Below are 54700 nucleotides of genomic sequence, written 5' to 3'. Positions count from 1 at the left end.
GCCCGACCGTCGGCGGCTATCTCAGCCATGCCTTCTCCTGGCACTGGCTCTTCCTGGTCAATGTCGTGCCCGGCATCGCCGTCACCATCGCCGCCTGGAAGCTGATCGATTTCGACCAGCCCGACCACAGCCTGCTCAGGCGCTTCGACTGGGTCGGCCTCGGCGCCATGGCCGCCTTCCTCGGCAGCATGGAATATGTGCTCGAGGAAGGCACGCGGCTCGACTGGTTCGAGAGCCACGAGATCGTCCTGTTCACTTTCGTGATGATCGTCGGCGCCGCCCTGTTCTTCTGGCGGGCGCTGACGCGCGACGATCCGCTGGTCGACCTCTACGCCTTCCGCAACCGCAACTTCGCCTTCGGCTCGCTGTTCTCCTTCACCATGGGCATCGGCCTTTACGGCCTGACCTATCTCTATCCGGTCTATCTCGGGCGCATCCGCGGCTACGACGCGCTGATGATCGGCGAGACCATGTTCGTCACCGGCCTCGCCATGTTCCTGACGGCGCCGATCGCTGGGCGCCTCTCAGCCAAGCTCGACCCGCGTATTATGATGATGATCGGCTTCGGCGGCTTCGCGCTCGGCACCTGGCTCGCCTCCGGGATCACCTCCGACTGGGATTTCTACGAGCTCCTCGTGCCGCAGATCCTGCGCGGCTGCTCGCTGATGCTGTGCATGGTGCCGATCAACAACCTCGCGCTCGGTACCCTGCCGCCGCAGCAGCTCAAGAATGCGTCGGGCCTCTACAACCTCACCCGCAATCTCGGCGGCGCGGTCGGGCTCGCCGTCATCAACACCTTGCTCAACAATCGTACCGACCTGCACATCACCCGCCTGCACGAGGCGGTCGCCGCCGGCCGCCAGATCGCCGAGGAGAATCTCGCCTCGATGACGCAGCGCTTCATCGAGTATGGCGACGCTGCCCAGTCGATGGCGCTGAAGCTGCTGACGCAGCGGGCCCACAAGCAGGCTCTCGTCATGGCCTTCGGCGATGTCTTCCTCGGCCTGACCGTGATCTTCGGCGCCCTGGTGCTGCTCGCTTTGTTCATGACCAAGCCGCCGGCGCCCAAGCCCGGCGCTGGAGGCGGCGGCGGGCATTGAGGCCTGCCGCCGGAGGCATCCTGCACCGTGGACAACCCCCTGATGCGTCTTGCCGCAGGTGCGAAGAGATTGACAGTCGGCTTCGGAGACGGCAAAAATACTAACAATATCAGTAGTTTAGATAAATTCTAAACTGCAAGGACACCGATCTTCGAGTTGGAAGGCGTTCATGAGCATTCTGTCCCTCAAGGATGGCAGCCCGGTACGAAGCCAGACGGACCAGATTCCCTGGCCGCAGAAGGCTCCCGCCGCCTGCCCGATCAGCGCGGTCAAGGCGCGTCTGCGCAGCGTCGGCCTGCGTCCGACCCGCCAGCGCATGGCGCTCGGCTGGCTGCTCTTCGCCAAGGGCGATCGCCATGTCAGCGCCGAGATGCTCTATGAGGAGGCGCTGCGCGCCCGCGAGCCGCTCTCGCTTGCGACCGTCTACAATACGCTACGCCAGTTCTCCGAGGCTGGCCTGCTGCGCCAGGTTTCCGTCTCCGGGCCGAAGACCTTCTTCGACACCAATGTCTCGGAGCACCACCACTTCTACAACGAGGACGACGAGACCGTCGTCGACATCCCCGGTTCCGAGATCCATGTCTCGGGCCTGCCGGTCGCGCCGGAAGGCATGATGATCTCCTCCGTCGAGGTGATCGTGCGCCTGCGTCGCGCCGATGGCGAGGAGACGGTGACGAAGGTCGCCGGAGGCCACCGGGCGTGATCGTCTGCTCCTGCAACGTCCTGTCATGCCGGCAGATCAAGGGCACCATCGCCCCTGACGGCAGTGGTCCGCGCACCGCGGGCGAGGCCTATGACTGCCTCGGCTGCAGCCCGGATTGTGGACGCTGCGCCCGCGAGGTTCGCTCCCTGCTCGTCGAGGCGCGCGCCGCCTGCGCCAGCCAGTGCCATAGCTGCGCCAGCCATGATGTCGAATGCGCCGTGCATGTCTCGGTCGGCCTGATGATGGCCGGCATCGAGGAGAACGACGACCGCGTCGCCGCCTGATCCGGCACGACGCGTTTTCTCGCGCCAGGCGCGCAATCTGCCCTTCCCTTTCCCGCCAAGCCGCTCTACATTAGGATCATTCTAATGTAGCTGATTGCAAGGAGAGCGGCATGAAGGGCGACAAGAAGGTCATCGAATACCTCAACAAGGGCCTGCGCTCCGAGCTCACGGCCATCAATCAGTATTGGCTGCACTACCGGATGCTCGACAATTGGGGGCTGAAGGATATGGCCAAGACCTGGAAGAAGGAATCGATCGAGGAGATGGTCCATGCCGACCGTTTCGTCGACCGCATCCTCTTCCTCGAAGGCTTCCCGAACCTGCAGACCCTCGACGCGCTGCGCATCGGCGAGAACGTCAAGGAAGTGATCGAATGCGACCTCAAGGCCGAGGTCGAGGCGCGCGCCCTCTATCAGGAAGCGGCGAAATACTGCCGCGACGTCGGCGACTACCCGTCCGAGGACCTGTTCAAGGCGCTCATGAAGGACGAGGAAGGCCATATCGACTTCCTCGAGACCCAGCTCGACCTGATCGGTCGCATCGGCCTCGAACTCTACACCCAGAAGCATGTCGGCGGGCTCGAGGGCGACGAGCACTGAGCCTAGGCAGTTTTGTCAAAGGGGCGATCGACCGGGCCTGGTGACAGGCCCGGTTTTTTGTTGCGCATAGCATCGGACTGAAAAGTGGAATCCATTTTTCGGAAGAATCCGATGCGATGACAATGCGATAGATCATCGTGACCGCATCCATCCGGATGCGCGATGATCTAAGCGCCTCCCCAAACGCTGCGCCTCGTGCCAGAGAGCGGCCACCGGCATGAAGGACCGAACGAATGGCTGAGATCGTCGCAGTCGCACGGGATGATGGCCACCGCTTCAGCAAGCCCATCTTGTCGGCGATTCGCCTGCTCGCCGGTCTCGGCGTCGAAGGCGACGCCCATTGCGGCGAGACGGTGAAGCACCGCTCACGCGTCGCGGTCGATCCGACGCAGCCAAACTTGCGCCAGATCCACCTGATCCATGCCGAGCTGTTTGAGGAACTCGCCGCCGGCGGTTTCTCGCTGCAGCCAGGCGACATGGGCGAAAACGTCACCACGCGCGGGATCGACCTGCTCGCCTTACCCGCCGGGGCGCGCCTGCGGCTCGGCCCTGAGGCGCTCGTCGAGATCACCGGCCTGCGCAACCCTTGCGTCCAGATCGAGGCCTTTCAGCCCGGCCTGCTCAAGGCGGTGCTCGGCCGCGATGCGGACGGAAAGCTGATCCGCAAGGCGGGGATCATGGGAATCGTGCTGGAGGGCGGCGAGGTCCGGCCCGGCGATCCCATCGACGTGACCTTGCCGGCCCTGCCCCACCGAGCCCTCGAACGCGTTTGAGGCGGCGGAGCCTTTCGGCCCGCCGCCTCAACGATTCCGTCAAAACCAGCGTCCGGTCAGGCTTGCTCAGCCCGACCGGCCAGTTGGCGCGCGATCAGCTTCTCAGAGGAAGCTGATATTCGCGGCCTCGGGGCCCTTCTTGCCGGCGCGGATCGAGAAGCGCACGCGCTGCCCGTCCATCGGCGGCTGCAGGCCGCTGCGGCTCAGCGACGAGACGTGCAGGAACACGTCCGGCCCGCCCTTGTCGGGGGCGATGAAGCCAAAGCCGCGATCGGTATTGAAGAACTTCACCGCGCCGTCGAACGGCCCTTCCATCGGGGCGCTGGCGCCACGATCGAAGCCGCCGCGATCACCGCCGCGGTCGAAGCCACCGCGATCGCCGCGGTCATAGCCGCCGCCACCGCCATAACCGCCGCCGAAATCATCGCGCGGCGGGCGCGGCGAGAACGGACGGCCACCACCGCCACCCGGACCGCCGGCGCCACGCGGCGCCGCAGGGGCTGCGGTCGAAGCATCGATCTCGTGGACGGAGACGACCTGGAGGCCGCGCCGGCCTTCGCCGAGATCGCAGATGATGGTGGCACCGGGCTGCAGGTCCTGCGGATCCTGCGGGCCGATGGCCGAGATGTGGAGAAAAACGTCGCCGGAGCCGTCCGCCGGAGAGGCAAAGCCGAAGCCTTTCTCCGGATCGAACCACTTGACCTTGGCTTCGATATTCTCGTGGGTGACGAAGGGCGCCGGGGCGGCGGGCTTACGACGATCGAACATGCAGCTTCAACGATAGTGACCGGGAGCGCGCAATCTAGCGCAAGCTTCTGGGTTCGTCATCGGTGCGGCGCAGCAAAAATGCTTGTCCGGCGAAATCAGGCCGGATTGCAAAATTTTTCCCCAGCGACCGCCGTTTCAAGCGGCGGATTGACTAAAACTCACCCGTTCCGGAGCAGACGTCAACCGTCCTGTCCGGGCTCCGCCTCCGAGCAGCGGATCATCTGAACTTTTTTCGGCATCTCGCCGACCGCCGGGACGAACTGCCCGGTCTGCGGATCGAGCAGCATCAGCATGCCGCTCGCGACGGCGAAATAGGCGCCGTGCAGGTGCAGCCTGCCCTTGCTCTCGAGGATGTTGATGCAGGGGAAGGTACGCAGGTTCGCGAGCGACTGCTGCACCGAGAGCAGAGCGAGGCGCTCGACATAATCGTCCAGGGTCTCGTTCCGGCCGCGGCCGCCCGAGCGCCTGGCCGCGGGCTCGACCAGCGTGATCCAGCGGCCGATGAAGTCGCCGGACGAAAGAGGCCCCTGCGTATCGTCGGCGAAGGCCTTGATGCCGCCACAGCGGCCATGGCCGAGCACGACGATATGCTCGACCTTGAGCGCCTGGACACCGTATTCGAGCGCGGCCGAGGTTCCGTGCAGCTGGTCGTCCGGCGAGAAGGGCGGGATCAGGTTGGCGATGTTGCGGATCACGAACATCTCGCCCGGGCTCGCATCGAAGATCACCTCGGGCGAGACCCGCGAATCGCAGCAGCCGATCAGCATGATCTTCGGCGTCTGGCCGCTTTCGGCGAGCTTCTCGTAGCGGCTCTGCTCGCGGACAAAACGATCGTCGAGGAAGGTACGATAGCCTTCCGTCAGGCGCTGCGGGAACGGCTCGGGAGCTTGCTGGTCCATGCCGCAGTTGGGCCAGAAGCCGATGGTCCTCGTCAAGAGCCCGTCCAGCTGATTCTGCTGCGATGCAGCATCAAATCGCGCAAAACTGTTTCTGCAATCGCGCCGCCAGCTCTTCTGCGTCGCCGAGAATCAGGATGCGCTTCAGCCGCGCGCTCGCGCCGGCCGTCAGCGAAACTTGGGAGCGGGAGAGCGACAACTCTTTGGCCAGCAGCGCGATCAGCGCGGCATTGGCCTCTCCTTCGCTCGGCGCGGCGCGGACCCTCGCCTTCAGCACTTGGCGCCCGTCGGCCAGCATCTCGACGCCGTCCAGGCTGTCGCGGCCGCCGCGCGGCGTCAGGCGGATGGCGATCGCAAGCCCGTCCGGCGTGACGGACCAGGCGGTCATTCCACTAGATCACGATGATTTTGGATCGGGTCGATCCAAAATCATCGTGATCGATTCTAAGAGTTTAGAGCAGGGTTTCTGCGAAAAACCGGTTCCCACTTTTTCGCGCCCTGCTCTAGAAGACGTTGGGGTAGATATAGCGCTGGATCACGCTCTGGATGAAGAAGATCACCAGCAGCAGGATGATCGGCGAGATGTCGATGCCGCCGAGATTGGGCAGCATGTTCCGGATCGGCCGCAGCGCCGGCTCGGTGATGCGGTAGAGGAAATCCCAGACCGTCGAGACGAACTGGTTGCGGGTGTTGACGACGTTGAAGGCGATCAGCCAGCTCAGCACCGCCGAGGCGATCAGCAGCCAGACATAGAGGTTCAGCGCCAGCATCACGACGTCGAGAACGGCACGCATCGAGCAGCATCTCCGAGAAGCCAGGGCGCTCCGTCAGAGACACCCACAAAACTCCTGTCGCAAGCGATTGACAGGAGCGTAACGCAGGGCCTAGAAGGCCAGCGCCCTGGGGGCTGTAGCTCAGATGGGAGAGCGCTGCAATCGCACTGCAGAGGTCAGGGGTTCGAATCCCCTCAGCTCCACCAGGCCTTTTCTCCCGAAGTCGATGGTCTTGCCAGCCGCACGGCGCTCATGCGCCTTGGTGCCTTGGGACCGATCCTCGCACCCGCCAGAGCCCCGTCATTCCGTGGGCTTTTTTTCGAGAGATGCGATCCCATCTTCAGGACAGACCGGAAATTGAAGGATCTGTCCGCACATGTCGTGCGATTTCGAACGTTTGGCTGAAGCGATCTATCGCGAGATCGAGAAGCAGCTGCCCGCGCGCGAAGGCGACAGCGCCTTCGGCGGTCGCGACCTTGAATCGGTCCTGATCGACGGGCAGTTGAATCTCGTGAAGATTGCCGCCTCGCTGACGGCACGGTTCTGTGTGCTGGCCGACGATCTGGAGACGATTGTCCCGGCGGAATGATGACTGCCTCTAAAGCTGCGGCTCCAGAGTGGAACGGCGACGCAGCTGCGACATTTGGCAACTGCGCGCCGATCGGAACCGACGATGAATAATCCGGTTGAACGCTCCGAATGCTGGCTCTGGCCAGTTGCTCTGGAGCCGACATGCCTGCCCTTCGGAAATTGTCACGGACGATCGTCAACCTCGTCGCTTACGCGGTGGTCCTTCGCTGGGCGTTCCTGCCGGACCGTGACGCCAATCTGTGACATGTCTTGACGATCCGGTTGCTCACGCCCCCTTCTGAAAAGGCTCGCTTTGCGTCGTGAGCCTCTCCTTACGGACCGGCTGTCCGGTCAGACCGCGCTGGGGCGCATATCGATCTCGGTCGAGAACGCACCCGTCTCAGCAGGCGCCATGGCGACCCTATTGCGGCCCGCTGCTTTCGCCTCATAGAGCTGCCCGTCCGCGAGGCGCAGCATGTCCCTGAAGCTCTCCTTCAGGAGTTTGGCTTCGTGGACGCCGATGCTGGTTGTGACCTGGCGACCTTGAAGCTCGTCAATCTTCAGGGCGGCAATCGCGAGACGCAGTCGATCCGCGATCTGCACGGCCTGCCGAATATCGGTTTCCGGCAAGAGCGCACAGAATTCCTCGCCTCCGATGCGAGCGACGAGATCATAAGGGCGCAGGATACGCTTGGCCGTTTCCGCGACGGCGATCAGCACGATATCGCCAACGTCGTGCCCGAAATCGTCATTCACCCGTTTGAAGTGATCCAGGTCGAATGCAATGACCGAGAGCGGCACCCGAGCTCGCCTGGCACGGGCGATCTCCGTGCTGGCGGCTTCCGCGAGCCATCGGCGGTTACCAAGCGCCGTCAACGGATCCGAGTAGGCTTGCCGTTTCAGTTGCGAAATCTTCTGTTCCAGCGTGCCGACCAGGTCCTGGAACTCGGTCGCAAGCCGCCCGATATCATCCATCCGCTCGGCGCCGAACTTGGGTGGGACACCGCTGGTCCGATACTCGCGGAGAGAATTGGTCAAGACCGAGAGCGGCGACAACAGCTTATGCATCGTGAGAAATGCGATTGCCGTTCCCAATATCGTTGCAGCAAGCGTGATCGACAGGACCAACTTCGAGCTTAATTCTGCACCAGCAGCCACATAAGCCAAAAGAAAGATAATTGGAACGTGCACTGAAACGAATGACGTTGCGAAGGCCTTGGCCAAGAGCGACGAAGAAAATACCTTTCGAGCTTGAGCGAACCGGTCTTTGAGCACAGCGGGTCTCCTAGCAAGGAGGCTCGCGTACCAGCGCCGTGGAATCGGGCGGGTGAATCGAAAAGCTCAAATTATCTGTTCTTTCGATGCGCTCATCGCTAGCGCAAGGGCGACATTCAAATCGGCCATCGGCCTGAAGGGCTGGCCGACTTCGCCTGGCACGCCCAAGAGCGTTTAGGAAACGCATCCGCGGCGTGGTCGGGCTCGTTCTTCGTTCGGTCGTGTCGCACCGTGACTTCGCTGCAGCACACGGGCAGGATCATGTTGGTGAGGAGTGCCCGATGAAGAAGCTGTTTTTGGTCGCCTGTTGCATGATGCTCGCTGGCTGTACCGCCGTTGGCATGTCGGGCCCCTCGGGTGTCGATCCGATGCAGAGCGATGGATCGACCTATGTGCCTGCGGGTGCCGCAGGGACCTACCCACCACCTGCCGACGAGCGCCTCACGTCGACCTGCTCCATGCGCGGACAGAGCGCCGTTTGTCGTTGAGCGACGAACCCACGGTTTCGAGCACCCTCGTTGCGGCCGGTCTGCTTACATGGCGCCTGCGGCCGTGGCGCCGGAGTTGCGGCGGATCGGCACCGCCTAGTATCGAGCGCCCCGCCTCGAACCGCCCGGCCGCGCGACGATGACCCGCTACCCCATGTTCAACCCGCAGCTGCTGCAGAGCTTCGTCGCGGTCTGCGAGAGCATGAGCTTCACCCGCGCCGCCGAGCGGGTCTCGCTCTCGCAATCCACCGTCAGCCAGCAGGTCAGGCGGCTCGAGGAGATGCTGGGCAGGCCGCTGTTCGAGCGCAATCCGCATCAGGTGCAGCTCACCGAGGAAGGCGGCCGGCTGCTGAGCTACGCAAGGCGCATCCTGGCCTTACACGAAGAGGCGCATGACGCGCTGACCGGCTTCTGGCGCGACGGCGTGCTCCGGCTCGGCATGCCCGAGGATTTCACCGTGCCGACCGCCGGCCTGCTGGCGCAGTTCAGCCTGGCGGAACCGCATCTGCGCCTCGACGTCACCAGCGGCCTCAGCGCCGATCTCTCCAGCGCCTATGAGCGCGAGGAGCTCGACCTGATCCTGGTCAAGCAGCGCCGCCGCCAGCCGCCGCGCGCCGCGCGGCCCGAGCCCCTGCTCTGGCTGGACAGCCTGGCCCATCCCGCGATCGAGCGCGCGCCGGTGCCGCTGGCGGTCTTCCCGCTCAACGGGCTTTATCGCGAGGAGCTCTGCGGAGCGCTGGACGAGCTCGGCATACGCTGGCGCGTCAGCTATGCCAGCACGAGCCTGGCTGCCCTCACCGCGGCCTCCGCCGCCGGTCTCGGCCTTACCCTGTTGCCTGCAAGCTGCCGGCAGCAGGGTCATCGCGTGCTCGGAGCGGCCGAGGGGCTGCCCGAGGTCACCGGTTTCGAGCTGGCGCTGTATTATCGCGACAATGCTCCGGCCGCGGCGACCGTCCTGGCCGGGAAGCTCGCGGCCTTCTGCGGGCTGGAGCCATAGGATTTTTTCGCGGCTCCCCGCCGGCTATCGACTTGAACACATTGATCATTGCCGAATCGAATGATCATCATGGGCAAACATCGCTGCCACCGCGGGCGGCTCTCCCGTAGATGGAAGGGCACCAACATCCAGTCCGGGGAAACGACATGGGCAGCGTGCAGCACCAGAGCCGCAGGGGCTTTCTCATGCAGACGGGCCAGCTCACCACCACCGCCGCGGTCATCGGCCTTGCCGGTGGCAGCGCAGAGGCGGCGCCGAGCAAGGCCGAGAAGAGCAGCGACAAGGCCGACGTCACCGCGCTCAGCGATCGCCATTACTATCTCGGCGATGTCCGGCTCGAAGACGGCTTCGACTATGACGGCGACATCGTGGTCGGCACCCGCACCAGCCTCTACACCCTTGAGATCAAGGACGGGAAGGTCGCTGCCCTGCATCCGGCCGGCGCCGCCCTCTCCGCTGGGTTGCCGCGCTACGATGCCGACGGCCAGCTCGCGCTCCCGGCGATGCGCGACATGCACATCCACCTCGACAAGACCTTCTATGGCGGCCCCTGGCAGGCGCCACGCCCGCGCCAGGGCAAGACGATCATGGACATGATCGCCCTCGAGGAGAAGCTGATCCCCAAGCTGCTGCCGACCTCGCAGGAGCGCGCCGAAGGCCTGATCGCCCTGTTGCAGTCGAAGGGCACCACCACCGCCCGCAGCCATTGCAACATCGACCCGGTCAGCGGCCTGAAGAGCCTCGAGCACCTGCTGCTCGCGCTCGAAAAGCATCGCGACGACTTCTCCTGCGAGATCGTCGCCTTCCCACAGCACGGCCTGCTGCATTCCCAGGTCGACGGGCTGATGCGCGAGGCCATGAAGATGGGCGTGCAGCATGTCGGCGGGCTCGACCCGACCAATGTCGACGGCGCCATGGAGAAGTCGCTCGACGCGATGTTCCAGATCGCGCTCGACACCGGCAAGGGCGTCGACATCCATCTGCACGAGACCGGCCCGTCCGGCGCTGCCGCGATCACCTACATGATCGACACGGTCGAGAAGAACCCGGCCTTGCGCGGCAAGGTCACGATCAGCCACGGCTTTGCCCTGGCGACCATGGCGCCCGGCCAGCAGGCCGAGACGATCGCGCGCCTCTCGGCCCAGAAGATGACGATCGCCTCGACCGTGCCGCTCGGCGCCCTGACGATGCCGCTGCCGCAATTGCAGGACAAAGGCGTCTTCGTGATGACCGGCACCGACAGTGTCATCGACCACTGGTCGCCGTTCGGCAGCGGCGACATGCTGGAGCGGTCCTATTTCTACGCGCAGGTCTACCGGAACTCCGACGAGTTCCGCCTGTCGCGCTCGCTCGCCATCGCCACCGGCGGCGTCCTGCCGCTCGACGACGAGGGCAAGCGCGCCTGGCCAAAGGCGGGCGACGACGCCGGCTTCACGCTGGTCGGCGCCAGTTGCTCGGCCGAGGCGGTCGCGCGCGTTCCGGCGCGCAGCGCCACCTTCCACAAGGGCCGGATGGTCTATGGCAGCGTCGCCAAGGCCTAGGCGACCTGGCGCTCATAAAATCGAGATGATCTTGCAGGCGCGCCCGGAAACCAGGCGCGCCACGCTATTCTCCACTCAGCCCTTGAGCTTGGCGTTGCACTGGCTCCAGTAGCCGCCGCCCTTCTCGATCCACTTCAGCTCGCCATTGGCGTTGGCCGCCTTGTTGGCGTTGTACTGATCGGCGCAGGTCTTGAGGCGGGCGCGGCCGGCGGTCTCATCCGAGTATTTCGTCGAGACGGCCTTCGGGAACACCGCAGCCTTGGCCTTGCCGGCGGGCTTTGCCGGGGTCGCCGCGGCCGGCTTGCCTGCCGTGGTCGCGGCCGGCGTCGCCGCCGGGGCCGGAGTATCCGTCACCGCGGCGGCGGCATCGTTCTCCGAAGCGTCGTCATCGGCGCAGTTGGCCTTGCGGAAATCGTTCCACTTCTGGCCCTTCAGCGTGTTCGCCTTCTTGGCGTCCTGATACTTGACGCTGCATTCCTTCATGGTCAGCGCAGATGCCGGCGCCGCGGCAAGTCCCGCAGTCATCAAAGCGAGGGCGGTGGAGAACAGAAGCGTCTTCATGTGCAGTCTCCCTAGATCACGATGATTTTGGATCGAAGCGGTCCAAAATCATAAAACGTGATCGATTCTAGAAACTTAGAGCAGGATTCCAGCGAAAAACCGGTTCCCACTTTTTCGCATCCTGCTCTAGCGATGAATCGAGCTCGCCGCAGCGAGCTTAACCAACGATGGAAATCTCTGCCATCGCCCTGCGGCAACTTCTGGGCTAGTTCCTCGTTCCATCACCGCAACAACGCAAGGACATCCCGATGAAGTTCGCAGCTACCCTCGCCATCCTCGCTCTCGGCCTCACTGCCTGCACGACGCTGGAGCAGCGCGTCAGCGGCGCTGCGGTCGGCGCCGGAACGGGAGCGGTCGTAGCCGGACCGGTCGGGGCCGTGGTCGGTGGGGCCGCCGGCGCGGTCAGCGCTCCCGCGGTCGTTCGCACCACGCGTCGCGCTACGCGCTAATCCGGGCCGGCGGCGGAACCCTGCCGCCGCTCCCTCGTTTCGACCATGAAGCCATTCGAGCCCATGGAGTCGAACGATGGACAATGACAAGCGCCTGCCGCCGGACGTGCCCTCCAACGAGGATGAGATCGACCGCGCGACGGGCAGCGTCGCTGCACGGGCCGCGGATCTCGCCAACCGCACGGCCGAGACCGTCAAGGACGGCTACGGCCGGGCCAGGGAGAAACTGGCCGAGATCGATCCGCGCGACACGCTGCGCGATGCCGGCCGCTATGCCCAGGAGACCGGCGAGGCCGCGGTCGAGACCGTCAACCGCCATCCGCTCGCGGCCTTTGCGGTCGGCGCGCTCAGCGTCGGCCTGATCGCCTGGGCGATGACGCCGCGCCGGTCGAGTTGGCAACCCGATACGTCGGGCTGGTCACGCATGCTGCGCGACTACAGCGATCAGGCACTCCGTGCCGGACGTGATCTCGTCGGCAGCGGCCGCGAGCAGCTCGATCGCAGCCGGGACTATGCCGCGCGCGGCCAGGACTATCTCGACATGGGCCGCGACTACGCCCGCGAGGGCGGCCAGATGCTGATGAAGCGCGGCGAGCGCGAGCCGCTTGCCGCCGTGGTCGGCGTCGGCCTCGCGCTCTACGTCATCGGCTCGCTGCTGAGCAGCGGCAGCAGCAACCAGTCGCAGCCCGCAGCTCGCCGCCGCGCCAAACGGTAATCGAGCAGTAGGCGTCAGCCCCGCCGGGAGGCCTTCTCCGCCTGGCGGGCCGCCTGCTTCTCGGCCTCGCCGGCGCGCACCAGGCTCTTGATCGCGAGCGGGCGCCTGCCCGACTTCTCGGCGATGATGCGATCCTGCTCCTGGATTGCCTCCAGGGCGGGATCGTCGCCGTCGATCCCGCCGAGCAGTTCGCTCGGCACGCGGCGGTTGGAGCTGCGCGAGCCGTCCTCGTAGAAAACGTCGAACAGCACGAAGGAAGCGTCGAGCGGCTTGGATTTCTTGCGGGCCATGGTTCGATCCTGTCGGTTGGGCGATCCGTCCGGCCGCGGCGCTGATGGCGGGCCGAAGGGATCGCGAGGCCGCAGAGCGGCAACTGAAAGCGGTGAGCGCGACGTAGACCCGTCGGGCCGGCAAGGCAAGCCGGAACGATCCGCGACCGGCTGCTCGGCCTATGTCAGGCTCAGCGTCTCGACGATCTGCGAGTCGAGGACGAGATCGTCGCTGGCGCCCATCAGCCAGAGCTTGTCGGCGGTGAAGCGCCGGATCGGCCTGTCCCACCAGCGCTCGATGAGGCTAGCGAGCGCCGCCGCCTCGGCAACGTCGAGATCGTCCTTCAGGTTCCAGACCCCCACGACATAGAGATCGCTGGTCGGCCGCCCAAGCGCCCGCTGCATGAGGTGGAGGGTGTTCTGCCCGTCGCGGCGCTCCGGATAGAGCCGCAGATAGAGCCGGCCGCGATTGACATTGCCCGAGAACAGGCCGCGCAGCTCCATGACGATCGGCCCGATGCGCGACAGCGCCTCGCGCGCAGCCGGATCGATCACTGGCGGCGCGCCGACCGACAGCGAGCCGCACACCGTCGCATGCAGCTTGGCCTGCCGCCTGGTGACGATGTCCCAGGCGATCTTGCTCGCGAACCGAGCTTCGCGCAGCTCCTGTTCGAGCTCCCGATAGGCCGGAGCTTCCTGCAAGCCCAGCGTCGGCACCACCAGCGAGTAGATCGGCGGGTGCCGGCCATTTTCGTAATGCGTGCCGTCCTTGCGCGCGATCGCCTTGGGATGGGCAGGATCGATCAATGGCAGATGCGCCAGGCGATAGCCGTCGTCGAGGGCCATGCCCGCACCGGCCACGAAGGCCGTGCGGCTGCGGAGATAGGCGAGATCCTCGTCGCCAATGAATTCGATCCCGATCGCTTCGCTCACGCCTTCAGCATCCACTCATGCGCGGGATCGTTGTGGAACTTCCAGATCCGCTTCGGTCCCGCCATGACATTGAGATAATAGAGCTCGTAGCCATGCGGCGCGCCGACCGGATGATAGCCCCTCGGCACCAGCACGACATCGCCATCCGAGAACGCCATGGTCTCGTCGAGCGAGCGGTCGTCGGTATAGACGCGCTGGAAGCCGAAACCCTGCGGCGGGTTGAGGCGATGGTAATAGGTCTCCTCCAGCAGCGACTCCGCCGGCAGATTATCCTGGTCATGCTTGTGCGGCGGATAGCTCGACCAGCAGCCCGAAGGCGTGATCACCTCGACGACGAGGAGCCCGTCGGCGGCTTCGGTCTCCGGCAGGATGTTGCGGACATGGCGGGTATTACTGCCCTCCCCGCGCGTCAGGGCGCCGACATCGGCCGGACCGATCACGCGCGCCGGCCGCGCGCCGGCCTTGCCCGGCGCCGAGCAGATCGCGAGCTCGCACGGCCCTTGCGCCGTCACGCTCCAGTTCGAGCCGGCCGGTACATAAAGCGACCAGGGATCGGGCTCGAAGGGCGATGACCGCCCGCCGATCACGCCGAAATCCTTACCATCCGCGCTAGCTGAGACCTTGCCGGAGAGCAGGACGAGGCAATGCTCCCTGTCACCGGTCTGGCGCGACAGGCTCTGCCCCGCCGTGAGCTTGTGGACGGCGAAGCCGACATGCTCCCAGCCGGCCGTCTCCGGCGTGACCTCGTGGATGCGCCCCTCGGCATCAGGCGCCTGCGGCTTGACCAGCAGCTTCGACATGATCGTGCCCGGGCTCAGACGAGCCCGGCCTCCTTCAGGCTCCGCTTGAGATGGGCGACGCCCTTCTTGGCGTAAGTCAGCGGGTGCGCCTTCTCGGGATCCTGCTCGGCCTCGACCACGACCCAGCCGGAATAGCCCGGCAGCGCCTTGAACACGGCGGGGTAGTCGACCATGCCGTCGCCCGGCACGGTGTAGACGCCGAGTTCGCTTCCCTTGCCGAGAATGGAATCGAGGAAGCTCCAGTCCTCCGCCCTCGCCTGCTCCATCACGCTCATGCGGACATCCTTGGCATGGAAGTGGCTGATGCGGCCGCGATAGCGCTCGGCGAGCTTGACCGGATCGGCGCCGCCCCAGGTCGCGTGGCCGGTGTCGAGCAGGAGATGCACTGCCTCGCCCGTCACCGCCATGAAGGCGTCGATATCGGCCTCGCTCTCGACGATCGTGCCCATATGGTGGTGGTAGACCAGCCGGACACCCTCGGCGAGCGTGCGCTCGGCGACCTCGGTGATCCTCCGGCCAAACTGCGCCCAATCATCCGCCGCCATCACCGGCCGCTGCGACAAGGGCTTGCTGCGATCGCCATGGATCGCGTTCGAGGTCTCGGCGAAGACCAGCACGGTCGAGCCCATCGCCTTGAGCAGGTCGAGATGAGCACGCAGATGCTTCATCTCCTCCTCGGCATCGCGCGTCAGCAATTCGGCCGAATACCAGCCGGAGATGCAGGCCATGCCGAAGGGGTCGAGCGCCGCCTTTAGCGCTTTCGGCTCGCGCGGGAATTTGTGGCCGAGCTCCATGCCGACGAAGCCGGCTTCGCGGGCCTCGGCCAGGCAGGTCTCAAGCGGCGTCGCGCCGCCGATCTCCTGGAGATCGTCATTCGACCAGCCGATGGGGTTGGCGCCGATACGGATAGGCATGTCGTCCTCTTATGATCAGTTGTCGCGCGCGGCGAGCGCGCCGTCATAGCGCTTGCGCGCCGCCTTGACCTCGTCGCGCACCGAAACCTCCGGTACAGCCACCTCCCACCAATGCCCGCCGGCATCGGTCGAGATCAGCGGGTCGGTGTCGATGACGATGACGCTGGTGCGATCATGGGCGCGCGCTTCGGCAAGGGCGGTTTCCAGCTCCGCCAGGCTCGCGACCTTTCGAGAAATCGCGCCCATCGAGCCGGCATGCGCGGCGAAATCGATCTCCGGCAGCGTCTCGTGACGGGTGTCGCGCAGCAGGTTGTTGAAGGAGGCGCCGCCGGTCGCATTCTGCAGGCGGTTGATGCAGCCGAAGCCTCTGTTGTCGAGCACGACGATGGTGAGCTTGATGCCGAGCATCACCGAGGTCGCGATCTCCGAGTTCATCATCAGATAGGAGCCGTCACCGACCATGACGAAGACCTCGCGCGCCGGATCAGCGAGCTTCGCACCGAGGCCGCCGGCGATCTCGTAGCCCATGCAGGAATAGCCGTATTCCATGTGGTAGCCGCCGGGCGCGCCGGCCTGCCAGAGCTTGTGCAATTCGCCCGGCAGGCCGCCAGCGGCGCAGAGCACGACATCGCTCGCCCGGCTCTGGCGCTGCACCGCGCCGATCACCTGCGCATCGCTCGGTAGCGCCTGATTGCTCGTCGCAGTGTAGCGCGCGGCGGTGGTGAGCCAGGCATCGCGCGAGGCCTGCACCTGAGCCGTCCAGCCGGCCGGCGCTTTCCAGCCCGCCAGCGCGACCTCCAGCTCGGCGAGGCCTGCCTTGGCATCGGCCACCAGCGGCTGCCCGCCATGCTTGCCGGCGTCGAAGGCCTGCGTGTTCAGACCGATGATCCGGCACTCCGGATCAGCGAAGAGCGCGCGCGAGCCGGTGGTGAAATCCTGCAGGCGCGTGCCCACCGCGAGCACGACATCGGCATGCTTCGCGGCGTCGTTGGCAGCGCCGGTGCCCGTGACGCCGATCGCGCCGAGATTGAGCGGGCGGTCATGCGGCAGGGCGCTCTTGCCGGCTTGCGTCTCGGCGCTCGGGATTCCGTGCGCCAGGCAGAAGCGGGCAAGCTCGCTTTCGGCTTCGCTGTAGAGCGTGCCGCCGCCGGCGACGACCAATGGCCGCTTCGCGCCCTTCAGCAGCTCTATCGCCTGCGCCAGCTCCTGCTCGTCCGGACGCGTCCGGCGCTGCTGCCGGATCCGCTCGACGAAGAAGCTTTCGGGATAATCATAGGCTTCCGTCTGCACGTCCTGGCATAGCGCCAAAGTCACCGGTCCGCATTCCGACGGATCGGTCAGCACCTGCATCGCCCGCTCGAAGGCGGGGATCAATTGCTCCGGCCGGGTGATCCGGTCGAAATAGCGCGACACCGGCTTGAAGCAGTCATTGGCCGAGACGGTGCCGTCGCCGAAATCCTCGATCTGCTGCAGCACCGGATCGGGCCGGCGCCCAGCGAAGACGTCGCCTGGCAGCAGCAGCAATGGCAGGCGGTTGACATGCGCGACAGCGGCGGCCGTCACCATATTGGTCGCGCCGGGCCCGATCGAGCTCGTCACTGCCATCATCCGGCGCCGGCGCGAGGCCTTGGCAAAAGCGATCGCCGAGTGCGCCATCGCCTGCTCGTTATGGGCCCGCAACGTCGGCAGGATGTCGCGGGCGCCATGCAGCGCTTCGCCTAAGCCGGCGACATTGCCATGGCCGAAGATCGCCCAGACGCCCGCGAAGAGCGGCAGCGTCCGGCCGCCGACGACCGTCTTCTGCGTCGCCATCGCTGCCACCAGTGCCTGCGCCATGGTGAGCCGTACAGTGCTCATCGCAAATCTCCTCAGCGGCCTTGCCAGGCGTCGACCAGCCGGCCGAAGCGCTCGGCCATCATCGCGGTCGCGGCTTCATCGTCGAGCTTGCCGGCGAGCCAGCCGCGCGCCGCTTCGCCGAAGATCGTGCGCCCGACTGCGAAACCCTTCACCGTCCTGGCAGTCTGCGCCAACCGGAACGCCGCCTCCAGCTCCGGCAGCGGTGCATCGAGCCCAAGCAGCACAACACCGCGGCAATAGGGATCGTTCTGCGCGATCGCGGCATCGACCGCCGCCCAGGCGGCAGCGCTCGGCTGCCCCTCCAGCTTCCACCAGTCCGGCTTGATGCCGATCGCATAGAGCCGGCGCATCACCGAGGCCATCGTGTCGTCGCCGACCGGACCGTTCTTCGAGCAGATGATCTCGACAAGGAGCTCGCGGCCGACCTGCCGGCAGGCGAGCGCCACCCGCTTCAGCGTCGCCTCCTGCTCGGCCTTCAGCGCCGCATCGTCGTCGGGATGGTAGAAGGCCAGCACCTTGGCGACATGGTCGACGGGCCATTCGTTCAGCACCGCCCCGAGCGAACCATCCGCATCGGTTTCGAGCCTGAGCGGCCGCGAGCCCGGCACCTCCAATGGCCGCGCCACCCAGAAACCGTGATCGCCGGCGCGGAACAATGCCTCGCGGCCATGGCGCCCGTCGAGTAGCATGCCGAAACCCTCGGCACCCTCCGCGATCCGCGCCGCCGCGTCGACGGCAAGCCGCTTGAAGGCGGCGATGCGCTCGCGCGGCACGCCAGCCTCATCCGCCATCGCCTCGACCTGCGAGCGATGGTCGATGGCGAGAGCCATCAGCGTCGGCGCCTGCGGCCGGCGCGTCGTCGCCCAATGGACATGGTTGATCGCCACGTCATGGCGCAGCGCCCGATGCGGCGAGCCATGCTTCAGGAAGAACTGCAGCTCGGCGAAGGTCGGGCTCTCCGGCGAGCAGAGCAGGCGCGAGACGGCGAAGGCACCGCAGGCATTGGCCCAGGTGCAGCAGGTCTCGATCGGCTCGTCGCTGAGATAGCCGCGCAGGAAGCCGGACATGAAGGCGTCGCCCGCCCCCAGCACATTGTAGACCTCGACTGGGAAGCCCGGCCCCTTGATCCCATCCTCAATTGAATCCGGAATGGTGCCTGGGAAAACCACACAGCCCATCGGCCCGCGCTTGCAGACGATCGTCGCCTTGCTCAGCGCGCGGATGTTGCCGATCGCGGCGAGCGTGTCCTCCGAGCCACCGGCGGCATGCAGCTCCTCCTCGGTACCGACGATCAGGTCGCAATCCGGCAGGATCGCCTGGAGATGCAGGGTGACGCTGTCCGAGCGGATATAGCGCTCCTCGCCAGCGCCATGCCCCGCCAGCCCCCAGAGATTGGGCCGGTAGTCGACGTCGAACACCACCTTGCGGCCATGCTTGCGGGCGAGCGCGATCGCCTTGCGCTGCGCCTTGGCAGCGTTCGGAATGGCGAAATGCGTGCCGGTGACCACGACTGCCTTGGCCGAGGCGATGAAGGCCTCGTCGATCTCGCTCTCGTCGAGGGCGGCGTCAGCGCAGTCCGTGCGATAGAAGATCAGCGGGAAGGTCTTCTCGTCGCGCACGCCGAGGATCACGAGTGAGGTCAGGCGCTTGGGATCGACGACGACGCCCCTGGTCTCGACGCCCTCGCGCTGCAACTGCTCCAGGATGAAGCGGCCCATCTGCTCGTCGCCGACGCGGGTGATCACCGCCGATTTCAGGCCGAGCCGGGCAGTACCGATCGCGATATTGGTCGGGCAACCGCCGACCGCCTTGGAGAAGCTGCCCATGTCCTCCAGCCGGCCGCCGATCTGCTGGCCGTAGAGGTCGACCGAGGAGCGGCCGATCGAGATCAGGTCGAGCAAGGGTTCAGGCATCGGGGCGGGCTTTCTCGGCAGTGCCGACGGCGAGCGTCATGGCGAGTGCGAAGGTGGCCGACATCGAGCGGAAGGCGCCGTAATCGGCCTCCTCGACCTCGAGCCAGAGCGAGCAGTGCTGGGCGAGCGGGCTGAGCGCGCTGTCGGTGATCGCGATCACCGGAATGCCTTTGGCGTGAGCGTCTGCCGCCATCGCCACCGTCGCCGGCGTATAGGGCGCGCAGCTGACGGCAACGACGACATCGCCTTCACGGGCGATCGCCGCCTGCTCCGGGCCGAGCGCGGCGACGTTGTCGACCAGTACCGCACGGATGCCGAGCTTGCCGAAGGCGTAGGCGAGATAGGACACGACCGTGAACATCCGGCGCGCGCCGATGAGGATGATCGTCTCCGCCCCGGCGAGCAGGTCGGTCGCCCGATCGACATCGCGATAGCGGACGGTCGATTGCAGCCGCGTCAGCGAGCTGCGGCTGGCCTCGACGAAGCCGTCGAGCAGCACCTGCGCCATGTTCGGCCCGGCTGCGCCTTCATCGCGCAACGCCGCCAGCCGCTCACGATAATCGGGGAATTGCTGGCGCAGCCGCGAGCGGAAGAGCTGCTGCAATTCGCTGAAGCCGGAATAGTCGAGCGCCTGGGCGAAGCGCACCAATGTCGAGGCCTGTACGCCGGCTTGCTGCGCCACCTGCGCCGCGGTGCTGAGCGCCATGTCGTCGGGATTGGCGAGCGCATAATCGGCGACCTGCCGCAGCCGTTTCGGCAGGCTCGGCCCGCGCTCACGCAGCAGGGCGACGAAGCCGTCGAAATCGTCCTTTGGCGTTTCCTGCTGCACTGGCGATGTCATCGGGAACAGGGGCTCTCGCGGCCTTGACTTGCGCCGCCAGAGAATGGAATGTTTGTTCCATTAGTCAAGCGCAATAAAAATAATGTGCCATTGTGACAATGGCACTCCCAGGGAGAAACCGCGTTGCCTGAGCCGACTAACTTCAGCCGCGCGCTCGACGGCAAGGTCGCCATCGTCACCGGTGGCAGCCAGGGCCTGGGCGAGGCGATCGCCCGGGAATTCGCCGCCCGCGGCGCCGCCGGCCTGGTCCTCACCGGCCGTAACCGCGAGCGGGGCGAAGCGGTCGCCAACAGCCTGAAGAGCTCCGGCTGCAACGCCCTCTTCCACGCCGCAGACCTCGCCGACCTCGACGCCGTCCGCGGAATCGTCCCGGCCGCCGAGCAAGCTTTCGGCCGGCTCGACATCCTCGTCAACGCCGCCGGCGACACCGATCGCGGCACGATTTTCGACACTTCGCCTGAGCTCTATGCCCGGATCATGGCGGTCAACCTGACCGCGCCCTTCTTCCTGATCCAAGACGCCGCGACGCTGATGCGCAAGAACGGCATCCAGGGTTCGATCGTCAACATCCAGTCGATGTCGGCCCATGGCGGCCAGCCCTTCCTCGCCGCCTACAGCGTCTCGAAGGGCGCACTGGCGACGCTGACCAAGAACGCGGCCTATGGGCTTCTTGCCGACCGCATCCGCGTCAACGGCCTCAATATCGGCTGGATGGCGACGCCCGGCGAGGACGCGATCATGCGTCTGCGCCATGATGCGCAGGATGGCTGGTTGGAGAAGGCCGAGGCCGGCCGGCCGTTCGGCCGCCTGATCGATCCGCGCGAGGTCGCCAAGGGCGTCGCCTATCTGGCGTCATCCGAATCGGGGCTGATGACCGGCGCCAATGTCGACTTCGACCAGACCATTCTCGGCGCGCACGACTGACGCGCCGGAACGCTCTCGAACCGCAGGACCATGGACGTGATGAGATTTGGATTGCTGGGCGCCGGCCGCATCGGGCGCATTCACGGGCTCAATGTCGCGGCGCGTGCCGATGCGCAGCTGGTCGCGCTCTCCGATGCCTCGGCCGAGGCTGCGGCCTCGCTCGCCCAGGCCTCGGGCGCCAAAGTTGCCACCACCGAGGCGATCCTCACCGATGGCGGCATCGACGCCGTAGTGATCTGCACGCCGACTGACACTCATGCCGACCTGATCGAGGCCGCCGTCTCCGCCGGCAAGGCCGTGTTCTGCGAGAAGCCGGTCGATCTCGACGCCGGCCGCATCCGCCGCTGCCTCGAGGTCGTAGCCAAGTCCGGCAAGCCATTGATGATCGGCTTCAACCGCCGCTTCGATCCAAACTTCGCCGCCTTGGAAGGGCGCCTGCGCGCGGGCGAAGCCGGCGACATCGAGATCGTCAGCGTGATCTCGCGCGATCCCGGCCCGCCGCCGGTCGACTATGTCAAGCGCTCGGGCGGGCTCTTCCGGGACATGATGATCCATGATTTCGACATGGCGCGCTTCCTCCTCGCCGAGGAGCCGGTCGAGGTCTTCGCGCTTGGTTCGGCCCTGGTCGATCCGGCAATCGGCCAGGCCGGCGACGTCGACACCGCCGCCGTGCTGATGCGGACCGCGAGCGGACGCATCGCCCAGATCTCGAATTCGCGCCGCGCCACCTATGGCTACGACCAGCGCATCGAGGTGCACGGCTCCAAGGGCATGCTGCGCGCCGGCAACATCCACGAGACCACGGTGGAGATCGCGACCGGCGCCGGCTTCCGCGCCGACCCCGTGCAGAACTTCTTCCTGGAGCGCTACGCCGCCGCCTATCGCGCCGAGCTCGACGCCTTCGTCAGCGCCTGCCGCGACAAGCGCGCGCCCTCGCCCTCCGGCCTCGACGGCTTGAAGGCGCAGATCCTCGCCGACGCCGCGACCGAATCCCGCCGTACCGGCAAGCCGGTCGCCGTTTCGCTCGAGGCGCTGTGATGACGCCTGCCGAACTCGATCTGCGCCAATACGCCGTTCTAGGCCTCGTCGACGAGGCCAACCGGCTGGCACTCGACTATTTCGGCCGCAAGGACAGCCTCGGCGTCAGCATGAAGGGCGCGCAGGACTGGCTCACCGTTGCCGACGGCGCGGTCGAGAGCTTCCTGCGCGAGCGCCTCGCCGCGCTGTTCCCGAACGATGCCGTGATCGGCGAGGAAGGCGGCGGCGAGCCGGCCGACGCGGTCTGGATCATCGATCCGATCGACGGCACCTCGAACTTCGCCCGGGGCGACCGCAACTGGTGCGTCTCGATCGGCCTCCTGCTCGACGACGTACCTGAGATCGGCATCATCTCGGCCCCGGCGCTCGGCGAGGTCTATCTCGGCCGCCGCGGCCGCGGAGCGACCATGAACGGCGCGCCGATCAAGGTCTCCGGCACGGCCGATATCCGCCGCGCCTATCTCGAATTCGGCTGGTCGACGCGCGTCCCCACTGATGAATATCTCGCCACGGTCGGGCGCGGCTTTGCTGCCGGCGCCTCGGTTAAGCGCTCCGGTTCCGGCGCGCTCGGCCTTTGCCATGTCGCGATCGGCCGCACCGAGGCCTATGCCGAATTGCACATCAACGCCTGGGACGTCGCCGCCGGGCTGGTGATCGCCGCCGAAGCCGGCGCCGACATCAACGACTTCTTCGCGGGCGATGCGATCAAGGTCGGTAACCCCGTCCTGTGCTGCACGCCGGAGCTGACCGCTGAGCTGGAACGCATCACCGGAATCATAAGCCGGCGCAATAGCCGTTGATCTTTTCGGATCGCCGGTCACTATCGACCCAACAAGAACAGACAAGACCAGATATCGGGAGGAAGACCATGCAGAAACATCACTGGCTTCGCGCCGGGCTCTTTGCCGCTGCCGCGAGCGCGGCCTTCGCCGCCGCGCCGGCTCAGGCCCAGGGCTCGCTCGTCATGTATTGCGGCGTGCAGGAAGAATGGTGCCGCGCCATGAGCGGCGCCTTCGAGAAGGAGACCGGCATCAAGGTCGCGATGACCCGCAAGTCGGCGGGCGAGATCTATGCCCAGCTCAAGGCGGAATCGTCCAATCCGCGCGGCGACATCTGGTGGGGCGGCACCGGCGATCCGCACCTGCAGGCGGCCGAGGAAGGCCTGACCCAGGAATACGAGTCGCCCGCCAACAAGGACCTGCACGAATGGGCGCTGGCGCAATGGGAAGCCGCCAAGAAGCGCTCGGTCGGCATCTATGCCGGCGCGCTCGGCTTCGGCTACAACACCCAGCAGATCAAGGCCAAGGGCCTGAATGAGCCCAAATGCTGGGCCGACCTGCTCGACCCCAAGCTGAAGGACGACGTCCAGGTCGCCGACCCCAACTCCTCGGGCACCGCCTACAACCTGCTCGCCACGGTGGTGCAGCTGATGGGCGAGGACAAGGGCTTCGACTATCTCAGGGCCCTGCACAAGAACATCAGCCAGTACACCAAGTCGGGCGCCGCCCCGGCCAAGGCGGCGAGCCTCGGCGAGACCGCCGTCGGCATCGTCTTCATCCATGACGCCGTCGTCTTCGCCGTGCAGGGCGACCCGATCAAGGCCGTCGCTCCCTGCGAGGGCACCGGCTACGAGATCGGCTCGATGTCGATCGTCAAGGGCGCGCGCAATCTCGACAACGCCAAGAAGTTCTACGACTGGGCCCTGACCCCGGCGGCACAGGCGCTCGCTGCGCCGGCCAAGTCCTATCAGGTGCCGTCGAACAAGAACGCGCCGGTTCCGGCCCAGGCGCCGAAGATGTCGGAGATGAAGCTGATCAAGTACGACTTCGTCAAATACGGCTCCTCGGCCGAGCGCACTCGCCTGCTGACCAAGTGGGACAAGGAGATCAAGGCGCTGCCGAAGTGACCGCACGCTGATCGCTGACATCTGAGACGAGAGGCGAGAGACGATGCGTCCCGCGACGAGGCTTGCGCTGCTGGCCGGCTGGCTCGGCTATGCGCTCATCCCCTGGTATCTGCCCGAGGGGATGAGCCTTTCCGGCTATCCGTTCGGCAAGTCCGGCACGGCGCTGGCGCTCGTGCTCTCGGGGGCGGCGCCCTGGCTCCTGCCGGTCGGCATCGCCCTCCTCCTCGCCAGCCTGCTCGCCTTCCGCCAGGAGAATGCCGGAACCGGCAAGCTCCTGGCCTGGATCGGCTTTGCCGGCCTCGTCGTTTTCTTCGCCCAGGGCTTCGCCATCACGCTCAAGGACCAGGGCATGCCGGCGCTGGCTGCCCTGCTCGGCGGTGCCGGCGCATCGCAAGCCGGCATGGGTTTCGGCGCGCTCGTAACCCTCGTTTCGCTGCTCCTGCTGCTCTGCCACGGCCTCGCCTATCGCGGGCTGTGCCGTGGCGATCTCTTCACGACCTCCTCGATCGGCATCGTCATCATGCTGATCGTCATCTTCATCTTCCTGCCGGTCGCGGTGATCCTGCGCAGCGCTCTGGTCGATTCCAGCGGCGCCCTCGTCCTCGGCGAGTTCGTCGAGCGCCTCTTCAGCCCGACGATCTGGGGGCTGGGCTGCCTCAGCGCCAACACCAATTGCGGCGTCGCCTGGAACACGCTGGTCCTGGCGGTGCTGACCGGCCTGATCACCACCTTGCTCGGCCTCGCCTGCGCGCTGCTGATCCTGCGCACCGGCATGCCCGGCAAGCGGGCGATGCGCCTGCTCACCGTGCTGCCAATCATCACGCCGCCCTTCGTCATCGGCCTGGCGCTGATCCTGCTCTTCGGCCGCTCCGGCCTGTTCTCGACATTCCTGTTCGACTGGTTCGGCATTCCGCGCTCGCGCTGGATCTATGGCTTGCCCGGCGTGCTGCTCGCCCAGGTCCTCGCCTTCGCGCCGATCGCCTTCCTCGTGCTGATCGGCGTCGTGCAGGGCATCGCGCCGAGCCTGGAGGAAGCCTCGCAGACGCTCGGCGCCAAGCGCTGGACCACCTTCCGCACCGTGACCTGGCCCCTGCTGCGGCCGGGCCTCGCCAACGCCTTCCTGCTCGGCTTCGTCGAGAGCATGGCCGATTTCGGCAATCCGCTGGTGCTCGGCGGCAATTTCGAGGTGCTCTCGACCAAGATCTTCTTCGCCGTGGTCGGCGCCGCGCATAACCAGGGCCAGGCGGCAGTCCTCGCCATCGTCCTGCTCGGTTTCACCCTCGCCGCCTTCTGGGCGCAGCAGCGCTGGCTTGGCGGGAAATCCTACACCACCGTCACCGGCAAGGGCGATTCCGGCCTACCGACGCCGCTGCCGCGCCGGATCACCTGGATCTCGGCACTGGTGATCATCCCATGGGTGGCGCTGACCGCGGTGATCTACGTCGTCATCCTGATGGGCGGCTTCGTCAAGACGATGGGGCGCGACTACACCCCGACGCTGCAGCACTACATCACCGGCTTCTCAATCGATTTCAGCCGCGGGCTCTATTTCGATGGCTCGGCCTGGCCGTCCTTCTTCACCACGCTGAAGCTTGCGGCGATCTCGGCGCCGCTGACCGCGATCATCGGCCTGCTCACCGCCTATCTCCTGACGCGCCATCGCTTCGCCGGCCGTGGCCCACTGGAATTTGCGACCATGTTGAGCTTCGCCATTCCCGGCACCGTGCTCGGCGTCGCCTATATCCTCGCCTTCAACGTGCCGCCGGTCGAGATCACCGGCACCGGGCTGATCCTGATCATCGCCTTCGTCTTCCGCAACATGCCGGTCGGCGTGCGCTCCGGCATCGCCGGCCTGTCGCAGATCGACAAGAGCCTGGACGAGGCCTCGGCGACACTCTCGGCCCGCAGCTTCACCACGCTCTGGCGGGTGGTGCTGCCGCTGCTGCGCCCGGCCCTCGTCGCCGCGCTGATCTACAGCTTCGTGCGCAGCATGACGACGGTCAGTGCCGTGATCTTCCTGGTCTCGGCCGAGTACAACCTCGCCACCGCCTATATCGTCGGCCGCGTCGAGGCCGGCGAGTTCGGCCTCGCCATCGCCTATTCCTCGGTGCTGATCGTGGTGATGGCGCTCGGCATCAGCCTGATCCAGCTCGGCGTCGGCGAGCGCAAGCTCGGCCGGCGCGGCACGCCCGCCCTCGCCTCCTCCGCCGCTGAGCCGATCAAGTAAGGATACGTCGCAGCCATGCCCAAGGCCGGCCCCGCCTCCGTCGAGTTCCGCAATGTCAGTATGCGCTATGGCGCGGTGACGGCGGTCGACAATGTCAGCTTCTCGATCGAGGCCGGCAAGCTCGTCACGCTGCTCGGCCCCTCCGGCTGCGGCAAGACCACGACTCTGCGCATGATCGCCGGGCTGGAGATCGCCAGCGAAGGCCAGATCATGATCGGCGACAAGGACGTCACCCGGCTCTCGGCTGCCGATCGCGACGTCAGCATGGTCTTCCAGTCCTATGCGCTCTTCCCGCATATGAACGTGCTCGAGAATGCCGCCTACGGCCCGACCGTGAAGGGCCTGTCCAAGGCCAAGGCCCAGGAGATGGCGCTGGAGAAGCTGGCGCTGGTCGGCCTCAAGGGCTTCGAGAAGCGTTTTCCCTCGGAGCTCTCAGGCGGCCAGCAGCAGCGCGTCGCCGTCGCCCGCGCGCTCGTCCTGGAGCCGCAGGTGCTGCTCTTCGACGAGCCGCTCTCCAATCTCGACGCCAAATTGCGCCGGCGCGTGCGCGAGGAGATTCGCGAACTGCAGCAGGCGCTGAACCTCACCGTCGCCTATGTCACGCACGACCAGGAGGAGGCCCTCGCCGTCTCCGACCGCATCATCGTGATGTCGAACGCCCGCATCGCCCAGCAGGGCACACCGCGCCAGCTCTACGAGGAGCCCGCCGACGCCTTCGTCGCCGACTTCATCGGTGACGCCAACATGGTCGGCGTCACCGTGACATCAGTGGCAGACGGACGGGCAGAGGTCGCGATCGGGCCGGCCAGGGTCTCGCTGCCCTCGCGCGGCCTGCAGCCGGGCCCGGCCAAGGCGGCGATCAGGCCGCAGAGCCTGCTGGTCTCGCGCCATGAGAGCCAGGGCACCCTGCCCGGCACGGTCCGCAAATGCGCCTATCTCGGCAACCATCTCGACCTGATGATCGAGACCGCCGTCGGCGAGCTCTTCGTCATCAGCCACGATGTCGACGACATGCTGCTGCCGGGCACGCCGGTCTGGCTCTCCTTCGCCAGCTCGGGCGTGATCCTGGTGCCCTGAGCGTCGGCTGGTCGGCCTCAGCCGCCGACGTGGAAGGAATAGCTCGCGCCGATGCCGACCGAGAACTGGTTGCGCTGTCCGAGCTGGTCGACCAGCGGCGAGTTGCCGGCATCCCCGACCAGGCGATCATAGCGGGCGAACAGCGTAGTCGAGAAGCTCGGCGACCACGCATATTCCAGCGATGAGGCCAGGCCGACCGATTTGGCGCCGGCGCCCGGCTTGTAGGCGGAAATCGTGCCGTTGAGCGCGGCCTCTCCGGGCAGCACGCCGAAATTCCGGCGCATATAGGAGGCGCTACCGAGCGAGGCGCGCGGGCCGACGGCGAAGGTGAAGGCGCCGAAGCGCTCGACCCAGTCGGCCGAGAAGTCAGCGACCACGCCGTGGTGGCCGTTGAAGCCCTGGCGAACCTCGACGCGCGTGCGCAGCCGCTCGGGAATCACCCAGTACTCGGCGAAGACGCCGGCCTCGATCGCCCAGGGCACGTCGCGCATGCCGAGGAGCCGGATGCTCGAGCCCGAATAGCGGCCGGCGCGATAGGCGCCGACCACGCCGATATCGAAGCGGTCGGTATCGTAGATCGCGTAGTCCAGGCTGTCGTCGGGGGCGCTGAACCCGGCCGGTTCGCCGGCGCGGCGCCACGACAGCGACGGCATGAAGGACGGTCCGGCGGAATTCGCCCCGTCATATTTCGGCCCGACCTGGAAGGAGCCGCCCAACGTGATGATCCAGCCTTTGGCCGGTGTCGGATCGGTCAGGATCTTCTTGGTGTCGTCATCGTCGTCGTCATCGTCGTTCGCGCGCACGGCCCCGTTCGAGATGACGAGCAGCGCGGCGATCCCGGCCAGGACAGCGGCATGCCGGCGCCGGCCGCGGGCTGGGCGTTCGTGACGTCCGAGAGAAAGCATGGAGGAGGTCGTCCCGTGAGTCGTCAGTCCGCGATGGCGCGGCCTAGCCTAATACCGAGTTTCTTAATGCGGTGCCAAAGGCTTCTTTCCGCTATGCCTAGCAATTTCGCAGCCCTGACCTGCACGCCGTCACTGCGCCTGAGCGCCTCGATGATGAAATCACGCTCGATCCGTTCGAGCTCGGCGTCGAGATCGCGCGGCAGGCTGTCGCGATCGCTGCGGCGAGGGGTGCTGAACAGGTCCTGCGGCAGGTCGGTGGCATCGATCGTCGGCGTCTTGGCGACGATCACCGCCCGCTCGATGCAATTGTGCAGTTCCCGGATGTTGCCCGGCCAGTCATAGGCGGTCATCGCAGCCAGGGCGGCCGGCGAGAACCCGCTCGCGCGCTTGCCCATGGCATCGGCGAGCTCGGCCAGGAAATGCGACGATAGCAGCGGGATGTCGTCGGCGCGGTCGCGCAGCGGCGGCAGCAGGATCGGGAAGACGTTGAGCCGGTAGAACAGGTCCTCGCGAAAGCTGCCCTTGTCGACGGCCTGGCGCATGTCCTTGTGCGTCGCCGCGACCAGCCTGACATCGACCGTCTGGGTCCGGGTCGCGCCGACAGGCTCGAAGCTGCGCTCCTGGATCACCCGCAGCAGCTTGGCCTGGATCGGCAGCGGCATGTCGCCGATCTCGTCGAGGAAGAGCGTGCCGCCATCGGCCGCGGCGAAGCGCCCGGTACGGTTGGCGAGCGCCCCGGTGAAAGCGCCCTTCACATGGCCGAAGAGCTCGCTCTCCAGCAGGGGCTCGGGAATCGCCGCGCAGTTGACCGCGATGAAGGGCTTGTCGCGGCGCGGGCTGTTGAAGTGGATCGCCTTGGCCACCAGTTCCTTGCCGGTGCCGCTCTCGCCGTTGAGCAGCACGGTCGCCTTCGTCTCGCAGACCTCGGTGACCTGCTCGATGACGCGCCGGAAGGCGGCGCTGCTGCCGATCAGCGTATCGAAGCTGTAGCGGCCCTCGAGTTCGCTGCGCAGCCTTTCATTGTCGCGCACGACGTCGGCGAGGCGCAGCGCCCGCCGGATCGTGGCCGAGACATCGTCGATCTCGAAGGGCTTGGCGATGTAGTCGAACGCGCCCTCCTTGACGAGGTCGACCGCGTCGCGCACCGCCGCGAAGGCGGTGATGATGATGACCGGGACCTCGGGCCAGCGGCTGCGGACCTCGCGCAGCAGCGCGCGCCCGTCCATCACCGGCAGCCTGAGGTCGGTCAGCACCAGGTCGAAGCGCGCTCGTTCGAGCTCGACGAGCGCGGCGCGCGCGCTGTGGACGGCCGTCGCCCGGTAGCCGAGATCCTCCAGCGCCGCCGCCAGCACGTCGGCCAGCCGCACCTCGTCGTCGACCACGAGGATGGAATGGCTCATGCCGACGCTCCCGGTTTCGCCCGCGGCAAGGTGATGGTGAAGGCGGCGCCCCTCCCCGGCTCGCAGACGCAGCAGGCACTGCCGCCATGGGCCTCCGCCACGGTCTGCACCTTGGCGAGCCCGAGCCCGGAGCCCTTGGCCTTCGTGGTGAAGAACGGGTTGAAGATCTCCTGACGGATCGCATCCGGCACGCCTGGGCCCTCGTCGCTGATCGTCAGCGAGACGCACTCGCCGGTGGCGCGCACGCCGGCCTGGATCATGCCCCCGTCCGGCATGGCATCGATCGCGTTGAGGACGAGGTTGAGGCAGGCCTGGTAGAGCTGGTCGGGATCGCCGAGGACCGTCGCGCCGTCGCTATGGTCCTCGACCGAGAGCGCGACCTTCTGCCGGGAGAGTTCCGGTGCCGCGATCGCCGCGACGCGATCGATCACCGCGCGCAAGGGCAGCTCGACCTTCACCGGCGGCTTGGGCTGGGCAAAGTCGAGGAAGTCGCGGACCAGGGTCTCGATGCGGCGGACCTCGTCGATGACATAGCCCAGCATCTTCTCCTCGGCGCCGCCGAGCTTGGCGCGGTTGCGCACCACCTCCGTCGAGGTCTTGATGATCCCGAGCGGGTTGCGCACCTCATGGGCGATCACCATCGCCGCCTGGCCGAGCGCCGAGAGCCGGTCCTTTCGCCTGAGCTCCGCCTCGAGTTCCTGCAGTTTGCCGAGCTGCTCGGCCATGCCGTTGAAGCCGGTGGCGAGCTCGACGAGCTCGCGCCCGCCGCCCGCCGAGACGCGCTGGCCGAAATCCCCGGCCGCGATCGCCCGCACGCCATGGGTCAGCGCGCGCAGCGGCCGCACCAGGAGGTCCGAGGTCAGGATGCCGACGACGATCGAGATCGCGCTGCCAAGCAGGAAGATGCCAAGGAACAGGCTCTCCCGGCCGAGCTGCTCGAAGAAGCCCGCCTCGCTGCGCATGCCGATGAAGCTGATCGCCGCGAGCTGGCCGTCGATGCCGCGCAGGCCCGCATAGACGGCCCGGTAGGCGCCGCCATCGGCATCGGAGTCGAAGATTCCATCCTCTCCGGCCTCCAGCTTGGCCCTTATGGCCTCCGGCACCACGGCCGCGCGGTCGGAATGCGTCTGCATCACGAGTTCGGGCTTGCCATCGAACAGGGCGAAGAAGCGAATCTCAAGCGCAGTCACCACCTTGATGCCGCCGAAGGAGCTTTCGTCGAGCCAGGTCCCGACGAGAAGGTTGGCCGGCTGGCCGCCGATCTGAACGGCCTGGACGGCGCCCGCCATGATCCAGCGCTTGCCGTCGGTCTCGATCCGGAACAGGCCGAGACTGGTCTCGGTCGGCAGCGGGGCGGGGCTGCTGAAATCGCGCGTCTTGTACAGCACCTCGCCGCCGGGGCGATAGATCGCGATCAGGTCGTAGCCGACCGAGTTCAGCACAGCGAATTCGCGCTCGACCGTGCGCTGCATCTTGTGGTCGTCGCTCGACTGTTCGAGCCGATGGCCGATCACGCCTGCGACGCGCTGCGCCTCCTGCGTCGCCTCGGCGATCTCCAGTGCGAAGAAGCGCGAGGTATCGCCGAGCCATTGCTCGACATTGTCCTCGAAGGCGTCCGAGATCAGCTTAGCGGCGATGAAGGCCGAGCCCAGCATCGCCGGCACGCTGACCAGCATGAAGCCGATCACCAGCCTGAACCTGAGCGATGCCATCCGCGTCGACATGCCGGATCCCGTTTCTGTCACCCCCGGCCGCCGGCGGCCGTCATGGCTGCCGCGACCAGATGTCGTCGTCGCAGATCAGGCCGCCGAGCACGCAGCCGCGCACGACGAGGCTCCCGGAGGCGTCCAGTTCGAGCGTCGTGCGATAGGTCTTGCCGTCGGCCGGGTTGTAGCCCTCGCCTTCCAGCCCGCCTTTCGCGGCCGGCTTGAAGCCGGAGAGCACCTGGATTCCCATCAACGAGCGTTTCCGCAGCCCTTCATTGGGATTGTAGATGTCGAAGCGCGCCTCTTTCAGCCAGACGATCTTGCCGCATAGCGCCGGGCCGCAGCGGGCGATGGCGATCTCGGATTCGCCGTCCGAATCGCGCCAGCGGCCGACGACGTCGCTCATCGGATCGGCTAGGGCCGGCAGCGTCGCCATCAGAGTAGCAGCCGCCAGCGAGGCCAGGCCAAGTCCAAGGCCAAGTCCGCGTCTCATTCGTCACCCCCGAGCAGGAACACGCCTGCGATGATCAGCGCGATTCCGCCGGCACGAACCAGATCGATGTGCTCGTCGAAGGTGAACCAGGCGAACAGCGGAACTGTGACATAGACCAGTCCCGTCATCGGGAAGGCACGGCTGAGCGGCATGTCGCGCAGGATCGCCATCCAGACGACGAAGACGCCGATATAGCCGAGCGTCGCCAGCCAGACGCCGGGCAGCGAAATCGCCTTCGCCATCATGGCGAGGCCGAAATCCATGTCGCCGATCCCGTCCGCGCCCCATTTGAAGGCGAGCTGCGTGCCGGTGTCGAGCACGATGAAGGCGAGCCAGATCGCGAGCTGGCGCCCCCATGAATTGCTTGCCGGTGGCGAGATCGTACTCATGCGGCCTTCTTTCGGGCGATTGCGGCAAGATCGGGGTCGAAGCGCTCGAAGCCGAGCCAGGGACTCAAGGAGCGCAGCGCCCATTGCAGCGGCGCGAGCCGGTGCCTCACATGCAGGGTCGAGGGCACCAGCCGGCTGCCGAAGCGCAGCTTGGAGGCATAGGCCGTCTGGCCGCTCTGGAGCGCGTGGATGCCGTGCTCCAGGCAGAAGCGGACATTCGCCATCCAGCTCACGGCGTAGAGATTGTGCTCGCGGGCCAGCGGGTAGCGCATGCCCAGGAACTTGTCGATCACCCGGCCGGGCTCGACCAGCAGCAGGTTGAAGGCGGCGAGCTCATCGCCGATCCAGTAGAGCGCGAACACTGCCCGCTCGCCGAGCGCCCGCGAGACCGCGCCGAAATAGCCGGGCGGCAGCACTTCGAGCTCGCCATAGTCGAGCCCGCTCTGCGCCCGCGTCGCCTCGTAGAGTTCGTCGATCCCGGGCTCCAGCCCGGCAATGTCAGTGTGGAAGGCGATACGGACCTCGCTCGCCTTGGCGAGCTTGCGCTTGATGTCCTTGCGCGTCGCCGCCGAGAGCGAGGCGAGATAGGCAGCCTCGTCCTTGAAGGGCAGGTCGAGCAGCGCGATCGGCAGGCTGCCGAGCCGGGCGAAGCCCGCTTGCTTCAAGGCACGACCGAAGCCCTCTTCCTCGGCCGGCGCCAGGTCCTTCCAGACCACGAGATGCGCCTTCTCCTCGGTCGCCTGCCGCTCCAGCGCGGCGGCGAGCGCCTGGAAGGCGGCGGCACGCCCGGCGGCGTCGAGCTTCGGCGAGAAGCCGAGATGGCAGCGCTCGGCATAGGGCGAGCCGACGCAGAGCACCTTCAGCGTGACCAGCCCCGGCACATGGCGGAACAGCGCGTCGCCGAAGCTCCGCAGCTTGCCCTGCAGCGGCGTGTCGAGCCGGTAGTTCAGCCGGAAGAACGGCGCCACCGCGACGACCTCGCCGTCAACCTCCGCGCAGGCGGCGGCCATGCGCAGGCCGACGCCCGTCTGCGCGGCGATCGCGTCGCAGGCCGTGTAGTAGGCATAGGATTCGGCCTCGCCGGGCAGGCAGGCGTCCCAGGCGGCAGCGGCGATGTCCGCGATGCCGGCCAGGATACGGCCTTCGGGCGTGCTCATTCGGCTGCCACGACACGCAACGGCGTCGCCGGGCGGCGGGCCTTGGCGAGCCGCGAGGCCAGCGCCAGCGAGCGCTCGATCACGATGTCACGCTGCTGGTCGATGGTGACGAGATGATAGCTGTCATCGAGGATCACCGCATCGACCAGCCCGCCGAGCTTGCGCTGGATCTCGAAGGCGTTCGAGAGATCGGCGATATCGTCCTCGCGCGGATGGACCAGCAGGGCCGGGCACTTCACCTGCGGCAGCTCGCGGCGGGTGACGGCGATCAGCTCCCACATCTGCTTCAGCGCGCCGGCGGGCGTGCCGAGCAGGCCGGCGGTCGAGCTGTCGCCGCTCGTCAGCGACGAGACCACGAAAGCGCGGGCGCGGGTGTCCTTCAGCCCGTAGGGCTCGCGTTCGACGAAGCTGTAGCGCCGCACGAGCGGCGCGTTGATGAACCATTTCAGCAGGAAGGCGTAGCGCGGGATCGACCAGCCGTCATACCAGAGGGTCGGGGCGTAGAGCGCGAGCCCGTCGACCTCGTTCGGGCGCAGGGCGGCGACATGCATTGCCAGCACCGCGCCCATGGAGAGCCCGCCGACGATCACCGTGTCGCAGATCTCGCGCATGCGCTGGAGCTCGTCGAGCACGCTCTGCGTCCAGTCGCGCCAGTCGGTGGCGAGGATCTCGGCCTCGCCGGCGCAATGCCCGGCGAGTTGCGGGCAGTGCACAGTATGGCCCGCCCGGTGCAGCGCGCGGGCGACGAAGCGCAATTCGACCGGGGTGCCGCCGAGGCCGTGGATGAGCAGGAAGCCGGTCCGGTCACCGGCGAGGCGGACACTGAAATCGCGCTTGGTCATCGGAACATGTCCGTCAGGCTGTTCTGGCGACGATGATGACGCCGCAGGTGATCAGGAGGGAGCCCAGCCATTGCCGCCGGCCGACGCGCTCGCCGAGAAAGACTGAGCTGGCCAGGGTGATGGCGAGGAAATTGGCGCTGGCGATCGGGAAGGCGATTGAAAGCGGCACTTCGGCAAGAATACGCAACCAGATGAAGAACTCGGCGACATAGGTCACGAGCCCGGCGGTGACCCAGCCGCAACGCGCCGCCGCCGCCGCCGTGGTCCGGAAGTCGGCTCCCTGTGGCAGCCGGTCGGCGCCGATCTTGAAGAAGATCTGTCCGGCAACGTCGCAGATCACCGACAGCACGAACCAGAAGATAATCGTCGTGTTCATGACAGCACCCGCTGGAAGCAGTCGATCAGGCCTGCATTGACGCGGGCGTTGACGGAGAGTTGCTCGGGCGTCGGCCTGAAGCGTGGCGGATGGTCAAAATAGGCGAGCGCCGCGCGGAAGGGATCGGTGAAGCGCGGCTCGGACCAGTCACCGCAGACATCGGCGCCGACGATCCGGCGCTCGCTAGCCAGCCGCTCGACCGCCGCCAGCAGATGGCGCAGCGGCAATTCGCCCTGGTCCCAATTGGTGCAGGCATCGCCAGGCCCGAGCACGTCCTTGTCGATCGTCAGCCAGACGGCGGTGGTCGGGATCGCCGAGATCAGCTCGTCGAGGAAGTCGGACCAATCCACATCCGCGAGGTTGCGCCAATGCAGATGGCCACCCTGCTGGCGGAAGCTGTCGGCTTTGCCATAGCGCCCCCAGACCCGCGACGGTTCATGCCGCCAGGGGTAGAGCGCGATCCGCCCCTCGGCCACGGCCCGCAAGTTTGCGAACTGCCATTCCGGGCGGACGAGATCGTCGCTGCACGGGCCGATCGTCACGACCTTATGGACCTGCGGCAGCTCCAGCGCCCGGTTGACCCAGGCGCCGCAATTCACCGTGGCCGGGAAGCTGACCCAGTCGGGATGGTTGTCGAAATGCACGACCGTGACCGGTTCCTCGACGCGGCTCAGCAGCACCGAGGTGACGTGGTGGAAATCGCCGGAGCCGTAGAAGAAGACGGGCACGCCCTGACCTTCGCCATCACGCTGGCCAAGCCGCTGCAGCAGCTCGGCCTTGGCCCGGCGGCCCGCGACGATGCGCATGGCGCCGGCAAGGTCAGCCGCGGCGATGCACGCGGCCGTGCCGGCGTCGATGCGCCGGCGCAGCGGCTCCTGCGCCGCCACGCTACCGTCAAGGTCGATCACGCGCAGGCGCAAGGCCCGTCTCCACTGCTCAGGCGCTGGCGACGCGGGCGAAGAGCTGGTCGAGCAGCTCGATCGCGAGGTCGATTTCGGCATAGCTCATGGTCAATGCCGGCGCGAGGGTGATGACGTTCTTGTAGTAGCCGCCGATGTCGAGCACGAGGCCGTAGCGCTTGCCGCCGACCTCGAGGTCCGCCTTCATGCCCTCGTCGCACATCAGGTCGACCAGCCGCTTCGACGGGGTGAAGCTGTCATGCGGCTCGCAGATCTCGATCCGCAAGGCCATGCCGAGCCCGTCGACCTCGCCGACGATCTTGTGGCGGCGCTTCAGCCCCTGCAGACCGTCGAGGAAATACGCGCCCTTGGCCATGACCATGGTCTCGTAGTCCTCTTCCTCCATCATCTTCATCGCTTCCAGCGCGACGGCGGTGCCGAGCGGGTTGGCGTTGAAGGTCGAATGGGTCGAGCCCGGCGGGAACACGGTCGGGTTGATCAGCTCTTCCTTGGCCCAGATGCCGGAGAGCGGGTTCAGGCCGTTGGTCACCGCCTTGCCGAAGACGATCACGTCCGGCTGCACGCCGAAATGCTCGATCGACCAGAGCTTGCCCGTCCGGTAGAAGCCCATCTGGATCTCGTCGACGACGAGCAGGATGCCGTGCTGGTCGAGCACCTTCTTGAGCTCGATGAAGAAGTTCGGCGGCGGGATGACGTAGCCGCCCGTACCCTGCAGCGGCTCGACATAGAAGGCCGCATATTCGGCCTCGCCGACCTTGGGATCCCAGACGCCGTTATATTCGCTCTCGAACAGCCGGGCGAACTGCTGCACGCAGTGATGCCCGTACTCTTCCTTGCTCATCCCCTTGGGCCCACGGAAATGGTAGGGGAACGGGATGAAATGCGCGCGCTCGCCGAAATGGCCGAAGCGGCGGCGATAGCGATAGGACGAGGTGATCGCCGAGGCGCCGAGCGTACGGCCGTGATAGCCGCCCTCGAAGGCGAACATCAGGCTCTTGCCCTTCTTGGCGTTGCGCACGAGCTTGAGCGAATCCTCGACCGCCTGGGCGCCGCCGACATTGAAGTGGACGCGGCCCTTGGTGCCGAACTTGCGCTGTGCGTCCTGGGCGATCATCGCCGCGAGCTCGATCTTCTCGCGGTGCAGATACTGGCTCGCCACCTGCGGCAGCGTGTCGATCTGGCGCTTCAGCGCATTGTTCAGGCGCGGATTGGCGTAGCCGAAATTGACGGCCGAGTACCACATCTGCAGGTCGAGGAAGCGGTTGCCCGCCGCATCGAGCATGAACGAGCCTTCGCAGCCCGAGAAGATCTTCGGGAACTGCGTGTAGTGAACGGTGTCGCCATGCGAGCAGTATTCGGCCTCGAGCGCGAGCAGGCGGGCCTCTTCCTCGGCCAGCGTCACCGCCGGCGCGGAGGAAACATCGACCGGCTCGGCGCGGTCGAGCAGGGTGAAGCCGTCATCCATTGATCATATCCTTGCGTGCAGGGGCTGCCGGTTCCGTCGTGGTCTCCGACAGCAGGGATTCGAGGAGGCCCACAGCCTCCGAGAAGGTGTTGAACGGGCGATGGCCGATGCCGTTGTCGCGGCAATGTGCGATCAGGCTCTTCTTGGCGAAGACGAGATCGGCCTGGCCGGCCACGCAGAAATCCGAGCGGCCGTCGCCGACCAGCAGGGTCAGCGGCCGGGAAAGGCTGCTGGCGACGCGGCACTTGCAGGTGCCGCTGGCGCAACCGCCGGACGGGTCGGCATGCGGCGAGGTCAGCCGCCAGCGATCGCCGGGCAGCGGCTCGACATGATTGGCGACGACGGTGAGGCCGCTGAGGCCGGCGCGGCCGAGCAGCGCGTGGATGGTGCGGTCGAGCCCGTCGGAGACGACCGTCACCGGGATCCCGGCGCGCTGGCATAGCCGCACAAAGGCAGCAAAGCCCCAGTCGATCGCCAGCGAAGAGACGAAGGTGTCGAACACGTCGGGCGAGGCATGCAGCAGCGCGACCTGACGCTGCATGCATTCGCGCGAGCCGATCTTGCCGGCAACCCAGTCCGCCTCGATCTCTTCCCAGCCCGGCTCCGCGAAACGCTGCAGCACGCGATCGGTCGTATCCTCGCGTGAGATGGTCCCGTCGAAATCGACGATTGCCTGCCAGTTCATGCCCGCTGCGCTCCAGCCAGTCCGCGCGTCGCCTCAGCAACCTCCGTGCCACCCACCAAGCTATTGAAATATTTAGATAAAGAGAGCTACAATCCTGGGCTACAGCTCCCGTCTTTTGGAGACGGCTCCATTTTTTGGAGCCGTCTGATCGGTTTTGGTGCCGTGAGCTCGCCCGGGGATTGCCGGGCAAGTGGTCGTCGGAAGCTTCGTCGCCAGGATAGGGCGCAAGAACCCCTCCCCCTTGTGGGGAGGGGCAGGGGTGGGGGTCGCAAAGCCGGAACGATCGGCAGACGCTCATTGTGCTGCCGCTGCTGTCAGCGCTTTTCTCCTGCCGGCCACCAGGCGCCCCCATCCGCCTACCCTTCCCCACAAGGGGGAAGGGAGCCGCCCAGGCGATCAGCCTCCAGGGAGACACCTCCCGCCGCGAACGATTCGAACCGCCAGAACCCCACCAGCGACACAAACCGTCTTGACTCATCGTCAGCTCGGCGTATTGTTCCTTTTATTGCAACTTAAGTTCCATTTTTTGGAACTTTTCTTGGAAGCGACCGGATGTCCATCCTCACGGCAGCCGCAGACGTGCTTCGTTGCTTCTCCAGCACGCGTCACGACGTGACAGTGACCGACCTCGTGACCCTGCTCGGCATGCCCAAAAGCAACGCCTCGCGCCTGCTCAGGGCGATGCGCGACGAAGGGCTTCTGGAGACGGTCGGCGACAGCAAGCGCTATCGCCCGGCGCTGCTGCTCGCGCAGGTCGGCCAGCTCTATCGCTTCGCCGCTTCGCTGATCGACCGCGCCGACGCCGTGGTCGGGCGCGTCTCCGATCAGATCGGCCATACCGGCTATATCAGCGTCCGCCGCGGCACCGAGATCATCGGCGTCACCGCCCATCCCGGCCGGCACGCGCTCCGCGTCGTCACATCGATCGGCGACCGCATCCCGGCCTTCGCCTCCAGCACCGGCCGCGCTCTGCTCGCCCGCCTGTCCGATGACGAGGTCCGCGCGCTCTATCCGGAGGGCTTCACCGCCCCGTCGCAGACCGCCCCGCGCGACATGGACGAGCTGCTGGCGCGGCTGGCCGAGACCCGGCGCGCCGGCTTCGCCGAATCCCATGACGAAGCGGTCCGCGGCGTGCGCGCCATCTCTGTCGGCCTCGGCGATCCCGCCACCGGCGACGAGGTCGCGCTCTGCATCTCCTTCCCGGCCGCGACGGTCGAGCCGGGCGAGCGCCTTTCGATCATCGGTTCCCTAGCCGAAGGCGCCGCCGAGATCGCGGCGCTGACCCATGACAAGCGCTTCTTTCCCTTGAACATCTCACCCGCGGAGACTGCTCCATGAGCAATCGTTGGCGTATCGGCTTCGACATCGGCGGCACCTTCACCGACTTCATCCTCTATGACGGGCAGGAGCGCTCGGTCCGGCTGCACAAGCGCCTGACCACGCCGCACGACCCGTCCGAGGCGGCGCTGATCGGCCTCGGCGAGCTCGTCGAGATGGCAGGGATCACGCTCGCCGATGTCGGCGACATCGTCCACGGCACGACGCTGGTCACCAACGCCGTGATCGAGCGCAAGGGCTCCAGGCTCGGCCTGATCACCACCAGGGGCTTCCGCGACATCCTCGAAATGGGGACCGAGCAGCGCTACGACATCTACGATCTCTTCCTGACCTTCCCCGACCCGCTGGTCTCGCGCGAGCATCGCCTCGAAGTGCCCGAGCGCATGGACCGCGACGGCAAGGTGGTGACCGCGCTCGATACCGAGGCCGTGCGCAAGGCCGCCCGCGAGCTCGCCGCCGCCGGCTGCGAGGCGATCGCGATCTGCTTCCTCAACAGCTACCGCAACCCCGCCCATGAGCAGGAAGCCGGCCGCATCGTCCGCGAGACCTGCCCGGAGCTGACCGTATCGCTGTCGAGCGAGGTCGTCGCCGAGATCTGGGAATACCAGCGCTTCGTCACCACCGCCGCCAACGCCTATGTCCAGCCGCTGATGCGACGCTATCTGGAGCGGCTCGAGCGCGAGCTCGCCGCCCGCTCCTTCACCGGCGCGCTCCGGCTGATGCATTCGGCCGGCGGCCTGGTCTCGCCCGAGACCGCCCGCACCTTCCCGATCCGCCTGCTGGAGAGCGGCCCGGCCGGCGGCGGCCTCGCCACGGCCTTGTTCGGCGAGCTCGCCGGCCACAAGGACGTCATCTCCTTCGACATGGGCGGCACCACCGCCAAGGCCTGCATGATCGAGGACGGCCGCGCCGAGATCGCGCCGATGCTGGAAGCCGGCCGCGTCAACCGCTTCGCCAAGGGCTCCGGCCTGCCGATCAAGGCGCCGGTGATCGACATGATCGAGATCGGCGCCGGCGGCGGCTCGATCGCGGCGATCGACGAGGTCGGCCTGCTCAAGGTCGGCCCGCATTCGGCCGGCTCCGATCCCGGCCCGGCCTGCTACGGCATGGGCGGCACCAAACCGACCGTGACCGACGCCAACCTCGTCCTCGGCTATTACGATCCGAAGTTCTTCCTCGGCGGGCGCATGGCGCTCGATCTCGACGCGGCGCGCAAGGCCGTCTCGACTGTCGCCGAGCCGCTCGGCCTCTCGATCGAGGAGGCCGCCTGGGGCATCCACAAGGTCGTGGTCGAGAGCATGGGCGCGGCTGCCCGCGTCCATCTCGTCGAGAAGGGCAAGGACCCCCGCCATTACGCCATGGTGGGCTTCGGCGGCGCCGGTCCCGCCCATGCCGTCGACGTCGCCCGCGTCCTCGGCGTCAAGCAGGTCATCATCCCGCCGGCCTCAGGTGCCGCTTCGGCACTCGGCTTCCTTGCCGCGCCCCTCTCCTTCGATCAGGTGCGCTCGCTGCCGGTCGAATTCTCGGAGGGCTTCGACGCCGCCGCAGTCAACCGCGTTCTGACCGAACTGGAAGAGGAAGGCCGCAAGCACCTGATCGAAGCCGGCGTGAAGCTCGCCGACGTCACGGTCGAGCGCTCGGCCGACATGCGCCTCGTTGGCCAGATGCACGACATTTCCGTGCCGCTGCCCTCAGGCGCGATCGACGCGTCGAGCCTGGAGGCGATCCGCGCCGCCTTCAGCAAGGCTTATTCGGCCCGCTACACCTCGGTCTACGAGGGCGCGCGGCTGGAGGCGATCAATTTCCGCGTCCGCTGCGCCGGCCCGGTGCCGACGCTCTCGCTCTCCGGCGCGGCCGGCGGCGGCGACGCCACGGTGAAGATCAAGGGCAGCCGCCGCGCCTGGTTCGAGGGCGGCTGGAGCGAGGCCGAGGTCTACGACCGCTACGCCTTGCGCTCCGGCGACACCATCAGCGGCCCTGCGATCATCGAGGAGCGCGAGGCGACCACGATCGTCCCGCCCGGCGACAAGGTCACGATCGACGATGTCCTGAACCTGATCATCCATGTCGGCCAGGCCAACGCGGCCGAGACCACGATCACCGCCGGCATGCCGCTTGCCGAAGCCGCCCGCCGCATCGAGGCCGATCCGATCTCGCTGGAGATCATGTGGAGCCGGATGATCAACGTCGTCGAGGAGATGTGGCTGACCGTCTGCCGCACCGCCTTCTCGCTGGTGATCTCGGAAGCGCAGGACTTCGCCTGCGAGCTGCTCGATCCCGAGGGCGAGACGCTGGCGCATTCGCCGCGCGCCATGCCGGTCTTCAACCTGACGCTGCCACGCGCGGTCAAGGCGCTGCTGGAGCGCTATCCGGCCGATACGCTGAAGCCCGGCGACGTGCTGATCACCAATGATCCCTGGCTCTGCGCCGGCCATCTCTTCGACATCGCCATCGTCACCCCGGTCTTCCTGGGGAACCGCGTCGTCGGCCTGATGGGCACGGTCGGCCATGTCTCCGACATCGGCGGCACCAAGGATTCGCTGCGGGCCCGCGAGATCTACGAGGAAGGTTTCCAGATCCCGCCGATGAAGCTCTACGAGGCCGGCAGGATCAACGAGACGCTGGTCCGGCTGCTGGCTGAGAACGTCCGCAATTCCGAGCAGGTGCTCGGCGACCTCCATTCCTTCGTCGCCGCCAACGCCATCGGCGCCGAACGGCTGCAGTCCTTCCTCACCGATTACGGCATGCAGGACCTCAGGGCGCTTGCCCATGTCGTGCAGAGCCGCTCCGAGAAGGCGATGCGCGAGGCGATCCGAGCGCTGCCGGACGGCGTCTATCACGGCACCGTCTCGAACAACCCGCTCGGCACGCCGATGACCTATCCGCTAGCGCTGACGGTCAAGGACGACACCATCCATCTCGACTTCGCCGGCGCGCCGCCGCAGCTGCCGCAGGGCGGGCTGAACTGCACGCTCAACTACACGATGGCGCACGCCACCTACCCGCTGAAATGCATGCTCACGCCATCGGTGCGCGGCAATGCCGGCTGCTATCGCGCCTTCTCGATCGATGCGCCCAAGGGCTCGATCCTGAACTGCGACAAGCCGCTGGCGGTCAATTTGCGCACCCGCACCGGCTGGTACCTAGCGCCGAACATCTTCCGCGCTTTGTCGCAGGCGGCGCCAAAGCAGGTGCAGGCCTTCACCGGCCTGCCGGTAGCGGCGAGCGTCTATGGCCGCGACCAGGCCGGCGACACCTATTCCGACATGCTCTTCGTCGGTGGTGGCCAAGGCGGCTCGGCCCATGGCGACGGCAAGTCGGGCCTGCTCTACCCGACCTCGGCGGCCAACACCTCGATCGAGACCTTCGAATCGCGGGTGCCGGTGCTGGTGGTCGAGAAGACCTACCTGACCGACTCCGGCGGCGCCGGCCGCCAGCGCGGTGGCCTCGGCCAGCGCGTTCGCCTGCGCAAGCTCTCCGATGACGGCCTGCCGACGCTGGTCTCGCTCTATCCGGAAGGGGTCAACAACCCGATCCCGGGCCTGTTCCAGGGCAAGGCCGGCGGCGGCGCCTCCGGTCGGGTCATCGACGAGCAGGGCCATGTCCTCAAGGACGTCGGCACAGGCGAGCTCGTCCAGGTCAAGCAGCCGCACGAGATCGTCGAGCTCGTGCTCGCCGGCGGCGCCGGCTACGGCCAGGCCTCCGAGCGCTCCCGAGAGGCGATCGCCCGCGACATCGCGCTCGGCCTCGTCTCGCCGGAAGCGGCCAAGCGCGACTACGGCATGCATGCCGCCCATGCCTCCCAGGATGTCGGCGAAGCCAAGACCGGCATCCTTGTTGCCTGACGGATCAAACGGACAAGCCCACAGGGGCGAATGAGGGGATTGAGGCATGACGACGCAAAACGACGGGGTGCCTCAGCGGCACCCCAGCCTGTTCGAGCCGGCGACGCTGGCGCTGATCGCGATCCTCTGCGTCTTCGGCGCGATCATCGGGATGCAGCTGCTGGTGTCGCTCGGCATCACCGCCAACACCTCGCTGATCGGCGCGCTCGCCGCCATGGCGCTGGCGCGCGTGCCGCTCGCGATCTTCGCGCGCTACCGCTCGATCCACGTCCAGAACCTGGCCCAGAGCGCGATCTCCTCGGCCACCTTCGGTGCGGCCAACAGCCTGCTGCTGCCGGTCGGCATCCCCTGGCTGCTCGGCCGTCCGGATTTGGTGCTGCCGATGCTGGCCGGCGCCTTCTTCGCCATGCTGCTCGACGGCTACCTGCTCTATCGGATGTTCGATTCCCGCGTCTTCCCGGCGACCGGTGCCTGGCCCCCGGGCGTCGCCGCCGCCGAGGCGATCAAGGCCGGCGACGAGGGCGGACGCAAGGCGGTGCTCATGGGCGTCGGCTTCGTCACCGCGATCATCGTCGGCTTCGTCAAGGTGCCGCTGGCCTGGATCGGCTTCGCCGGGTCGACTGCGGTCTCCGCCATCCCGATGTCAGCCTTCGGCGTCGCCTTCATCGGCAATATCTGGGCGCTGGCCATGTTCGGCATCGGCCTGCTGCTGCGCGGCTATTCCAGCCAGATCTTCGGCGGCCCGCTCTTCGAGACCATCATCCCGAAGGGCGACCTGATGGCCGCCTATATCCCGCACGGCTTCATGATCGGCGCCGGCCTCGTCGCGCTGCTGCAGGTCGGCATGCTGCTCTTCCGCCGCAGCGAGGCGCAGAGAGAGGCCGAGGCCGCCGCGGGTACGTCCGACGCCGAGGTGAAGCGCGCGCTCGGGCTCGGCACGATCGGCTATCTCGTCATTGCCGTCTTCCTCGCTCTGGTCGGCGGCCTGATGAGCGACATGTCGATCGGCATGCTGATCCTGTTCGTGCTCTACGCCGCCTTCGCCGCCTATGTGCATGAGCTGATCGTCGGCCTCGCCGCGATGCATTCCGGCTGGTTCCCGGCCTTCGCGGTGGCGCTGATCACTTTGATCATCGGCATGCTCTTGGGCTTCCCGATGCCGGCGCTGGCGCTGCTGGTCGGCTTCTCGGCCGCGACAGGTCCCGCCTTCGCCGACATGGGCTACGACCTCAAGGCCGGCTACCTCTTGCGCGGCAACGGCGTCGATCCCGCCTTCGAGCGCGAAGGCCGCCGCCAGCAGCTCTTTGCCGCGATGTTCGCCTTCGTCGTCGCCGGCGCGGTCGTGCTGGTCTCCTACCAGTCGTTCTTCGACCGGAACCTCGTCGCCCCCGTCAACAAGGTCTATGCCGCGACGATCAAGGCCGGTGTTGCACCCGGTGTGGCCTGGCAACTCTTCCTCTGGGCGATCCCCGGCGCGATCCTGCAGTTCATCGGCGGGCCGAAGCGCCAGATCGGCGTGCTCTTCGCGACCGGCCTGCTGATCGCCTTCCCGATGGCGGGCTGGGCGGTGCTCGCCGGCATCCTCTGCCGCCTGGTCTGGGAGAAGCTGCGCGGCGCCGATGGCGAAGGCGACATGGAGGTCTTCGCCGCGGGCGTCATCGCCGGCGACGCGATCTTCTCCTTCTTCGACTCCGTGCTGAAGAACTTCAACAAGCCTTGAATACGCAAGGCCTGGGCCGGCAACGGCCCGGGCCGCTTACATCCAGAAGGACGCAGCCATGGCCAAGCTCGGCACCCTCACAATCGGCCAGGCGCCGCGCGCCGACATCACGCCGATCCTCGATGCGGTGCTGGGTGCTGAGCTTCCGCGCCAGCATGCCGGCGTGCTCGATGGCCTGTCGCACGATGAGATCGACCGTGACTTCGCACCCGAGCCCGGCGGCGCGCTGCTGATCACCAAGCTGCTCGATGGGGCCTCGGTCGTCATCGACCGCCAGCACACCGAGCGTGCCGCGCAAACCAAGCTTTCCATGCTCGAAGCTGCCGGCTGCAACACGATCCTGATGCTCTGCACCGGGCATTTCGCCAGCCTGCGCACGGAGCGCGCTCGATTGATCGAGCCGGACCGCGTCCTGCCGCCGACGGTCGCGGCACTGGTCCAGGATGCTCAGCTCGGCATCATCGTGCCGCTCGCCGAGCAGATCGCCTCGGAGGCCGGGAAATGGACGCCGCTCGGCCGCCCGCCGATTTATGTCGCCGCCTCGCCCTATGGCGGCGACGGCCTGACAGTCGCGGAGGCGGCTGAAGCCCTGGCCGAGCGCGGCGCCGACATCCTGCTGATGGACTGCATGGGCTTCGTCGAGCGCCATCGCCAGGAGGCGGCCGCCGCCGGCCTCCCCGTCATCCTTTCGAACGCGCTGATCGCCAAGATCGTCTCGGAGGTGGTTTGAGAGCAGTCACCCTCCAGCGTCATTGCGAGCGAAGCGAAGCAATCCAGGAAGACGTAGAGCTCTGCCGCCCCTGGATTGCTTCGTCGCTAGGCTCCTCGCAATGACGGTTCCAGCGATTCCATCTGATCGAACCCCGCCCTACCCCTTCGCCCCCGGCGGCGTGCCATGGGTGTGAAAACTCTCGATCGTCTTCAGCCCCCAAGCCTGGCCCTTCTTCCGCTCCTCTTCCGTCCAGGTCACGGTCTGCCAGTCGGGATCGAGGATCAGGCGGGCGCCGGCATTGGCGATCTCGACGCGGTTTCCGGCGGGTTCGTAGACATAGAGGAAGAAAGTCTGCTGCACCGCGTGCTTGTGCGGGCCGGTCTCGATGAAGACGCCGTTCTCGAGGAAGAGATCGGCCGCCTCGAGGATATGCTCGCGCTGGTCGACAGCATAGGTGACGTGGTGGAAGCGCCCGCGCGCCGGCGTGTGGTCGCGGGTATAGGCGATGTCGTAGCTCTTGTTGTTGACGGTGAACCAGCAGCCGCCGACTTCACCGGAATCGAGCACGATCTGCTCGGTCACGCGGCTGCCCAGCGCCTTCGGCATGAAATCGCGGATCGCCGCGACGTCCTGCGCCAGGAGATTGAGATGGTCGAGCCGGCGCACGGCGCAGCCACGGCCATGGTTGCGCTGCGCCTGGTTCTTCAGGGCGGGTCGCTCCTTTTCAGGAGCGGCATACTTATTGGTCTCGAAATAGATCTCGAAGACATGCTCGTCAGGATCGCGGAAGCGATAGGCCCGGCCATGGCCGAGATCGCCCTCGCTCCAGCCGATGCCGCAGCCCATCGCCTCGATCGCCGCGACGCGGCGCAGGAGCGCCGCCTCGCTTGAGGCGCGATAGCCGATATGGCCGACGCCCGTGGTCTTGGCCGCGGTGAGCTTCAGTGTGTGGAACTCGTAATCGTCCCAGGCGCGCAGATAGACGCTGTCGCCCTCGCGCCCGCTCTCCGTCAGCCCGAAGATGTCGACGAAGAAGTCGAGGCTCTCCTGAGGCTTGTCGGTGAAAAGCTCGACATGACCGAGATGGGCGATGTCGAAGCAGGGCTCGGTGCTCATCCCCAGACTTCCTTCGCCACTTCGAGGATGCGCGAGAGCTTGGCCCATTGCTCGTCCTCGGCCAGGACATTGCCTTCCTCGGTTGAGGCGAAGCCGCATTGCGGCGACAGGCAGAGTTGCTCCAGCGGCGCGAACTTCGAGGCTGCCTCGATTCGGCGCTTGAGATTGTCCTTGCTCTCGATCTCACCGAATTTCGAGGTCACCAGCCCGAGCACGACCTGCTTGTCGCCCTTGGGCAGGAAGCGCAGTGGCTCGAAGCCGCCGGAGCGGTCGTCGTCCCACTCCATGAAATAGCCGTCGACATTGATCTCGTTGAAGACCATCTCGGCGACCGGCTCGTAGCCGCCGGAGGCAATGAAGGTCGACTTGAAATTGCCCCGGCAGGTATGGGTGGTGATCTGCATGTCGGCGGGCTTCGCCTTCAGCGCTGCATTGAGCACGTCGCGATAGATGAAGACCAGCTGTTCCGGGTCGTCGCCGCGCTCGGCCAGCATCTTGCGCTGCTCGGGATCGCAGAAATAGGACAGGCTGGTGTCGTCAAGCTGGAGATAGCGGCAGCCGGCATCGTAGAAGGCCTTGATCGCCTTGGCGTAGACCTTGCCGAGATCCTCGTAATAGTCCTCGATCCTGAGATAGGCGCTCGGATCGATCGCCTTCCGGCCACCGCGGTAATGCAGCATGGACGGGCTCGGGATCGTCATCTTCGGCACGCGGCTGGTCGTCGAGGCCAGGAACTTGAAATGGGCGAGATGCGGGTGATCGTCCGGAAAGTCGAGCTTGCCGGTGACGCGGACCGCATGCCCCTTGGTGGTGACGCCCTTGAACTGGATGCCTGAATCGGTCTCGAAGCTGGTGACGCCGGAGAGGCCGTCGAGGAAGTCGAAATGCCAGAAGGCGCGGCGGAACTCGCCGTCGGTCACGGCCTGCAGGCCGACCTCCTCCTCCTTGCGGACGAGCTTCCTGATCTCCTCGTTCTCGATCGCGGTCAATTCGGCCTGACCGATCTCACCAGCCGCGTGTTTGGTGCGAGCGTCTTTCACCGGCGCACTGCGCAGCAGGCTGCCGACCATGTCGCCCCGGAACGGCGGCTTCTGTCTCTGGCTCATGGCGTTTCCTTTCCTCGGTTCTGTCGTTGGCTCAGGCGGCGGCGAGGCCGAGATGGCGCTCCAGCCGTGACGGATCGGCGAGGAGTTCGGCACTCCCCGCGGCGAGGACGACGCGGCCGCGCTCGAGCACGATCGCCTCGTCGGTGAGTTCCAATATTTTGCGGGCGTGCTGCTCGATGACGATCGCCGAGAGCCCCTCCTCGCGGACGAGGCGTTTCAGGGCGCGCAGCAATTCCTCGACGATGATCGGCGCGAGGCCTTCGGTCGGCTCGTCGAGCAGCAGCAGCTTGGGATTGAGCATCAGTGCCCGGCCGATCGCCAGCATCTGCTGTTCGCCGCCGGAGAGCTGGTTGCCGAGATTGGCCTTGCGCTCGGCGAGGCGCGGAAACATCGCGAAGACGCGTTCCGTCGTCCATGCACCCGGCGTCGCGACTGCGGTCAGGTTCTCCAGCACGGTCAGCGACTTGAAGATGTTGCGCTCCTGCGGCACCCAGCCGATGCCGGCATGGGCGCGCTGCTCCGGCGAGAAGCCGGTGATGTCGCGTCCGGCCAGCGCGATCTTGCCGCCACGGCGGCGGGTGACGCCGATGATGCTGTTGACTAGCGTGGTCTTGCCGACGCCATTGCGGCCAAGCAGCGCCAAGGAACGCCCTTCGGCGAGCGCAAGGTCGATGTCGAACAGCACCTGGGCCTCGCCATAGCCCGCGCTCAGGCGTTCGATTTTGAGAAGCTCAGCCATGGCCATGCTCCCCGAGATAGGCGGCGCGGACGGCCGGATCATTGGCGATCTCGTTCGGCGAGCCGTCGGCGAGCAGGCGGCCATTGACCAGCACCGTGATCCGTGTGGCGAAGCGGAAGACGAGGTCCATGTCGTGCTCGATCAGCAGGACCGAGACATCCTCCGGCAGTCCGGCGACCGTCGCCATCAAATCACGCCGCTCGGCCTCGGGCACGCCGGCCGCCGGCTCGTCGAGCAGGAGCACGCTGGGCTTGGCGGCGAAGGCCGCGGCGATCTCGATCTGCCTTTGCTTGCCATAGGGCAAGGTCGCGATGCGCTCGTCCATGATGTCGTCGAGCCTGAAGCGGGCGAGGATCTCAGCGGTCTCGGCGACGAGTTCGGCATCCCTGTCGAGTGCGCGCAAGGGCTGCCGGCCGCGGCCGAGCCGCTCGGAGGTGACGAGCGCGATCATCTCGACCGGCGTCATCGTCGCAAAGAGCTGGTTGATCTGGAAGGTCCGTGCCAACCCGCGCCCGACCCGGGTCTCGCGCGGCAGAGCGGTGATGTCCTCGCCCATCAATTCGACGCGGCCGGAGCTCGGGCGCAGCACACCGGTCAGCTGGTTGACGAAGGTGGTCTTGCCGGCGCCGTTCGGGCCGATCAACGCGTGGCGGGCGCCCTTGGCCAGCGTGAAGTCGACATGATCCGTCGCCGTGATGCCGCCGAAGCTCTTGCACAGATCGAAGGTCTGGAGCGCAGCCATCATGTCGACGCCCTCCGGCCGAGGCGCGCGACGCGGCCGACCACAGCCTTGATCCCGCCATGGATCAGTTCGCGTCCGCCGAGCACGAACAGCACCAGGAACAGCCCGATCCAGAACATCCAGTATTGCGGCGTGAAGCTGGCGATCACATCCTGCAGCAGCTTGAAGGCGACAGCACCAATCAGCCCGCCATAGAGATAGCCGGCGCCGCCGATGATCAGCACCAGCATCAGATCGGCCGAGCGATGGAAGGCGAGCACGTCGAGCGAGACGAACTGCGTAGTCTGGGCGAGCAGCGCCCCGGCCGCGCCGGCATAGGCCGCAGCGAGCGTATAGACCGCGACGAGCCGCCAGTGCAGCGGCACGCCGGAGGCCGAGGCGCGTAAGGGATTGTCGCGGATCGCGCGCAGCGACAGGCCGAAAGGCGAGCTCACGATGCGCCGTGCCAGCACGAACAATACGAACAGCACGGCGAGCGAGTAGAGATAGGCGACCTTGCCGAAGATATCGAACTCGAACAGGCCGAGCACCGGCCCCATCATGATGCCCTGCAGGCCGTCGGCGCCGCCGGTGATCCCGCCGAGCGAGTTCGCCAGCTCCCCCAGGATCAGTGCGACGCCGAGCGTCACCATCAGCCGCGTCAGGTCGCTGCCGCGTAGGATCAGCGGACTGGTGAGCAGGCCGAGCAGGCCGGCAGCGCCCATGCCGACAGCCAGTCCCGCCAGCGGGTCGGCGCTGGCATGCTTGGCGAAGAGTCCGGCGGCATAGGCGCCGAAGCCGAAGAAGGCAGCATGCCCGAGCGAGACGATGCCGGCATAGCCGAGGATCAGATCGAGCGAGAGCGCGAACAGCCCGAGGATCGCGATCTCATTGAGGATCAGCAGTTGGCGCGGCAGCAGGAAGAAGGCCGCCAGCGCCAGGACCCAGAAGACGATCTCGGCCGGGTGCCAGCGCCGGGCGCCATAAAGAGAGCGCCGGACACGCGCTTCGATGCTGTCGGCCTTCATGCCCGGCCCCTGGCGAAGAGGCCATGCGGCCTGGTGATCAGCAGGATCACCATCAGCGCGTAGATGATGAAGGCGCCGAGCTGCGGCACCAGATACTTGCCGGCGACATCGGCGACTCCGAGCAGCATCGCCGCGAAGAACGGGCCGGAGATGGTCGAGGTGCCGCCGACCGTCACCACGATCAGGAAGTAGATCATGAACTTCAGCGGGAAGGTCGGGTCGAGCCCCATCAATTCGATGCCGAGCGCCCCGCCGAGACCGGCAAGGCCGGAACCAAACGCAAAGGTCAGCGAGAACAGCCGGTTGACCGGGATGCCGAGGCCGCGCGCCACCCTGGCATCGTCGACCGCGGCGCGCAGCCGGCTGCCGAAGCGCGTGCGGGTGAAGCCCCATTGCATCGCAAAGGCCAGGGCACCGCAGAGCAGGATGATGAAGAGCCGGTAGCGGCCGACGCCGATGCCGGCGACATCGAAGCGCCCGCGCAGCCACTCCGGCAGCTGCACGAATTGCTGGCTCGATCCCATCAGGTAATCGGCGCCGGCGACCGCCATGAACACCAGCCCGATCGAGAACATCACCTGGTCGAGATGGCTCTTGGCGTACATCGGCCGGTAGACCAGCCGCTCCAGCACCAGCCCTGCCAGCGCGGCGGCGAGGAAGGCCGCCGGCAGCGCCCACAGGAACGGCAGGCCGAGCCGCTGCATCGCCAGCACGGTGACATAGCCGCCGAACATGGCGAAGGCGCCGTGGGCGAGGTTGATGAAGTTCATCAACCCCATGGTCACGGACAGCCCGCAGGCCAGCACGAACAGGATCATGCCGTAGGCGACGCCGTCGAACAGGATGGTGAGCACGTCGGGTCCGCCCTGCCCGGCTTATTTCTTCGCCTTGGACGGGTCCTTGACGTTCGGGATCGTCTCGAACTCCTGATTGTAGAGTTCGCCGTTCACGCGCTCGACCTTGCGGATATAGACGTTCTGGATGATGTCGCGCGTCTCGGGATCGATCGAGATCGGCCCGCGCGGGCTCGTCCAACTCATGCCCTTCATCGCGGTCACCAGCGCCTCGCCGCCCTCGCCCTTGGTCTTCTTCAGGCCCTCATAGAGCGCGTGCATGCCGTCATAGCCGCCGACCGCCATGAAGTTCGGGCGCATGCCGGGATTGGCCTTCTTGAAGCCCTCGACGAAGGCCTTGTTCTCCGGGCTGTCATGCGAGGCCGAATAATGCTGGGCGGTGATGACGCCGAGCGCGATGTCGCCCATGCCGTTGAGGATGTCGTCGTCGGTCAGGTCGCCGGTGCCGATCAGCTTGATGCCGCTCTTGTCGAGGCCTCGCTCGACGAACTGCTTCATGAACTGGGCGCCGACGCCGGACGGCACGAAGACCAGCAGCGCCTCCGGCTTGCTGTCGGCGACGCGCTGCAGGAAGGGCGAGAAGTCCGGGTTCTGCAGGGGCACGCGGATGTTCTCGACCTGGCCGCCGCCCGCCTTGAACGCCTCCGAGAACGAGCTCTCGACGTCATGGCCCGGGCCGTAATCGGAAACGATGGTGATGACGCGCTTGGTGCCCTGCTTGGCGATCCAGGTGCCGAACGGCGAGCCGATCTGCGGCACGACCTGGCTGGTGCGCACGATGAAGGGTGAGCGCTCGGTGATGATCCCGGTCGCCGCCGCCATCACCACCATCGGCGTCTTCGCCTGCGTCGCCAGCGGGGCGGTCGCGAGCGCCAGGGGCGTCAGGCCGAAGCCCGCGATCGCGGTGACCTTGTCGTTGACGATCAATTCCTGCGCGATGCGGCGGGTGACGTCGGCGGTGCCGGTGTCGTCCTTGACGATCAGCTCGACCTTCTTGCCGGCGACGGTCGCGCCCTTCTCCTGGATGTAGAGATTGGCAGCCGCCGCGATCTGCCGGCCGGTCGAGGCGAAGGGGCCGGTCATCGGCAGGATCAGGCCGATCTTGACCGCATCCTGCGCCAGAGCCGCACCGCTTACCGAGGCGGCCAGCGCCAGGCCGAGCATTCCTTTGAGAACCGTCCTGCGAATAGTCATGTCGTTCCTCCCGAGTGTTTGGCCGAGCCCCTTTCCGGGGCTTTCGTTGGATTATTCGTCTTCGTCATCGCGATAGACGAGGCCCGCTTTGGCGAGGCCGTCGCGCATAGCGTACATGTCCAGCCCGAGTTCGCCAGCAGCCAGACGTCTACGCTTTTCGTCTTCACTGGCTTCGCGCTTGCGGCCGGCGGTAGCGACCGCCTCGGCCTCGCGCCGCGGCACCACCACCACCCCGTCATCGTCGGCGACGATCACGTCGCCGGGATGAATGAGCGCTCCGGCGCAGACCACCGGTACATTGACCGAACCGAGCGTCGCCTTGACCGTCCCCTTGGCCGAGATCGCCCGCGACCAGACCGGGAAGCCCATCTCGGTCAGCGTGCGCACGTCGCGTACGCCGGCATCGATGACGAGGCCGATGCCGCCGCGCGCTTTCAGCGAGGTCGCGAGCAGATCGCCGAACATGCCGTCGGTGTTGTCGGCGGTGCAGGCGACGACGAGCACGTCGCCCGGCTGCACCTGCTCGATCGCGACATGGATCATCCAGTTGTCGCCGGGCTGGGCCAGCACCGTCACCGCCCCGCCGGCGATCTGCGCGCCGGCATAGATCGGCCGCATATAAGGCTTGAGCAGGCCGCTCCGACCCATCGCTTCATGCGTGGTGGAGACGCCGAGCGCGGCGAGATCGGCCATCGCGGCGGCCGGGGCGCGCTTCCTGGTGCGGATGACGACGGGGTTCATGCCAGCGTCTCCAAAGCTTCCGGGAAGAGGCGCTGATAGGCCTCGCCATAGGTCATAGCCTTGCCGGAGTTGCGGCCGCCCTGCATGCCGCGGTTGAGCGCGACACGGGTGTAATATTCCCAGAGATGCTTCTGCGCCGCGAGGATCTCGAACGCCTTGCGCTTCTGCTCCCAGACCTCGTCGATGTTGAGGATCACGTTCGGCTTGAAATTGCATTGCTCGGGCTGGTGCGGCTCGAACAGGAAGACCGGCGGGGCGGCATAGGCGCGGCTGGGATCGGGCTTGTGGCCGGCCGCCTGCGCGATGATGCGGGCCTCCTGGGCGAAGCGCGTCGCCTCTGGATGGTCGACATTATAGGGGTCTTCGAGCGCATGGGTCAGCACGAAGCTCGGGTTGAGCTCATGGAAGATGTCGATGGCGCGCTCCAGCATCGGCTCGGTCGTCCGCAGCGGATAGTCGCCGGCATCCATGAACTCGATCTCGGCTCCGAGCGCCGTTGCAGCCGCTTCGGCCTCCTCGCGACGCTGCGCCTTGACCTCCGCCATCTGCACGCCCGCCTTCTTCCAGGCGAACTGGCTCTCGCCGCGCTCGCCATAGGACAGGCAGAGGATCTTGACGCGCAGGCCGCGCCTGGCATGCAGCGCGATCGCGCCGCCGGCACGCCAGACGAAATCGCCGGGGTGGGCGGTGATCACCAGACCTGTCTTCTGGGCGCTCATCGCATGCGCTCCTCTCTCATAATCTGCCGGCCGGCACGAAGGCCTGCCCTGCCATCAGGATGCGGGCGGTTCGCAGCAGCCCGGCCCGCTCGATCATCGGCTGCTCCGCAGTGCCGCCAACCGTCAGCGTCACCGTGAACTCGCCGGTCGGGTGCTCAACCGAAAGCGTCCGCTCCCGCCCCTGCGGCATCACCACCACGGAGGCGGCGGGCGACCCCGGCAGCACGGCGGCGGTCGCCACCGTCACTGCCGCGAAGACGCCGATCGAGGCGTGGCACTCATGCGGGATGAAGCTGCGCGTGCAGATCGCCCCGCCGGCCTGCGGTGGTGCGACCAGCGCGATCTTCGGCACGACCTTCCTGGCGACGTCGCCGAGATTCATCAGCGGCCCGGCCGCAAGGCGTATCGCTTCGATGCGGGCCTTGAGCTCGGCATCCTCGTTGAGCTCATCGCGCGGCTCGTAGCCGGTGCGCCCGACATCGGCGGCGCGCAGCACGATCACCGGCATGCCGTTGTCGATCAGCGTGCAGGGCACCCCCTCGATCACGTCGACGACATTGCCGGTCGGCAGCAGTGATCCGCAGACCGAGCCCTCGGCGTCGAGGAAGCCGATATCGATCGGCGCCGAAGTCCCCGGCACGCCATCGATGCGCGCGGCTCCTTCGGCACTCGCCTGCCCGTCCGGCGTATCCATGGTGAGGTCGGCGATCGTGCCGGTGTTGATCGTCCGGACCCGCACCGTGGTGCGCGCGCCGCTCGCCTTCACCAGCCCGCGCGCCAGCGCAAACGGGCCGATCCCGGCGAGGATGTTACCGCAATTCGGGGTGGTATCGACCGATGCCGTCTCAACGCCGACCTGCGCGAACAGGAAGTCGATATCGCAGCCGAGCTCCTCTGACGGCGAGACGATCGCGACCTTGCTGGTCAGGGGATGGGCGCCGCCGAGCCCGTCGACCTGGCGCTTGTCGGGCGAGCCCATCACCGCGAGCAAGAAGGCGTCGCGCACGGCCGTGTCAGCCGGCAAGTCGTCACGCAGGAAATAGGCGCCCTTTGAGGTGCCGCCGCGGATCAGCATGCAGGGGCTGGCGAGCTGGCCCATCGCTCACTCCGCCGCCTTGATGCCGGCACGGCTAATGACCTCGCGCCAGAGCACCAGTTCCGAGCCGATCAATTTGCCGAAGCCCTCCGGCGTCTCCGGTCGGGCGATGGCGCCGTCCTTGGCCAACGCCGCAGCGAAATCCGGCTGGCCGAGCAGCGCGTTGATCTCGCGATTGAGCCGCTCGACGATCCGTGGCGGCGTCCGCGCCGGCGCGACCATCCCGTACCATTGCACCGCCT

56 protein-coding genes and 1 tRNA gene (2 of these 57 only partly in view) are annotated in these 54700 nt (G+C 66.7%); 22 read left to right on the top strand and 35 right to left on the bottom strand.

The window, feature by feature from the left end:
• The 5 genes from AC3WLC_RS05815 to AC3WLC_RS05795 all read left to right on the top strand — a co-directional run.
• Positions 1 to 1100: the 3' portion of a DHA2 family efflux MFS transporter permease subunit gene (locus tag AC3WLC_RS05815; RefSeq protein WP_493682977.1), read on the top strand. It extends 493 nt beyond the left edge of the window; 1100 of the gene's 1593 nt are visible here — the last part of the coding sequence; the start codon falls outside the window, past its left edge; its stop codon occupies positions 1098 to 1100.
• A 169-nt stretch (positions 1101 to 1269) separates the two neighbouring features.
• Positions 1270 to 1803, top strand: a complete 534-nt coding sequence (gene irrA / locus AC3WLC_RS05810; RefSeq protein ID WP_493682976.1) for an iron response transcriptional regulator IrrA — start codon at positions 1270 to 1272, stop codon at positions 1801 to 1803.
• On the top strand, positions 1800 to 2087 hold the full coding sequence (locus tag AC3WLC_RS05805) for a (2Fe-2S)-binding protein (RefSeq protein ID WP_091836568.1): 288 nt from the start codon (positions 1800 to 1802) through the stop codon (positions 2085 to 2087). Before irrA ends, AC3WLC_RS05805 begins: the two co-directional genes overlap by 4 nt.
• A 110-nt stretch (positions 2088 to 2197) precedes the next feature.
• On the top strand, positions 2198 to 2686 hold the full coding sequence (gene bfr / locus AC3WLC_RS05800) for a bacterioferritin (RefSeq protein ID WP_092156792.1): 489 nt from the start codon (positions 2198 to 2200) through the stop codon (positions 2684 to 2686).
• 233 nt (positions 2687 to 2919) lie between these two features.
• Positions 2920 to 3459, top strand: coding sequence for an MOSC domain-containing protein (locus tag AC3WLC_RS05795; protein WP_493682975.1), 540 nt, complete (start codon positions 2920 to 2922; stop codon positions 3457 to 3459).
• Between the two features lie 102 nt (positions 3460 to 3561).
• Here the strand turns inward: AC3WLC_RS05795 and AC3WLC_RS05790 are convergent, their stop codons facing one another.
• The 4 genes from AC3WLC_RS05790 to AC3WLC_RS05775 form a co-directional block, all read right to left on the bottom strand.
• Positions 3562 to 4227 (bottom strand): cold-shock protein, encoded by a 666-nt coding sequence (locus tag AC3WLC_RS05790; protein WP_493682974.1) that lies wholly within the window; start codon positions 4225 to 4227, stop codon positions 3562 to 3564.
• A gap of 179 nt (positions 4228 to 4406) precedes the next feature.
• A complete protein-coding gene (locus AC3WLC_RS05785; RefSeq protein WP_493683132.1) occupies positions 4407 to 5126 on the bottom strand; it encodes a carbonic anhydrase in 720 nt (239 codons plus the stop codon).
• 70 nt (positions 5127 to 5196) lie between these two features.
• Positions 5197 to 5511 carry a DUF167 family protein gene (locus AC3WLC_RS05780; RefSeq protein ID WP_493682973.1) on the bottom strand — a complete coding sequence of 105 codons (315 nt, stop codon included), beginning with the start codon at positions 5509 to 5511 and terminating at the stop codon, positions 5197 to 5199.
• Positions 5512 to 5626: 115 nt separating this feature from the next.
• Entirely contained in the window at positions 5627 to 5917 is a 291-nt protein-coding gene (locus AC3WLC_RS05775; RefSeq protein WP_493682972.1) for a YggT family protein, read from the bottom strand.
• A 109-nt stretch (positions 5918 to 6026) separates the two neighbouring features.
• Here AC3WLC_RS05775 and AC3WLC_RS05770 point away from each other — a divergent pair.
• Together AC3WLC_RS05770 and AC3WLC_RS05765 are read left to right on the top strand one after the other, a co-directional pair.
• Positions 6027 to 6102: transfer RNA gene (locus AC3WLC_RS05770), tRNA-Ala, on the top strand.
• A gap of 170 nt (positions 6103 to 6272) precedes the next feature.
• Positions 6273 to 6485, top strand: coding sequence for a hypothetical protein (locus AC3WLC_RS05765; protein WP_493682971.1), 213 nt, complete (start codon positions 6273 to 6275; stop codon positions 6483 to 6485).
• A 332-nt stretch (positions 6486 to 6817) separates the two neighbouring features.
• On the opposite strand, the gene AC3WLC_RS05760 is transcribed toward AC3WLC_RS05765, so the two are convergent.
• Complete coding sequence (locus AC3WLC_RS05760) at positions 6818 to 7741, bottom strand: GGDEF domain-containing protein (RefSeq protein ID WP_493682970.1); 924 nt, start codon at positions 7739 to 7741, stop codon at positions 6818 to 6820.
• 281 nt (positions 7742 to 8022) lie between these two features.
• On the opposite strand from AC3WLC_RS05760, the gene AC3WLC_RS05755 reads away from it, so the two are divergent.
• The 3 genes from AC3WLC_RS05755 (at position 8023) to AC3WLC_RS05745 (ending at position 10767) form a co-directional block, all read left to right on the top strand.
• Positions 8023 to 8229: a hypothetical protein gene (locus AC3WLC_RS05755; RefSeq protein WP_493682969.1), complete on the top strand. Its 207-nt coding sequence runs from the start codon at positions 8023 to 8025 to the stop codon at positions 8227 to 8229.
• Between the two features lie 139 nt (positions 8230 to 8368).
• Positions 8369 to 9226, top strand: a complete 858-nt coding sequence (locus AC3WLC_RS05750) for a LysR family transcriptional regulator (protein ID WP_493682968.1) — start codon at positions 8369 to 8371, stop codon at positions 9224 to 9226.
• Positions 9227 to 9411: 185 nt separating this feature from the next.
• On the top strand, positions 9412 to 10767 hold the full coding sequence (locus tag AC3WLC_RS05745; protein WP_493682967.1) for an amidohydrolase family protein: 1356 nt from the start codon (positions 9412 to 9414) through the stop codon (positions 10765 to 10767).
• Positions 10768 to 10842: 75 nt separating this feature from the next.
• Here AC3WLC_RS05745 and AC3WLC_RS05740 read toward each other — a convergent pair whose 3' ends face one another.
• A complete protein-coding gene (locus AC3WLC_RS05740) occupies positions 10843 to 11328 on the bottom strand; it encodes a hypothetical protein (RefSeq protein WP_493682965.1) in 486 nt (161 codons plus the stop codon).
• A 248-nt stretch (positions 11329 to 11576) separates the two neighbouring features.
• On the opposite strand from AC3WLC_RS05740, the gene AC3WLC_RS05735 reads away from it, so the two are divergent.
• Both AC3WLC_RS05735 and AC3WLC_RS05730 read left to right on the top strand, forming a co-directional pair.
• The gene (locus AC3WLC_RS05735) at positions 11577 to 11777 is read left to right on the top strand and encodes a hypothetical protein (RefSeq protein ID WP_493682964.1); all 201 of its coding nucleotides are present in this window, start codon (positions 11577 to 11579) and stop codon (positions 11775 to 11777) included.
• Positions 11778 to 11853: 76 nt separating this feature from the next.
• Positions 11854 to 12492 (top strand): hypothetical protein, encoded by a 639-nt coding sequence (locus AC3WLC_RS05730; RefSeq protein WP_493682963.1) that lies wholly within the window; start codon positions 11854 to 11856, stop codon positions 12490 to 12492.
• 14 nt (positions 12493 to 12506) lie between these two features.
• Here AC3WLC_RS05730 and AC3WLC_RS05725 read toward each other — a convergent pair whose 3' ends face one another.
• The 7 genes from AC3WLC_RS05725 to AC3WLC_RS05695 all read right to left on the bottom strand — a co-directional run bounded on the left by AC3WLC_RS05725 (position 12507) and on the right by AC3WLC_RS05695 (position 20019).
• Positions 12507 to 12782: a hypothetical protein gene (locus AC3WLC_RS05725; RefSeq protein WP_493682962.1), complete on the bottom strand. Its 276-nt coding sequence runs from the start codon at positions 12780 to 12782 to the stop codon at positions 12507 to 12509.
• A gap of 159 nt (positions 12783 to 12941) precedes the next feature.
• On the bottom strand, positions 12942 to 13694 hold the full coding sequence (locus tag AC3WLC_RS05720; RefSeq protein WP_493682961.1) for a hypothetical protein: 753 nt from the start codon (positions 13692 to 13694) through the stop codon (positions 12942 to 12944).
• Positions 13691 to 14494: a 5-deoxy-glucuronate isomerase gene (iolB, locus tag AC3WLC_RS05715; RefSeq protein WP_493682960.1), complete on the bottom strand. Its 804-nt coding sequence runs from the start codon at positions 14492 to 14494 to the stop codon at positions 13691 to 13693. Before iolB ends, AC3WLC_RS05720 begins: the two co-directional genes overlap by 4 nt.
• A gap of 14 nt (positions 14495 to 14508) precedes the next feature.
• Positions 14509 to 15408 carry a myo-inosose-2 dehydratase gene (gene iolE / locus AC3WLC_RS05710; protein WP_493682959.1) on the bottom strand — a complete coding sequence of 300 codons (900 nt, stop codon included), beginning with the start codon at positions 15406 to 15408 and terminating at the stop codon, positions 14509 to 14511.
• Positions 15409 to 15423: 15 nt separating this feature from the next.
• The gene (iolD, locus tag AC3WLC_RS05705) at positions 15424 to 17265 is read right to left on the bottom strand and encodes a 3D-(3,5/4)-trihydroxycyclohexane-1,2-dione acylhydrolase (decyclizing) (protein ID WP_493682958.1); all 1842 of its coding nucleotides are present in this window, start codon (positions 17263 to 17265) and stop codon (positions 15424 to 15426) included.
• Positions 17266 to 17276: 11 nt separating this feature from the next.
• Complete coding sequence (locus AC3WLC_RS05700; protein WP_493682957.1) at positions 17277 to 19178, bottom strand: bifunctional 5-dehydro-2-deoxygluconokinase/5-dehydro-2-deoxyphosphogluconate aldolase; 1902 nt, start codon at positions 19176 to 19178, stop codon at positions 17277 to 17279.
• Positions 19171 to 20019, bottom strand: a complete 849-nt coding sequence (locus tag AC3WLC_RS05695) for a MurR/RpiR family transcriptional regulator (RefSeq protein WP_493682956.1) — start codon at positions 20017 to 20019, stop codon at positions 19171 to 19173. The genes AC3WLC_RS05700 and AC3WLC_RS05695 overlap by 8 nt, the downstream gene beginning before the upstream one ends.
• Positions 20020 to 20142: 123 nt before the next feature.
• On the opposite strand from AC3WLC_RS05695, the gene AC3WLC_RS05690 reads away from it, so the two are divergent.
• The 6 genes from AC3WLC_RS05690 to AC3WLC_RS05665 all read left to right on the top strand — a co-directional run bounded on the left by AC3WLC_RS05690 (position 20143) and on the right by AC3WLC_RS05665 (position 27191).
• Positions 20143 to 20943, top strand: coding sequence for an SDR family oxidoreductase (locus tag AC3WLC_RS05690; RefSeq protein WP_493682955.1), 801 nt, complete (start codon positions 20143 to 20145; stop codon positions 20941 to 20943).
• A gap of 36 nt (positions 20944 to 20979) precedes the next feature.
• On the top strand, positions 20980 to 21981 hold the full coding sequence (gene iolG / locus AC3WLC_RS05685) for an inositol 2-dehydrogenase (protein WP_493682954.1): 1002 nt from the start codon (positions 20980 to 20982) through the stop codon (positions 21979 to 21981).
• Positions 21981 to 22781, top strand: coding sequence for an inositol monophosphatase family protein (locus AC3WLC_RS05680; protein WP_493682953.1), 801 nt, complete (start codon positions 21981 to 21983; stop codon positions 22779 to 22781). The genes iolG and AC3WLC_RS05680 overlap by 1 nt, the downstream gene beginning before the upstream one ends.
• Positions 22782 to 22849: 68 nt before the next feature.
• Positions 22850 to 23887, top strand: a complete 1038-nt coding sequence (locus AC3WLC_RS05675) for an ABC transporter substrate-binding protein (RefSeq protein ID WP_493682952.1) — start codon at positions 22850 to 22852, stop codon at positions 23885 to 23887.
• A 43-nt stretch (positions 23888 to 23930) separates the two neighbouring features.
• Positions 23931 to 26114 carry an ABC transporter permease gene (locus tag AC3WLC_RS05670; RefSeq protein WP_493682951.1) on the top strand — a complete coding sequence of 728 codons (2184 nt, stop codon included), beginning with the start codon at positions 23931 to 23933 and terminating at the stop codon, positions 26112 to 26114.
• A 15-nt stretch (positions 26115 to 26129) separates the two neighbouring features.
• Complete coding sequence (locus AC3WLC_RS05665) at positions 26130 to 27191, top strand: ABC transporter ATP-binding protein (RefSeq protein ID WP_493682950.1); 1062 nt, start codon at positions 26130 to 26132, stop codon at positions 27189 to 27191.
• Between the two features lie 17 nt (positions 27192 to 27208).
• On the opposite strand, the gene AC3WLC_RS05660 is transcribed toward AC3WLC_RS05665, so the two are convergent.
• From AC3WLC_RS05660 to AC3WLC_RS05610, 11 genes are read right to left on the bottom strand one after another with little or no spacing between them, the layout of a single operon-like run.
• Entirely contained in the window at positions 27209 to 28096 is an 888-nt protein-coding gene (locus AC3WLC_RS05660; protein WP_493682949.1) for a MipA/OmpV family protein, read from the bottom strand.
• Positions 28097 to 28119: 23 nt separating this feature from the next.
• A complete protein-coding gene (locus AC3WLC_RS05655) occupies positions 28120 to 29496 on the bottom strand; it encodes a sigma-54-dependent transcriptional regulator (RefSeq protein ID WP_493682948.1) in 1377 nt (458 codons plus the stop codon).
• Positions 29493 to 31220 (bottom strand): sensor histidine kinase, encoded by a 1728-nt coding sequence (locus tag AC3WLC_RS05650; RefSeq protein WP_493682947.1) that lies wholly within the window; start codon positions 31218 to 31220, stop codon positions 29493 to 29495. The genes AC3WLC_RS05655 and AC3WLC_RS05650 overlap by 4 nt, the downstream gene beginning before the upstream one ends.
• Before the next feature lie 40 nt (positions 31221 to 31260).
• Positions 31261 to 31695 (bottom strand): DUF2147 domain-containing protein, encoded by a 435-nt coding sequence (locus AC3WLC_RS05645; RefSeq protein ID WP_493682946.1) that lies wholly within the window; start codon positions 31693 to 31695, stop codon positions 31261 to 31263.
• A complete protein-coding gene (locus AC3WLC_RS05640; RefSeq protein ID WP_493682945.1) occupies positions 31692 to 32084 on the bottom strand; it encodes a DMT family transporter in 393 nt (130 codons plus the stop codon). The genes AC3WLC_RS05645 and AC3WLC_RS05640 overlap by 4 nt, the downstream gene beginning before the upstream one ends.
• Positions 32081 to 33241, bottom strand: a complete 1161-nt coding sequence (locus tag AC3WLC_RS05635; protein ID WP_493682944.1) for a GNAT family N-acetyltransferase — start codon at positions 33239 to 33241, stop codon at positions 32081 to 32083. The genes AC3WLC_RS05640 and AC3WLC_RS05635 overlap by 4 nt, the downstream gene beginning before the upstream one ends.
• Positions 33238 to 34083, bottom strand: a complete 846-nt coding sequence (locus AC3WLC_RS05630; protein ID WP_493682943.1) for an alpha/beta hydrolase — start codon at positions 34081 to 34083, stop codon at positions 33238 to 33240. Before AC3WLC_RS05630 ends, AC3WLC_RS05635 begins: the two co-directional genes overlap by 4 nt.
• Positions 34084 to 34096: 13 nt before the next feature.
• Complete coding sequence (locus tag AC3WLC_RS05625) at positions 34097 to 34459, bottom strand: EamA family transporter (RefSeq protein ID WP_493682942.1); 363 nt, start codon at positions 34457 to 34459, stop codon at positions 34097 to 34099.
• A complete protein-coding gene (locus AC3WLC_RS05620) occupies positions 34456 to 35379 on the bottom strand; it encodes an arginase family protein (RefSeq protein WP_493682941.1) in 924 nt (307 codons plus the stop codon). The genes AC3WLC_RS05625 and AC3WLC_RS05620 overlap by 4 nt, the downstream gene beginning before the upstream one ends.
• Positions 35380 to 35395: 16 nt before the next feature.
• Positions 35396 to 36844, bottom strand: coding sequence for an aspartate aminotransferase family protein (locus tag AC3WLC_RS05615; RefSeq protein ID WP_493682940.1), 1449 nt, complete (start codon positions 36842 to 36844; stop codon positions 35396 to 35398).
• Positions 36837 to 37529: an MtnX-like HAD-IB family phosphatase gene (locus AC3WLC_RS05610; RefSeq protein WP_493682939.1), complete on the bottom strand. Its 693-nt coding sequence runs from the start codon at positions 37527 to 37529 to the stop codon at positions 36837 to 36839. The genes AC3WLC_RS05615 and AC3WLC_RS05610 overlap by 8 nt, the downstream gene beginning before the upstream one ends.
• A 552-nt stretch (positions 37530 to 38081) precedes the next feature.
• On the opposite strand from AC3WLC_RS05610, the gene AC3WLC_RS05605 reads away from it, so the two are divergent.
• From AC3WLC_RS05605 to AC3WLC_RS05590, 4 genes are read left to right on the top strand one after another with little or no spacing between them, the layout of a single operon-like run.
• The gene (locus AC3WLC_RS05605; protein ID WP_493682938.1) at positions 38082 to 38867 is read left to right on the top strand and encodes an IclR family transcriptional regulator; all 786 of its coding nucleotides are present in this window, start codon (positions 38082 to 38084) and stop codon (positions 38865 to 38867) included.
• Positions 38864 to 42712 carry a hydantoinase B/oxoprolinase family protein gene (locus AC3WLC_RS05600; protein ID WP_493682937.1) on the top strand — a complete coding sequence of 1283 codons (3849 nt, stop codon included), beginning with the start codon at positions 38864 to 38866 and terminating at the stop codon, positions 42710 to 42712. The genes AC3WLC_RS05605 and AC3WLC_RS05600 overlap by 4 nt, the downstream gene beginning before the upstream one ends.
• A 46-nt stretch (positions 42713 to 42758) precedes the next feature.
• The gene (locus AC3WLC_RS05595) at positions 42759 to 44432 is read left to right on the top strand and encodes an OPT/YSL family transporter (RefSeq protein ID WP_493682936.1); all 1674 of its coding nucleotides are present in this window, start codon (positions 42759 to 42761) and stop codon (positions 44430 to 44432) included.
• Between the two features lie 58 nt (positions 44433 to 44490).
• The gene (locus AC3WLC_RS05590) at positions 44491 to 45162 is read left to right on the top strand and encodes an AroM family protein (protein WP_493682935.1); all 672 of its coding nucleotides are present in this window, start codon (positions 44491 to 44493) and stop codon (positions 45160 to 45162) included.
• 138 nt (positions 45163 to 45300) lie between these two features.
• Here AC3WLC_RS05590 and AC3WLC_RS05585 read toward each other — a convergent pair whose 3' ends face one another.
• The 11 genes in view from AC3WLC_RS05585 to AC3WLC_RS05535 are tightly spaced (at most 51 nt apart) and all read right to left on the bottom strand, a layout consistent with a single transcriptional unit that may run on beyond the window.
• A complete protein-coding gene (locus tag AC3WLC_RS05585; protein WP_493682934.1) occupies positions 45301 to 46260 on the bottom strand; it encodes a catechol 2,3-dioxygenase in 960 nt (319 codons plus the stop codon).
• The gene (locus tag AC3WLC_RS05580; RefSeq protein ID WP_493682933.1) at positions 46257 to 47366 is read right to left on the bottom strand and encodes a 5-methyltetrahydropteroyltriglutamate--homocysteine S-methyltransferase; all 1110 of its coding nucleotides are present in this window, start codon (positions 47364 to 47366) and stop codon (positions 46257 to 46259) included. Before AC3WLC_RS05580 ends, AC3WLC_RS05585 begins: the two co-directional genes overlap by 4 nt.
• A 31-nt stretch (positions 47367 to 47397) precedes the next feature.
• Entirely contained in the window at positions 47398 to 48105 is a 708-nt protein-coding gene (locus tag AC3WLC_RS05575) for an ABC transporter ATP-binding protein (protein WP_493682932.1), read from the bottom strand.
• On the bottom strand, positions 48098 to 48850 hold the full coding sequence (locus AC3WLC_RS05570) for an ABC transporter ATP-binding protein (RefSeq protein ID WP_493682931.1): 753 nt from the start codon (positions 48848 to 48850) through the stop codon (positions 48098 to 48100). The genes AC3WLC_RS05575 and AC3WLC_RS05570 overlap by 8 nt, the downstream gene beginning before the upstream one ends.
• Positions 48847 to 49854 carry a branched-chain amino acid ABC transporter permease gene (locus AC3WLC_RS05565; protein WP_493682930.1) on the bottom strand — a complete coding sequence of 336 codons (1008 nt, stop codon included), beginning with the start codon at positions 49852 to 49854 and terminating at the stop codon, positions 48847 to 48849. Before AC3WLC_RS05565 ends, AC3WLC_RS05570 begins: the two co-directional genes overlap by 4 nt.
• On the bottom strand, positions 49851 to 50708 hold the full coding sequence (locus AC3WLC_RS05560; RefSeq protein ID WP_493682929.1) for a branched-chain amino acid ABC transporter permease: 858 nt from the start codon (positions 50706 to 50708) through the stop codon (positions 49851 to 49853). Before AC3WLC_RS05560 ends, AC3WLC_RS05565 begins: the two co-directional genes overlap by 4 nt.
• Positions 50709 to 50729: 21 nt before the next feature.
• Positions 50730 to 51902 (bottom strand): ABC transporter substrate-binding protein, encoded by a 1173-nt coding sequence (locus AC3WLC_RS05555; RefSeq protein WP_493682928.1) that lies wholly within the window; start codon positions 51900 to 51902, stop codon positions 50730 to 50732.
• 51 nt (positions 51903 to 51953) lie between these two features.
• Positions 51954 to 52643, bottom strand: coding sequence for a 4-carboxy-4-hydroxy-2-oxoadipate aldolase/oxaloacetate decarboxylase (locus AC3WLC_RS05550; RefSeq protein WP_493682927.1), 690 nt, complete (start codon positions 52641 to 52643; stop codon positions 51954 to 51956).
• Positions 52640 to 53362: a PIG-L deacetylase family protein gene (locus tag AC3WLC_RS05545; RefSeq protein WP_493682926.1), complete on the bottom strand. Its 723-nt coding sequence runs from the start codon at positions 53360 to 53362 to the stop codon at positions 52640 to 52642. Before AC3WLC_RS05545 ends, AC3WLC_RS05550 begins: the two co-directional genes overlap by 4 nt.
• Positions 53363 to 53378: 16 nt before the next feature.
• Positions 53379 to 54461 carry a 4-oxalomesaconate tautomerase gene (locus AC3WLC_RS05540; RefSeq protein ID WP_493682925.1) on the bottom strand — a complete coding sequence of 361 codons (1083 nt, stop codon included), beginning with the start codon at positions 54459 to 54461 and terminating at the stop codon, positions 53379 to 53381.
• 3 nt (positions 54462 to 54464) lie between these two features.
• Positions 54465 to 54700 carry the final stretch of a Bug family tripartite tricarboxylate transporter substrate binding protein gene (locus AC3WLC_RS05535; protein ID WP_493682924.1) on the bottom strand. Its footprint extends 748 nt past the window's final position, so only the last 236 of its 984 coding nucleotides appear in the window; the start codon falls outside the window, past its right edge; it ends in the stop codon at positions 54465 to 54467.

It is taken from the genome of Allobosea sp. GW821-FHT03A12 (assembly GCF_058986765.1).
This window is presented reverse-complemented; position numbering and strand designations above follow the sequence as displayed.

Coding starts and splice junctions, on each gene's coding strand:
- irrA (WP_493682976.1), top strand. CDS start 1,270: ATGAGCATTCTGTCCCTCAAGGATGGCAGCCCGGTACGAAGCCAGACG.
- bfr (WP_092156792.1), top strand. CDS start 2,198: ATGAAGGGCGACAAGAAGGTCATCGAATACCTCAACAAGGGCCTGCGC.
- AC3WLC_RS05795 (WP_493682975.1), top strand. CDS start 2,920: ATGGCTGAGATCGTCGCAGTCGCACGGGATGATGGCCACCGCTTCAGC.
- AC3WLC_RS05790 (WP_493682974.1), bottom strand. CDS start 4,227: ATGTTCGATCGTCGTAAGCCCGCCGCCCCGGCGCCCTTCGTCACCCAC.
- AC3WLC_RS05785 (WP_493683132.1), bottom strand. CDS start 5,126: ATGGACCAGCAAGCTCCCGAGCCGTTCCCGCAGCGCCTGACGGAAGGC.
- AC3WLC_RS05780 (WP_493682973.1), bottom strand. CDS start 5,511: ATGACCGCCTGGTCCGTCACGCCGGACGGGCTTGCGATCGCCATCCGC.
- AC3WLC_RS05775 (WP_493682972.1), bottom strand. CDS start 5,917: ATGCGTGCCGTTCTCGACGTCGTGATGCTGGCGCTGAACCTCTATGTC.
- AC3WLC_RS05765 (WP_493682971.1), top strand. CDS start 6,273: ATGTCGTGCGATTTCGAACGTTTGGCTGAAGCGATCTATCGCGAGATC.
- AC3WLC_RS05755 (WP_493682969.1), top strand. CDS start 8,023: ATGAAGAAGCTGTTTTTGGTCGCCTGTTGCATGATGCTCGCTGGCTGT.
- AC3WLC_RS05750 (WP_493682968.1), top strand. CDS start 8,369: ATGACCCGCTACCCCATGTTCAACCCGCAGCTGCTGCAGAGCTTCGTC.
- AC3WLC_RS05745 (WP_493682967.1), top strand. CDS start 9,412: ATGCAGACGGGCCAGCTCACCACCACCGCCGCGGTCATCGGCCTTGCC.
- AC3WLC_RS05740 (WP_493682965.1), bottom strand. CDS start 11,328: ATGAAGACGCTTCTGTTCTCCACCGCCCTCGCTTTGATGACTGCGGGA.
- AC3WLC_RS05735 (WP_493682964.1), top strand. CDS start 11,577: ATGAAGTTCGCAGCTACCCTCGCCATCCTCGCTCTCGGCCTCACTGCC.
- AC3WLC_RS05730 (WP_493682963.1), top strand. CDS start 11,854: ATGGACAATGACAAGCGCCTGCCGCCGGACGTGCCCTCCAACGAGGAT.
- AC3WLC_RS05725 (WP_493682962.1), bottom strand. CDS start 12,782: ATGGCCCGCAAGAAATCCAAGCCGCTCGACGCTTCCTTCGTGCTGTTC.
- iolB (WP_493682960.1), bottom strand. CDS start 14,494: ATGTCGAAGCTGCTGGTCAAGCCGCAGGCGCCTGATGCCGAGGGGCGC.
- iolE (WP_493682959.1), bottom strand. CDS start 15,408: ATGCCTATCCGTATCGGCGCCAACCCCATCGGCTGGTCGAATGACGAT.
- iolD (WP_493682958.1), bottom strand. CDS start 17,265: ATGAGCACTGTACGGCTCACCATGGCGCAGGCACTGGTGGCAGCGATG.
- AC3WLC_RS05700 (WP_493682957.1), bottom strand. CDS start 19,178: ATGCCTGAACCCTTGCTCGACCTGATCTCGATCGGCCGCTCCTCGGTC.
- AC3WLC_RS05695 (WP_493682956.1), bottom strand. CDS start 20,019: ATGACATCGCCAGTGCAGCAGGAAACGCCAAAGGACGATTTCGACGGC.
- AC3WLC_RS05680 (WP_493682953.1), top strand. CDS start 21,981: ATGACGCCTGCCGAACTCGATCTGCGCCAATACGCCGTTCTAGGCCTC.
- AC3WLC_RS05675 (WP_493682952.1), top strand. CDS start 22,850: ATGCAGAAACATCACTGGCTTCGCGCCGGGCTCTTTGCCGCTGCCGCG.
- AC3WLC_RS05670 (WP_493682951.1), top strand. CDS start 23,931: ATGCGTCCCGCGACGAGGCTTGCGCTGCTGGCCGGCTGGCTCGGCTAT.
- AC3WLC_RS05665 (WP_493682950.1), top strand. CDS start 26,130: ATGCCCAAGGCCGGCCCCGCCTCCGTCGAGTTCCGCAATGTCAGTATG.
- AC3WLC_RS05660 (WP_493682949.1), bottom strand. CDS start 28,096: ATGCTTTCTCTCGGACGTCACGAACGCCCAGCCCGCGGCCGGCGCCGG.
- AC3WLC_RS05655 (WP_493682948.1), bottom strand. CDS start 29,496: ATGAGCCATTCCATCCTCGTGGTCGACGACGAGGTGCGGCTGGCCGAC.
- AC3WLC_RS05650 (WP_493682947.1), bottom strand. CDS start 31,220: ATGTCGACGCGGATGGCATCGCTCAGGTTCAGGCTGGTGATCGGCTTC.
- AC3WLC_RS05645 (WP_493682946.1), bottom strand. CDS start 31,695: ATGAGACGCGGACTTGGCCTTGGACTTGGCCTGGCCTCGCTGGCGGCT.
- AC3WLC_RS05640 (WP_493682945.1), bottom strand. CDS start 32,084: ATGAGTACGATCTCGCCACCGGCAAGCAATTCATGGGGGCGCCAGCTC.
- AC3WLC_RS05635 (WP_493682944.1), bottom strand. CDS start 33,241: ATGAGCACGCCCGAAGGCCGTATCCTGGCCGGCATCGCGGACATCGCC.
- AC3WLC_RS05630 (WP_493682943.1), bottom strand. CDS start 34,083: ATGACCAAGCGCGATTTCAGTGTCCGCCTCGCCGGTGACCGGACCGGC.
- AC3WLC_RS05625 (WP_493682942.1), bottom strand. CDS start 34,459: ATGAACACGACGATTATCTTCTGGTTCGTGCTGTCGGTGATCTGCGAC.
- AC3WLC_RS05615 (WP_493682940.1), bottom strand. CDS start 36,844: ATGGATGACGGCTTCACCCTGCTCGACCGCGCCGAGCCGGTCGATGTT.
- AC3WLC_RS05610 (WP_493682939.1), bottom strand. CDS start 37,529: ATGAACTGGCAGGCAATCGTCGATTTCGACGGGACCATCTCACGCGAG.
- AC3WLC_RS05605 (WP_493682938.1), top strand. CDS start 38,082: ATGTCCATCCTCACGGCAGCCGCAGACGTGCTTCGTTGCTTCTCCAGC.
- AC3WLC_RS05600 (WP_493682937.1), top strand. CDS start 38,864: ATGAGCAATCGTTGGCGTATCGGCTTCGACATCGGCGGCACCTTCACC.
- AC3WLC_RS05595 (WP_493682936.1), top strand. CDS start 42,759: ATGACGACGCAAAACGACGGGGTGCCTCAGCGGCACCCCAGCCTGTTC.
- AC3WLC_RS05590 (WP_493682935.1), top strand. CDS start 44,491: ATGGCCAAGCTCGGCACCCTCACAATCGGCCAGGCGCCGCGCGCCGAC.
- AC3WLC_RS05585 (WP_493682934.1), bottom strand. CDS start 46,260: ATGAGCACCGAGCCCTGCTTCGACATCGCCCATCTCGGTCATGTCGAG.
- AC3WLC_RS05580 (WP_493682933.1), bottom strand. CDS start 47,366: ATGAGCCAGAGACAGAAGCCGCCGTTCCGGGGCGACATGGTCGGCAGC.
- AC3WLC_RS05575 (WP_493682932.1), bottom strand. CDS start 48,105: ATGGCTGAGCTTCTCAAAATCGAACGCCTGAGCGCGGGCTATGGCGAG.
- AC3WLC_RS05570 (WP_493682931.1), bottom strand. CDS start 48,850: ATGATGGCTGCGCTCCAGACCTTCGATCTGTGCAAGAGCTTCGGCGGC.
- AC3WLC_RS05565 (WP_493682930.1), bottom strand. CDS start 49,854: ATGAAGGCCGACAGCATCGAAGCGCGTGTCCGGCGCTCTCTTTATGGC.
- AC3WLC_RS05555 (WP_493682928.1), bottom strand. CDS start 51,902: ATGACTATTCGCAGGACGGTTCTCAAAGGAATGCTCGGCCTGGCGCTG.
- AC3WLC_RS05550 (WP_493682927.1), bottom strand. CDS start 52,643: ATGAACCCCGTCGTCATCCGCACCAGGAAGCGCGCCCCGGCCGCCGCG.
- AC3WLC_RS05545 (WP_493682926.1), bottom strand. CDS start 53,362: ATGAGCGCCCAGAAGACAGGTCTGGTGATCACCGCCCACCCCGGCGAT.
- AC3WLC_RS05540 (WP_493682925.1), bottom strand. CDS start 54,461: ATGGGCCAGCTCGCCAGCCCCTGCATGCTGATCCGCGGCGGCACCTCA.